This window comes from Mycobacterium sp. 852002-51163_SCH5372311 (assembly GCF_001667115.1).
Lineage (GTDB): Bacteria > Actinomycetota > Actinomycetes > Mycobacteriales > Mycobacteriaceae > Mycobacterium.
In genome coordinates this window covers 114,569-170,664 of the sequence record NZ_LZIJ01000197.1, presented here as the reverse complement: position 1 = coordinate 170,664, position 56,096 = coordinate 114,569, and the positions used below count along the sequence as shown (strand labels likewise).

Annotated in this window: 38 protein-coding genes, 1 pseudogene and 1 riboswitch (1 of these 40 cut by a window edge); of the genes and pseudogenes, 24 read left to right on the top strand and 15 right to left on the bottom strand. The window is 66.6% G+C overall.

Annotation, left to right across the window (positions count from 1 at the left end; all coding sequences use genetic code 11):
* A partial coding sequence (locus A5791_RS24620) for a type I polyketide synthase (RefSeq protein ID WP_067242668.1) occupies positions 1–5,464 on the bottom strand: 5,464 nt, incomplete at its 3' end.
* Positions 5,465–5,765: 301 nt separating this feature from the next.
* On the opposite strand from A5791_RS24620, the gene A5791_RS24615 reads away from it, so the two are divergent.
* The 5 genes and pseudogenes from A5791_RS24615 to A5791_RS24595 all read left to right on the top strand — a co-directional run bounded on the left by A5791_RS24615 (position 5,766) and on the right by A5791_RS24595 (position 12,790).
* Positions 5,766–7,505 carry an AMP-binding protein gene (locus tag A5791_RS24615; protein WP_067242666.1) on the top strand — a complete coding sequence of 580 codons (1,740 nt, stop codon included), beginning with the start codon at positions 5,766–5,768 and terminating at the stop codon, positions 7,503–7,505.
* Positions 7,506–7,804: 299 nt separating this feature from the next.
* Positions 7,805–9,303 (top strand): annotated as a pseudogene (locus tag A5791_RS24610) (MFS transporter).
* A gap of 93 nt (positions 9,304–9,396) precedes the next feature.
* Positions 9,397–11,118, top strand: a complete 1,722-nt coding sequence (locus A5791_RS24605) for an AMP-binding protein (protein WP_067242664.1) — start codon at positions 9,397–9,399, stop codon at positions 11,116–11,118.
* Complete coding sequence (locus tag A5791_RS24600; RefSeq protein ID WP_156661588.1) at positions 11,097–12,218, top strand: zinc-binding dehydrogenase; 1,122 nt, start codon at positions 11,097–11,099, stop codon at positions 12,216–12,218. Before A5791_RS24605 ends, A5791_RS24600 begins: the two co-directional genes overlap by 22 nt.
* A gap of 8 nt (positions 12,219–12,226) precedes the next feature.
* Positions 12,227–12,790, top strand: a complete 564-nt coding sequence (locus A5791_RS24595) for a carboxymuconolactone decarboxylase family protein (RefSeq protein ID WP_067242661.1) — start codon at positions 12,227–12,229, stop codon at positions 12,788–12,790.
* 236 nt (positions 12,791–13,026) lie between these two features.
* Here the strand turns inward: A5791_RS24595 and A5791_RS24590 are convergent, their stop codons facing one another.
* A complete protein-coding gene (locus A5791_RS24590; RefSeq protein WP_067242659.1) occupies positions 13,027–13,461 on the bottom strand; it encodes a PaaI family thioesterase in 435 nt (144 codons plus the stop codon).
* 58 nt (positions 13,462–13,519) lie between these two features.
* Between A5791_RS24590 and A5791_RS24585 the strand changes: the two genes are divergently transcribed.
* The 4 genes from A5791_RS24585 to ileS all read left to right on the top strand — a co-directional run bounded on the left by A5791_RS24585 (position 13,520) and on the right by ileS (position 19,514).
* Positions 13,520–14,644, top strand: coding sequence for a nitronate monooxygenase family protein (locus tag A5791_RS24585; protein ID WP_067242657.1), 1,125 nt, complete (start codon positions 13,520–13,522; stop codon positions 14,642–14,644).
* A complete protein-coding gene (locus A5791_RS24580) occupies positions 14,641–15,309 on the top strand; it encodes a TetR/AcrR family transcriptional regulator (protein ID WP_067242655.1) in 669 nt (222 codons plus the stop codon). The genes A5791_RS24585 and A5791_RS24580 overlap by 4 nt, the downstream gene beginning before the upstream one ends.
* Positions 15,310–15,385: 76 nt before the next feature.
* Positions 15,386–15,555, top strand: a riboswitch (M-box (ykoK) riboswitch).
* Between the two features lie 287 nt (positions 15,556–15,842).
* The gene (locus A5791_RS24575) at positions 15,843–16,073 is read left to right on the top strand and encodes an Rv1535 family protein (RefSeq protein ID WP_067242652.1); all 231 of its coding nucleotides are present in this window, start codon (positions 15,843–15,845) and stop codon (positions 16,071–16,073) included.
* A gap of 309 nt (positions 16,074–16,382) precedes the next feature.
* Positions 16,383–19,514: an isoleucine--tRNA ligase gene (gene ileS, locus A5791_RS24570; RefSeq protein ID WP_067242650.1), complete on the top strand. Its 3,132-nt coding sequence runs from the start codon at positions 16,383–16,385 to the stop codon at positions 19,512–19,514.
* Positions 19,515–19,578: 64 nt separating this feature from the next.
* On the opposite strand, the gene A5791_RS24565 is transcribed toward ileS, so the two are convergent.
* On the bottom strand, positions 19,579–20,145 hold the full coding sequence (locus tag A5791_RS24565; RefSeq protein WP_067242648.1) for a class I SAM-dependent methyltransferase: 567 nt from the start codon (positions 20,143–20,145) through the stop codon (positions 19,579–19,581).
* A gap of 58 nt (positions 20,146–20,203) precedes the next feature.
* On the opposite strand from A5791_RS24565, the gene A5791_RS24560 reads away from it, so the two are divergent.
* Entirely contained in the window at positions 20,204–21,601 is a 1,398-nt protein-coding gene (locus tag A5791_RS24560) for a DNA polymerase IV (RefSeq protein WP_067242646.1), read from the top strand.
* Here the strand turns inward: A5791_RS24560 and A5791_RS24555 are convergent.
* Positions 21,566–22,495, bottom strand: coding sequence for an asparaginase (locus tag A5791_RS24555; protein ID WP_067242644.1), 930 nt, complete (start codon positions 22,493–22,495; stop codon positions 21,566–21,568). The genes A5791_RS24560 and A5791_RS24555 overlap by 36 nt on opposite strands.
* Positions 22,496–22,578: 83 nt before the next feature.
* Here A5791_RS24555 and lspA point away from each other — a divergent pair, with 83 nt between their 5' ends.
* A complete protein-coding gene (lspA, locus tag A5791_RS24550; protein WP_067242642.1) occupies positions 22,579–23,184 on the top strand; it encodes a signal peptidase II in 606 nt (201 codons plus the stop codon).
* Entirely contained in the window at positions 23,181–24,107 is a 927-nt protein-coding gene (locus A5791_RS24545) for an RluA family pseudouridine synthase (protein WP_067242640.1), read from the top strand. The genes lspA and A5791_RS24545 overlap by 4 nt, the downstream gene beginning before the upstream one ends.
* A 12-nt stretch (positions 24,108–24,119) precedes the next feature.
* On the opposite strand, the gene A5791_RS24540 is transcribed toward A5791_RS24545, so the two are convergent.
* The 3 genes from A5791_RS24540 to A5791_RS24530 all read right to left on the bottom strand — a co-directional run bounded on the left by A5791_RS24540 (position 24,120) and on the right by A5791_RS24530 (position 26,435).
* Positions 24,120–24,878 carry a class I SAM-dependent methyltransferase gene (locus A5791_RS24540; protein WP_067242638.1) on the bottom strand — a complete coding sequence of 253 codons (759 nt, stop codon included), beginning with the start codon at positions 24,876–24,878 and terminating at the stop codon, positions 24,120–24,122.
* 39 nt (positions 24,879–24,917) lie between these two features.
* Positions 24,918–25,898, bottom strand: coding sequence for an Ldh family oxidoreductase (locus A5791_RS24535; RefSeq protein WP_067242636.1), 981 nt, complete (start codon positions 25,896–25,898; stop codon positions 24,918–24,920).
* 126 nt (positions 25,899–26,024) lie between these two features.
* Positions 26,025–26,435: a group 1 truncated hemoglobin gene (locus A5791_RS24530; protein WP_067242634.1), complete on the bottom strand. Its 411-nt coding sequence runs from the start codon at positions 26,433–26,435 to the stop codon at positions 26,025–26,027.
* A gap of 239 nt (positions 26,436–26,674) precedes the next feature.
* Here A5791_RS24530 and A5791_RS24525 point away from each other — a divergent pair, with 239 nt between their 5' ends.
* From A5791_RS24525 to dnaE, 5 genes are all read left to right on the top strand, one after another.
* Complete coding sequence (locus A5791_RS24525) at positions 26,675–27,691, top strand: SDR family NAD(P)-dependent oxidoreductase (RefSeq protein ID WP_067242632.1); 1,017 nt, start codon at positions 26,675–26,677, stop codon at positions 27,689–27,691.
* A gap of 4 nt (positions 27,692–27,695) precedes the next feature.
* Entirely contained in the window at positions 27,696–28,499 is an 804-nt protein-coding gene (locus A5791_RS24520; RefSeq protein ID WP_067242629.1) for an SDR family oxidoreductase, read from the top strand.
* A 69-nt stretch (positions 28,500–28,568) separates the two neighbouring features.
* On the top strand, positions 28,569–30,815 hold the full coding sequence (locus A5791_RS24515) for an MMPL family transporter (RefSeq protein ID WP_067242627.1): 2,247 nt from the start codon (positions 28,569–28,571) through the stop codon (positions 30,813–30,815).
* A complete protein-coding gene (locus A5791_RS24510) occupies positions 30,802–31,233 on the top strand; it encodes an SRPBCC family protein (RefSeq protein ID WP_067242625.1) in 432 nt (143 codons plus the stop codon). Before A5791_RS24515 ends, A5791_RS24510 begins: the two co-directional genes overlap by 14 nt.
* Positions 31,234–31,380: 147 nt before the next feature.
* A complete protein-coding gene (gene dnaE, locus A5791_RS24505) occupies positions 31,381–34,935 on the top strand; it encodes a DNA polymerase III subunit alpha (RefSeq protein WP_067242624.1) in 3,555 nt (1,184 codons plus the stop codon).
* A gap of 123 nt (positions 34,936–35,058) precedes the next feature.
* On the opposite strand, the gene A5791_RS24500 is transcribed toward dnaE, so the two are convergent.
* Positions 35,059–35,913 (bottom strand): class I SAM-dependent methyltransferase, encoded by an 855-nt coding sequence (locus A5791_RS24500; RefSeq protein WP_231995999.1) that lies wholly within the window; start codon positions 35,911–35,913, stop codon positions 35,059–35,061.
* Positions 35,914–36,099: 186 nt separating this feature from the next.
* Here A5791_RS24500 and fadD11 point away from each other — a divergent pair, with 186 nt between their 5' ends.
* From fadD11 to ilvA, 4 genes are read left to right on the top strand one after another with little or no spacing between them, the layout of a single operon-like run.
* Complete coding sequence (fadD11, locus tag A5791_RS24495) at positions 36,100–37,923, top strand: fatty acid--CoA ligase FadD11 (protein ID WP_067242621.1); 1,824 nt, start codon at positions 36,100–36,102, stop codon at positions 37,921–37,923.
* On the top strand, positions 37,920–39,878 hold the full coding sequence (locus A5791_RS24490; RefSeq protein WP_067242619.1) for a lysophospholipid acyltransferase: 1,959 nt from the start codon (positions 37,920–37,922) through the stop codon (positions 39,876–39,878). Before fadD11 ends, A5791_RS24490 begins: the two co-directional genes overlap by 4 nt.
* The gene (locus tag A5791_RS24485) at positions 39,862–40,299 is read left to right on the top strand and encodes a nitroreductase family deazaflavin-dependent oxidoreductase (RefSeq protein ID WP_067242616.1); all 438 of its coding nucleotides are present in this window, start codon (positions 39,862–39,864) and stop codon (positions 40,297–40,299) included. The genes A5791_RS24490 and A5791_RS24485 overlap by 17 nt, the downstream gene beginning before the upstream one ends.
* Positions 40,300–40,332: 33 nt before the next feature.
* Complete coding sequence (ilvA, locus tag A5791_RS24480) at positions 40,333–41,634, top strand: threonine ammonia-lyase (RefSeq protein ID WP_067242615.1); 1,302 nt, start codon at positions 40,333–40,335, stop codon at positions 41,632–41,634.
* A gap of 87 nt (positions 41,635–41,721) precedes the next feature.
* Here the strand turns inward: ilvA and A5791_RS24475 are convergent, their stop codons facing one another.
* Positions 41,722–42,378, bottom strand: coding sequence for a pyridoxamine 5'-phosphate oxidase family protein (locus A5791_RS24475; protein WP_067242613.1), 657 nt, complete (start codon positions 42,376–42,378; stop codon positions 41,722–41,724).
* A gap of 39 nt (positions 42,379–42,417) precedes the next feature.
* Between A5791_RS24475 and A5791_RS24470 the strand changes: the two genes are divergently transcribed.
* The gene (locus tag A5791_RS24470) at positions 42,418–43,746 is read left to right on the top strand and encodes an aminotransferase class I/II-fold pyridoxal phosphate-dependent enzyme (RefSeq protein ID WP_067242611.1); all 1,329 of its coding nucleotides are present in this window, start codon (positions 42,418–42,420) and stop codon (positions 43,744–43,746) included.
* 18 nt (positions 43,747–43,764) lie between these two features.
* Here the strand turns inward: A5791_RS24470 and treZ are convergent, their stop codons facing one another.
* The 6 genes from treZ to A5791_RS24440 all read right to left on the bottom strand — a co-directional run bounded on the left by treZ (position 43,765) and on the right by A5791_RS24440 (position 53,719).
* Positions 43,765–45,483: a malto-oligosyltrehalose trehalohydrolase gene (gene treZ, locus A5791_RS24465; RefSeq protein ID WP_067242609.1), complete on the bottom strand. Its 1,719-nt coding sequence runs from the start codon at positions 45,481–45,483 to the stop codon at positions 43,765–43,767.
* Positions 45,476–47,773, bottom strand: coding sequence for a malto-oligosyltrehalose synthase (gene treY / locus A5791_RS24460; RefSeq protein ID WP_067242607.1), 2,298 nt, complete (start codon positions 47,771–47,773; stop codon positions 45,476–45,478). Before treY ends, treZ begins: the two co-directional genes overlap by 8 nt.
* 3 nt (positions 47,774–47,776) lie before the next feature.
* The gene (gene glgX / locus A5791_RS24455; protein WP_067242605.1) at positions 47,777–49,963 is read right to left on the bottom strand and encodes a glycogen debranching protein GlgX; all 2,187 of its coding nucleotides are present in this window, start codon (positions 49,961–49,963) and stop codon (positions 47,777–47,779) included.
* 35 nt (positions 49,964–49,998) lie between these two features.
* Positions 49,999–52,182 (bottom strand): acyltransferase family protein, encoded by a 2,184-nt coding sequence (locus tag A5791_RS24450; protein ID WP_067242603.1) that lies wholly within the window; start codon positions 52,180–52,182, stop codon positions 49,999–50,001.
* A gap of 97 nt (positions 52,183–52,279) precedes the next feature.
* Positions 52,280–53,089 carry an NlpC/P60 family peptidoglycan-binding protein RipD gene (gene ripD, locus A5791_RS24445; RefSeq protein ID WP_067242601.1) on the bottom strand — a complete coding sequence of 270 codons (810 nt, stop codon included), beginning with the start codon at positions 53,087–53,089 and terminating at the stop codon, positions 52,280–52,282.
* 225 nt (positions 53,090–53,314) lie between these two features.
* A complete protein-coding gene (locus A5791_RS24440) occupies positions 53,315–53,719 on the bottom strand; it encodes a hypothetical protein (RefSeq protein ID WP_067242702.1) in 405 nt (134 codons plus the stop codon).
* Between the two features lie 192 nt (positions 53,720–53,911).
* Here A5791_RS24440 and A5791_RS24435 point away from each other — a divergent pair, with 192 nt between their 5' ends.
* Together A5791_RS24435 and A5791_RS24430 are read left to right on the top strand one after the other, a co-directional pair.
* Positions 53,912–55,231, top strand: a complete 1,320-nt coding sequence (locus A5791_RS24435) for an adenosylmethionine--8-amino-7-oxononanoate transaminase (protein ID WP_067242599.1) — start codon at positions 53,912–53,914, stop codon at positions 55,229–55,231.
* 6 nt (positions 55,232–55,237) lie between these two features.
* Positions 55,238–56,096 carry the 5' portion of an 8-amino-7-oxononanoate synthase gene (locus A5791_RS24430; protein ID WP_067242597.1) on the top strand. The gene runs 299 nt beyond the window's last position, so only the first 859 of its 1,158 coding nucleotides appear in the window; its start codon is at positions 55,238–55,240; the stop codon falls past the right edge of the window.

Sequence of the window (56,096 nt, the reverse complement as noted above, 5' to 3'; positions counted from 1 at the left end):
CGCCGCACTCCACCACGACGTCGGTGCCGTGCGAGCCGATCTCCTCGATTTTGGCCGCGGCGTCGGAACTGGGGTGGGAGCGTGAACACAACACGATGCGCCCACAGCCGGCCTCGGCGAGGTGTGCGGCGAAAAGCAGTCCCCGCTCGCCCAGTCCGCCGGTGATGATGTAGGCGCCGTCACCGCGACACACCCGGGCTTGTTGGGGGGGCACGGTTACGCGGGTGGTGCCGGCGTGGGGGATGTCGAGCACGAGTGTGCCGCTGGGCTCGGGATCGCTCATCTCCGCCAGGGCGGTAGCGGCCTGGGTCAGTGGGTAGTGGGTGGCCTTCGGTATCGGCAGGGTCCCGTCGGCGCTTAGCCGATACACCGCGCTCAACACGTTGTGCACCCGGTGGGGGTGGGTGTCTGCCAGCTCCGCCAGGTCCAGGGCGTAAAAGGTGAGGTTGCGCCGAAACGGGGCAAGCCCCAGCTGGGTGTCGGCGGAGATGTCGCCGGCGCCGACCTCGACGAATCGCCCACCGGGGGCAAGCACGTCCACGCTGGCGCGTGCGGCGGCGCCGGCGGCAACGTTGAGCACCAGATCCACCCCGCCGCCGGTGGCCGCGCGGATGCGCTGGGCGAGTCGCGCACTGCGGGCGTCATACACCTGCTCGACGCCGCACTGGCCCCACCGGTGTCGCTGCTGTTCGGTGGTGGCGGCGGCACAAACCTCAGCGCCGGCAGCGCGGGCGATCGCCAGGGCCGCTTGCGCGAGCTCGCCAGGCGCGCCGAAAATCAACACCTTGTCGCCGGTCTCCACACGGGCCAACTGCTGCAAGCCGTACCAGGCGGTGGCGCTCGCGGTGGTCAACGCGGCGGCCGCCGACTCGGACAACGCGTCTGGCAACGCCGCTACCAGATCCGCTTCACAGGTCACAAACCCCGCCCACGCCCCGCGAGCGCACAGACCCCCGACGCGCTCACCGACCCGATGAGCGTCCACCCCAGGACCCACCGCGCTGATCACCCCCGCGAAATCGGTCCCCAACGGCGCCCCGTCGCGGGAGCGGTCCGCAGCGGCTCGCACTTCGGCCAGATTGACACCGCAGGCGCTCACGGCGACCTCGACCTGCCCTGGTCCCGGCGCCGCCCGATCACAGGCAACCAACTCCAGAGTTTTCAGATCCCCCGGCGTCCGCAGTTGCAGCCGCACCCCATCCCGGGCATGATCAACCACCGCACTACGGCGCTCCTCGGCACGCAACGCGCTGCGCACCAACCGGGCCACAAACCACACCCCACCCCGCCACGCCGTCTCATCTTCCCCCGAGCCACCGAGCAACTGAGCCGCTAACAACTCGACGTCAGTGGCCTCATCGACGTCAACCTGAATGGGCTTCAGGTGCAAATGCTCCGCCGCGATCACCCGGGACAAGCCCCGCAGTCCCGCCTGCTCGAGGTTGACCACATCATCCGCCCGCACACTTTGGGCATTGCGGGTCACCACATACACCCGGTGCGACTCGCCGGCATTCTGCGGAAACTGCCGGACAATCCGCGCGAAGTGCCGCACATACTCACGTCCCGCCACCGGTGACTGATCAACGCGGTCACCGTTCCGCGGGCCGGTGAGGATCACTACTCCGCTGAATCCAGCGGCCTGCAGCTGACTTCCGAGCTGTTCGGAGTTCGTGGGCTGATCCGCATCTACCGGCCACCACATGGTGGTGCATTGCGCGCCATGACTTTTCAGCGCGCCGGGCAAAGTGGCGGCAAGTCCGTCGGCGGTGTCGCTGGTGTTGATCATCAGCCAATTTCCGGCGTCGGCATTTTCCGGCTCGGGTAGTTCTCGTTGCTGCCATTCGATCGTGAAGAGCCGTTCGGCCAGCACCCGATCTTTCGAATCTTCCTCCGACACACCCGCGCCCAGTCGCAAGCCTTGCACGCTCACCAGGACCATGCCGTGCTCATCGAGCACGTCGAGGTCGGCCTCGATTCCCGAGGCGTCGGCCTTCGTCACCCGGGTGTAGCAGTACTCAGCGTTGCGGGCGGCAGCGTAGGAACGGAGTCGACGGATACCTGACGGCAAGCCCAGCGCACCTTCGCCGAGGGCCTGAACCGCCGGATGAACCGCAACGGACTGAAGACATGCATCCAGCAGTACCGGGTGCAGGACGAAAGCGCCTTGCTGCGAACGGATTTGGCGGGGCAGCGCAACCTCAGCCAGCACCGTGCCCGTGGCGTCGTCACCGATGTGCACGGCGCGCAGACCGCTGAACGCCGGTCCGTACTGCACATCAGGCTGGTCGAGGCGGCCGCGCAAGGCCGCGTCCCCCTCGCTGCGCGGGTGCGCGGCAAGAAGTGCGGCCATGTCGTGCGCGGCCGGCGGCTCGTCGTCTGCGCCATGCAGCATGGCGCCGGCGTGCCGCAGGTGCTCGCCACGCTCGTTGGTGGTAACGCCAAAGTCCACCACGCCCGGCGAGACGACCGTGGCCACCGCGCCCACGGTGGTCTGCTCCGCCAGCAGCAGCGCCTCCTCGAAGCGCAGGTCGCGGACCTCGCACTGCTCGCCCAGCACCGCGCGCGCCGCCGCCAACGCCATCTCGCAATAGGCCGATCCAGGCAGCACCGCCTCATCGCCGAGCAGGTGATCGCCCAGCCAGGGCTGGGCAGCGGTTCCCACCTGCCCTTGCCAGACGTGCCGTTCCGGCTCCTCCTGTAGGCGCACGTGCTGGCCCAGCAGCGGATGAACCGAAACGGTGTAGCCGCCGTGTGCGGTGGAGGCTTCCTGACCGTCGCGGTCCAGCCACAGCCGACGGTGCGTCCACGTCGGGAGCGGTGCATCCACCAACCGCGCATCCGCATACAGCACCGAGAAGTCGACCGCGGCGCCCGCGCTGTGCAGATCCGACAAAAAACCACGCAGCCCGTGGGTCAGTTCCTGGCCCCGGTGCATGCTGGCCAGAGCCGCCACCGACATGTCGAGGGTGTGGGCGTTCTCTTTGACAGCGTCGATAAGCAGCGGGTGGGGTGTTAGTTCGGCGAAGACCAGATAGCCGTCCTCCAACGCGGCTCGCACCGCTGCGGCAAAGCGCACAGTGTTGCGCAGGTTTTCCGACCAATACCAGGCGTCGCACAACGGCTCCTCGCGCGGGTCGAACCCGGTCGCCGAGTAAAAGGGAACTTGCGGTGTCATCGGGCGGATCTCACCAATCGAGTCGGTGAGCTCGTCGAGAATTGCATCCACTTCAGGCGAATGCGCGGCGAGATCGGTGGCGATCTCGCGAGCCATCACATCACGCTGCTGCCAGGATTCGACCAGTTCGCGAACCGCTTGGGCGGCACCGCCGATCACCGTGGACTGCGGCGAGGCCACCACCGACACCACGACGTCGTCGACTCGCCGGCTCACCAGCTCCGAAAGTACTTGCTTGGCAGGCAATTCCACCGAGGCCATCGCCCCGGCGCCGGCGATGGTCGACATCAGCCGGGAGCGGCGGCAGACGACCCGCACTCCGTCTTCCAGTGATAGGGCGCCCGCGACCACCGCCGCCGCAGTCTCACCGACGGAGTGCCCGATGACCGCGCCCGGATGTACCCCGTATGCCTTCATGGTGGCGGCGAGGGCAACCTGCATGCTGAACAAGGTCGGATGGATGCGGTCAATACCGCTCACGGTTTCCGCCGCCGACATCGCCTCTGCCACCGAGAACCCTGACTCCTGGGCGATCAGCGGTTCGATCTGGGCGACAGTGGCGGCAAACACCGGCTCGGTCGCCAGCAGGTCAGCACCCATCCTGGCCCACTGCGAGCCTGGCCCGGAGAACACCCACACCGGACCCCGGTCGTCGCCCCCGACCGCGGGCAGAAAATGGGCATCGCCGTCGGCGACCCCGCGCAAGCCCTCGGCCAACTCTTCGGGTGTCCGCGCGACGACTGCCGTCCGGACCGGTCGGTGCCCACGCCGGCGCGCCAGGGTATAAGCCAGATCCGGCAATGCCACCTCGTCATGGGCCTGCACCCAGTCGGCCAGCCGGCCGGCAGTACGGCGCAGTTCGTCGGGGGAGGTGGACGAGATCAAGAACAGCAGTGACGATTCGGATGAGGTGGCTTGGGGCGCAGCGGCCGCCGGAGAATTCAGGGGCGCCTGTTCCAGGACGGCATGGACGTTGGTTCCGGAAAGACCGTAGGACGTCACCGCCGCCCGCCGGGGGTGGGCACCACTGCTGGGCCATTCGGTGGTCTGTTGTGGCACAAAGAGTTTGGTGCTGATGCGGGCAAGCTCGTCGGGCAGGCGGGTGAAGTGCAGATGCTCGGGAACCGCACCGTGCTGTAGCGCGAGGACCGCCTTCATCAACCCGAGCGCTCCAGACGCCGACTGGGTATGTCCGAAATTGGTCTTCGCCGTGGTCAGGGCGCAGGGGCCGCCGGTGCCGTAAACCTCGGCAAGGCTGGCGTACTCGATCGCGTCACCCGCCGGGGCACCCGGTCCGTGCGCCTCCACCATCCCGACGGTCCGCGCGTCGACGCCGGCGGCGGCCAACGCCGCCCGGTACACCGCGGTTTGAGCGGTCGCCGAGGGTGTGGCGAGATTGCTGGTGTGGCCGTCCTGATTAGCGGCCGTGCCACGAATCACCGCCAGGATCCGATCGCCGTCGGTCAACGCGTCCGGCAAGCGCTTGAGCAACACCATGACGCAAGCCTCGCCGAAGACATATCCGTCGGCCGCGGCGTCGAACGCGCGGCAGCGTCCGGTCGGGGAGAGCATGTTCTGTGCCGATCCGGCAACGAATTTCCGCGGTTCGAGCATCGCGAACGCGCCCCCGGCGAGAGCCAAGTCGGTTTCACCGTCGTTCAGGCTGCGACAGGCCATATGCACGGCGAGCAGGCTGGATGAGCATGCGGAATCGACTGTCAGCGCGGGACCGTGCAGCCCCAAGGCGTAGGCGATCCGCCCGGACGCCATGCTGAAAGCGTTGCCCTGGAATCCGTATGGCCCTTCCATCGCCTGGGATTCAGCGCCCAGAAATTGGTAGTCGGAATGTGTCAGTCCGACGTACACACCGGTGCGGGACTCGACCATGTCGTCTCGCGGGATCCCGGCATGCTCCATGGCCTCCCAGGACGTTTCGAGCAACAACCTGTGCTGCGGGTCGAGCGCGATCGCCTCCCGCTCCTCGATGCCGAAGAAATCGAGATCGAAGCCGGCAATGTCATCGAGGAACCCGCCCCATTTACACACCGACCGGCCAGGCACTCCGGGCTCGGGGTCGTAATACTCGTCGGCGTCCCATCGGTCCGGCGGCACTTCGGTGATCAGGTCATCTGCCCGCAGCAAGGCTTCCCATAGCCGTTCCGGCGAGTCGATTCCCCCGGGAAGCCGGCACGCCATGCCGACAACCGCGACCGGGGTCACAGGTGTGGTGCCGGTGGCCGGCGAAGTGTTCGCCGAGGCTGGGCCGTGCACAACATCAGAATCCATCCCGACTCCTACGACGACCGGCCAAGTAGTCTTCCCTCCGCTGCCTCAAGCAAGTCGTGGCACCTCAGACGGCCAACCGGGATCTCCACGCCCCTGAACTACCCGCCTCCGTCGTGTTCGTACTGTAGGCGACCAGCGCTCCTGGGGTGCCCAATTCAACCGAAGTGTTACAGCGGCGGCCGGCGGGTCAGCGACAGCCAAGCAACCCATTGCGTTGAGGTGCCGAATTGCGCGGGATGGGCGGTTATTCGAACTTTTCCATTCGCCGATGCGGCGGCGTTGGTCACGGTAATCTAACGCCGTGGTTGAGACTTCCGTTCCGGCTGTGCTGCGCGAACGCGCGAGCCTGCAGCCCGATGAAACAGCCTTCACGTTCGTTGATTACGAGAGCGACTGGGATGGGGTCGAGCAAAGCCTGACGTGGTCGCAGCTTTATCGGCGGGCTCAGAACGTTGCACGGGAGCTCAGAGCTTGCGGGTCGATCGGTGACCGCGCTGTCATCTTGGCACCGCAAGGGCTTGACTACATCGTCGCGTTTCTCGGCGCATTGGAGGCGGGGCTGATCGCGGTTCCGCTGTCGGTTCCGCTGGGCGGTGTCAGCGACGAACGGGTCAGCTCGGTGCTGCGCGACGCCTCGCCGACCGTCGTTCTGACGACGTCCTCGGTCGTGGACATCGTGGCCGACTACGTGAAGTCGCAATCCGGCGAATCCATTGACTCCGTCATCGAGGTTGACCTGCTCGATCTCGACGCGCCGGCGCGGTCGGGCGCCCGGCGCGAGAAGCTGCCCGAGATGGCGTATCTGCAATACACGTCCGGATCCACCCGTCTGCCGGCCGGAGTCATGATCTCGCATCGAAACCTGGTGGCGAATTTCGAGCAGATAATAGCCGACTACTTTTTGGAGTTCGGAAGCGTTGCCCCGCCAGACTTGACTTTGGTTTCGTGGCTGCCGTTCTACCACGACATGGGTCTGGTTCTCGGCGTCTGCGCACCGATCCTGGGCGGATTCCGCACTGTGCTGACGAGTCCGGTGTCGTTTTTGCAGCGCCCGGCCCGATGGATTCAGTTGCTGGCCAAGAACACTCACGCATTCTCGGCGGCGCCGAACTTCGCCTTCGAACTTGCGGCACGTAAGACATCCGACGAGGACATGGCGGGGCTTGACCTCGGCGACGTGCTGGTCATCCTCAGTGGCAGCGAGCGGGTGCATCCGGCGACCGTGCGCCGATTCAACCAGCGCTTCGCGCGCTTCAATCTGCCCGACAAGGCGATACGGCCGTCATACGGGCTCGCGGAGGCGACGGTCTATGCGGCAACCCGCAGCCCGGCTGAACCAGTCCATATCGTCCAATTCGTATCCGAGAAGCTGTCCGTCGGCGACGCAGAGCGCTGCGAAAGTGGAAGTGGGACACCGTTGGTGAGCTACGGTGTGCCGCGTTCACTGACGATTCGCATCGTCGATCCCGACACTCGCCTCGAATGCCCAGACGGAAGAGTTGGCGAAATCTGGGTGCACGGCGACAACGTCGCTCTGGGCTACTGGCAGAAACCTCAGGAAACCGAGCGCACGTTCGGCGACCGGCTGGTCGCTCCGTCGGAAGGCACACCCGAAGGCCCTTGGCTCAGAACGGGCGACCGCGGATTCCTCTCTGACGGAGAGCTGTTCATCATCGGACGAATCAAGGATGTTCTGATCGTCTACGGGCGCAACCACTCACCCGACGACATCGAGGCCACGATCCAGGAAATTACGCGGGGCCGGTGTGCGGCGATCGCGGTTTCAGACGATCACACCGAGCAGCTCGTCGCCATCATCGAAGTCAAACACCGCGCCGACTCGCACGAGGAGGCATCGGACAAGCTCGTTGCCGTCAAGAGAGACGTCACCTCGGCGATATCCACCTCGCACGGGCTGGGCGTCGCGGATCTGGTTGTGGTGCCGCCGGGTTCGATCCCGATTACCACCAGCGGCAAGGTCCGGCGAGCGGCATGTGTCGAGCACTACCGGGACGGCCGGTTCGCCCGCTTGGACGCCTAGCAATCGGCTCGCGGCGGGATGTTCGAATACGTTAAGCACCAACCGTTTACGGAGATTCATCGACGGCGGCCCGGTAGGCGACCGCTGTCCCTGATCTGCTGAAGTGCAGACAATACAAATTCCGAGCGGCTGCCCGAGGCCGATGTCCACCAAAAAGGGTTGAGCGCCGCGGATTCGCCGAACGACGGCTGGGCTCCACACGTTTGTTGTAGCGTAGCGCGCTATGGGGGCTGGCTCTCATCGACCCGGAGCGGGCACTATTTCGCTGGACGACATAACGCGCAGAATCAACGGCCCCGATGCGCGTCATACCCAACATGCTGTCGCTCATGAGACGCGCTTACCTCTCGAACTGCCGCGCGGCCGATTCATCGCCGCGATCATCGCACTCGGCAGCGCGGAATTGATGGCGGCCGTGGAACTGACCATCGGGGTAGTGGCGCTGCCCAAGATTCAGAATGAGTTGAACCTGTCGAGCGCTGGGCGGAACTGGGTGGTATTCGCCACCCTGTTGGCCTGCAACGGATTGATCATGGTCGGCGGTCGCCTGGGTGACACGATCGGTCGCAAGCGAGCCTTCGTCATCGGCACCGCGCTGTCCACCATCGCGTCGGTGATGTCCGCGGCCGCGTGGGACCAGGGCAGCCTCATTTTTGCGCGGCTACTGAAGGGCGTCTCTATCGCGATACTCGCACCGACGTGTTTGGCGTTGGTGGCGACCACGTTTCCGAAGGGCCGGTTACGCAATGTTGCGATGGCGGCGTTCACGGCGATGGGCAGTGTCGGCTCGGTATTGGGTTTGGTGGTGGGCGGGATAATCACCGAGGTGTCGTGGCGGCTGGCGGTCTTCGTGACCGCGCCGATCGGGCTGCTCGCCCTCTACCTGGCTAGCTTTGCGCTTCGGGAAACACAGAAGGAGCGGATGAAGCTCGACGCCACCGGCGCTGTGCTGGCTACCTTGGGTTTCACCGCGGTGGTTTTGGGCTTCTCGATGCAAGCCGAGAAAGGATTGCTCTCTGCCGCCACAATCGGGTCGGCTGTGGTGGCCGTGGTGGCTTTCGTCGCGTTCGTCGTGGTAGAGCGCAGGGCGGAGAACCCCATTTTGCCCTTCAGTTTGTTCTTCGACCGCAATCGGCTCGCGACGTTCGCGGCGCTATTTCTCACCGGCGGCGTGATGATGTCCCTGATGCTGGTGGTCACGGTGTATGTCCAGGACATCATGGGTTATAGCACGCTGCAATCGGGTCTTGGCTTCATCCCGTTCGTGATAGCGGCAGCCGCCGGGCTGGGTATGGCCTCGCGACTGGTCATGTCGTCGCCGCCACGCGTGGTGGTGATCGCCGGCGCCATCCTGTTGTTGGGCGGCGTGCTGTACGGATCGACGCTGGCCCGCGGCGTCCCCTACTTCCCGAACCTGGCGCTACCGATCGTCGTCGGCGGTGTCGGCATCGGCATGATCATCGTCCCGCTTTCGCTGTCGGTGATTGCCAGCGTCGGCTTCGACCAGATCGGGCCCACCTCGGCTATCGCGGTGGTGCTGCAGGGGCTCGGCGGGCCGGTGGTGCTGTCCGTCATCCAGGCCGCCATCACATCGCGCACGCTGTCCCTGGGCGGCACGACCGGGCCGGCGAAGCTCATGAACGCCGCCCAGCTGCACGCGCTGGACCGCGGCTACACCTACGGATTGCTCTGGCTGGCCGGTGCGGTCATCCTGCTCGGCGGGGTGGCGCTGTTCATCGGCTATACCGCGCAGCAGGTGGCGCGGGCGCAGGAAGCCAAAATTGCCGCGGAGCTATAGCTCCCGTCCTCGCTTCGACTCCGCCGCGCCCAAGGCGGCCCTAATTTCCCTTTTCGAACATCCAGCGGCGACCGCCACGGTAACCTCAGGCACGTGTTCGAGACGTCCATTCCGGATGTGCTGCGTGAGCGTGCCTATTTGCAGCCCACTGACCCGGCGTTCACGTTTATCGATTACGACCAGGATTGGGCCGGAGTAGCCGAAAGCCTCACTTGGTCGCAGATATATCGGCGAACTTTGAATGTTGCGAACGAGCTCAGCCGATATGCATCGACCGGCGACCGGGCGGTGATATTGGCGCCACAGGGACTCGAGTATGTCGCCGGGTTTCTCGGCGCATTGCACGCCGGCCTGATCGCAGTTCCGCTATCGGCTCCCATGGGCGGCGCCCACGACGAGCGAGTTCATGCGGTGCTGCATGACACATCGCCGTCGGTCATCCTCACGACGTCTTCGGTTGTCGGCGATGTCGCCAGGTACACCCAGGCCAGAAATGGCGATTCCAGCCCGTCGGTTATCGAGGTTGACTCGTTGGACCTGGATTCGGGGGCAGCGTCCGACCGGGATGACAGCCGGCCGGATATCGCCTACTTGCAATACACTTCCGGGTCGACTCGCCGGCCCGCCGGCGTCATGATCTCGTACGAGAACGTGCTGACCAATTTCCAGCAGTGCATGCAGGACTTCTTTGCCGATGGCGGAACTGACATCACTGTGGTGTCGTGGCTCCCGTTCTACCACGACATGGGTTTGCTGGCAGGAATCTGTAAACCGATATTCGGTGGATTCCACTCTGTTCTCATGAGCCCGCTGGCATTCCTTCAGCGACCCGGCCGGTGGATGCAATTGATGGCGAGCAACAGGCGCGCCGTCACGGCAGGTCCGAACTTCGCCTTGGAATTGGCGGTGCGTAAAACCATTGACGAGGACATGGCCGGGCTTGATCTAAGCGGAGTGCTGGCAATCATCAGTGGTAGCGAACGCATACATGCGGCGACGGTGCGGCGCTTCCTTGAGCGGTTCGCAAAGTACAACCTGGACCCCACGGTGTTCCGCCCTTCGTACGGGCTGGCCGAGGCGACCCTGTATGTGGCCACGAACGCATTGGGTCGGCCACCGAACATCGCCCGCTTCGAGTCGGAGGCGTTGTCCGCCGGCACTGCGAAGCGTTGTGCCAGCGGGGGCACCCCACTGGTCAGTTACCACGTGCGCCATTCCCCGATGGTGCGAATCGTCGATCCTGACACTAGGACCGAGCGTCCGGCTGGAACGACCGGTGAGATCTGGGTGCATGGCGACAACGTCGCGAAGGGGTACTGGCGAAAACCCGAAGAATCGAAGCAGACCTTCCGCGCAAAACTCGTCAACCCTTCGACGGGTACACCTGGGGAGCCGTGGCTGCGAACCGGCGATCTGGGCTTTTTCTCGGACGGCGAGTTGTTCATCATGGGCCGCATCAAGGACCTTCTGATCGTCTACGGGCGCAACCATTCTCCCGACGACATCGAGGCGACGATCCAGGAGATCACGCGGGGCCGCTGCGCGGCGATAGCGGTTCCCGACCGGGAGACCGAAAAGCTGGTCGCCATCATCGAATTCAGGCACAACGGTGATTCTCCGGAGGTTGCGTCGAACAAGCTCGTGGCCGTCAAACGTGAAGTGGCCTCGGCGGTATCGAATTCGCACGGGCTGGGAGTGGCGGATCTCGTTGTGGTAGCGCCTGGTTCGATACCCATCACGACCAGCGGGAAGGTCAGGCGAGCCGCCTGCGTAGAGCGGTACCGGCAAAATCAATTCGCCCGCTTGGACGCTTAGGCACTGGTGCGGTGGCGCGGGCGCTGGTCTTGGAGGCGCCACGCCACCTCGTGGTCCGTGAGTTTGCGCTGCCCGACGTCGGCGACGACGACGCGTTGGTGCGAGTCGCTGCCTGTGGGCTGTGTGGGACCGACCATGAGCAATACACCGGCCAGCTGTCTGGCGGGTTCGCCTTTGTTCCCGGTCACGAGACGGTCGGGACCATCGTCGCGATCGGGCCGCAGGCGGCACAGCGGTGGGGTCTGACGGAAGGCGACCGGGTAGCCGTCGAGGTGTTCCAGTCGTGTCGCCGATGCGCCAATTGCCTTGCCGGCGAGTACCGGCGCTGCGAACGTCACGGCCTGGCGGACATGTACGGCTTCATCCCGGTCGAGCGCCGGCCCGGATTATGGGGCGGCTACGCCGAATACCAGTACCTGGCGCCCGACTCGATGCTGTTGCCGGTGGCCGCTGACCTCAGCCCGGAGATGGCTACCCTGTTCAATCCGCTTGGAGCCGGAATACGTTGGGGGGTAACGGTTCCCGGCACCGGCCCGGGAGACGTCGTCGCTGTCCTGGGTCCCGGCATCCGGGGGCTGTGTGCCGCCGCCGCCGCGAAGGAGGCCGGTGCCGCGTTCGTGATGGTGACCGGCCTGGGTCCGCGTGACGCCGACCGGCTGGCGCTGGCGCCGCAATTCGGCGCCGACCTCGCCGTCGACGTGGCCGTCGAGGACCCGGTGACCGCCCTGACGAAGCAGGCCGGTGGGCTGGCAGACGTCGTGATCGACGTGACGGCCAAGGCGCCGGCGGCGTTCGCGCAGGCCATCGCGCTGGCCCGGCCGGCCGGGACCGTCGTCGTCGCCGGCACCCGCGGATTCGGCAGCGGCGCGCCCGGCTTCACCCCCGACCTGGTCGTGATGAAGGAGTTGCGCGTGATCGGTGCCCTCGGCGTCGACGTCGTTGCTTACCGCGCCGCGCTCGACTTGCTCGGGTCCGGGCGCTACCCGTTCGCGAGCCTGCCCCGTCGCTGCGTGGGGCTCGAAGAGGCCGAGGAGCTGCTGGCTACCATGGCTGGTGAACGCGACGCTGTCCCGCCAGTGCACGGAGTGCTGACACCTTGACCTCACCCATGAAGCCGGCTCGCGTGCCCCTGTTGCCGCTCGACGAGGCCAAGGCGGCTGCGGACGAGGCCGGTGTGCCCGACTACATGGCCGAGCTCAGCATCTTCCAGGTGCTGCTGAACCACCCCAGACTGGCGCGGACATTCAACGACCTGCTCGCCACCATGTTGTGGCACGGCGCGCTCGACTCACGGTTGCGCGAGTTGGTGATCATGCGGATCGGCTGGCTCACCGGATGTGACTACGAGTGGACCCAACACTGGCGCGTCGCGTCGGGCCTCGGTGTGTCGTCCGAGGACCTGCTCGGAGTCCGGGATTGGCAGGCGTACAACGGATTTGGCGCCGCCGAGCGGGCGGTCCTGGCGGCCACCGACGATGTGGTGCGCGACGGCGCGGTGAGCGCCGCGAGCTGGGCGGCCTGCGAACGCGAGTTACATTGCGACGCAACGGTTCTCATTGAGCTTGTCACCGCGATCGGCGCCTGGCGAATGGTCGCTTCGATGCTGCGCAGCCTCGAGGTCCCGCTGGAGGAGGGCGTGTCCAGCTGGCCGCCCGACGGGGAAGCCCCCTGACTGCCGGCGAATGTGGGCTTATGTGACCGCCGTGGCCGAACGGCGTGTTGGGCGTCGGGTGTGCATCCTGGGCTTTCGGCGTGAGTACACGGCTTTCGGTGTGAGTATACGGCTTTCGGTGTGAACGCACGGCTTTCGGTGTGAACGCACGGCTTTCGGTGTGACAACACGGTGGGGATCGGCGCAATTTTCCCGCCCAGGATTCACGCGCAAAGCCCAGGGTTCACGCGGCCCGCTCAAACGATCCGGTAGGTCTGCACCGCGTGGGCCACGACGTTGCCGTCGGAGTCCGACGCGGTGATCTCGGTGAAGGTGAGTTCCTTGCGCCGGCGGGCCGTCCGGGCCTGACAGATGAGATCGCAACGCTTGGCCGCCCCGGTGTACTGGATGCTCATTGCGACGGTCGAGGCCCGCATGCCCTTGTCGAAGTCGTGGTTCGACCAGGCCGCCGCCGCACCGGCGGTGTCCATCACCGATGCGATCACCCCGCCGTGGAAGTACACGCCGTCATTGGTGAGGTCTTCGCGGAAGGGAAGCCGGATCGCGACATCGTCCGGCTCGTAGCGCTCGAACACGAGGCCCAGCCCGCCGATGAACGGCGTGGTGGTCATCAGGTCGCGCACCGCCTGGCGGCGCCGATGCTGCTGTTCGGCGGTCAAGGGCTCGGCCATGGATGGCAGCGTACTCCAATAGATTGACATATCAATCAATAACTCTTAGCGTCGGGCAATGCGGACCCGAGTCGCCGAGATGCTCGGCGTTGAATTCCCGATTTGCGCCTTCAGCCACTGCCGCGACGTCGTGGCCGCGGTGTCCAACGCCGGCGGCTTCGGCATCCTCGGCGCCGTCGCACACAGCCCCGAGCGGCTGGAAAACGAGCTGACCTGGATCGAGGAGCAGACCGGCGGCAAGCCCTACGGGGTCGACTTGCTGTTGCCGCCCAAGTACGTCGGCGCCGAGCAAGGTGGGATCGACGCCGAGCAGGTGCGCGACCTGCTGCCCGAAGAGCACCGGGCGTTTCTGGACGACCTGCTGGTGCGGTACGGCATCGCGGCGCCAGACCAACCGCGTGAATCATCCGGGCGCGGGCTGAACATCTCGCCGAAGGGATACCAGCCGCTGCTCGACGTGGCCTTCGCCCATGACATCCGGTTGATCGCCAGCGCGCTCGGGCCGCCTCCGCCGGATCTGGTCCAGCGTGCCCACGAGCAGGATGTGCTGGTCGCTGCCCTGGCCGGCACCACTGAACACGCGCGGCGGCACGCGGCGGCGGGCGTCGACCTGATCGTCGCGCAAGGCACCGAGGCCGGTGGTCACACCGGCGAGGTGGCGACCATGGTCCTGGTGCCCGAAATCGTCGATGCAGTAGGCGCGGTGCCAGTACTGGCCGCGGGCGGGATCGCCCGCGGCCGTCAGATCGCCGCGGCCCTGGCCCTGGGTGCTGAGGGGGTGTGGTGCGGGTCGGTGTGGCTGACCACCGAGGAAGCCGAGACACCTCCGGTGGTCAAGGACAAATTCCTGGCTGCCAGTTCCTCGGACACCGTGCGGTCGCGGTCGATGACGGGCAAGCCGGCGCGGATGCTGCGCACCGCGTGGACCGAGGAGTGGGACCGGCCCGACAGCCCCGACCCGCTGGGCATGCCACTGCAGACCGCGCTCGTCGGCGAGCCGCAGCTGCGCATCAATCAAGCGGCCGGCCACCCCGGTGCCAAGGCGCGTGAGCTGGCGACCTATTTCGTCGGGCAGGTGGTCGGATCGCTGGACCGGGTCCGGCCGACACGTGCGGTGGTGCTCGACATGGTCGAGGAGTTCATCGACACCGTCGGGCGCCTCGAGGGCTTGATAGACAGGTGAGCACCACCACCCGCCGGCGTCGCGCGGTCAGTGAGGAGGACAAGTCGCAGCGGCGTGAGCAGATCATGACCGCTGCCAAAGAAGTGTTCGGCCGCAAAGGGTTTCACGCCACGACCATCGCCGACATCGCCAAACGGGCCGGCTTGGCCTACGGGTCGATCTATTGGTACTTCGACTCCAAAGAAGAGCTTTTCCACGCGTTGATGGCCGTTCAGGAGTTTGCGTTGCGCGCGCGCGTGGCGACGGCACTGGACGACCTGAATGGGTTAACGCATGGGGGAGAGGCGTCGTTGCGGGCCTTGCTGAAAGCCTCCGTGCAGGCGACGTTCGAGTTCTTCGAAGCCGACAAAGCCACCGTCAAACTGCTGTTCCGCGACGCCTATGCGCTTGGCGACCGGTTCGAAAAGCACCTCGGTGGCATCTACGAACGGTTCATCGACGACATCGAGACCATCATCGTCGCCGCTCAACAGCGGGGCGAGATGGTCGCCGCCCCGCCGCGGATGGTGGCGTACACGTTGGCGGCATTGGTCGGCCAATTGGCGCACCGGCGCCTGCGCACCGACGACGACGTCACCGCAGCTCAGGTTGCCGACTTCGTGGTTGCGCTGGTCTTGGACGGACTGCGCCCGAGGGCGAAGATGAACATCGCCAGCAAAGACTGAAGAAAAACGTAAATATTCGAAAACGCGCAGTGGAACGGTTTGACCCGGCACGTCAACTGGTGCATCATCGGTCGGGTAAGCACCTCGTTAGGTGAGGCGGCTACACGAACACAGGCCACTGACCCCGAACGTCGAAAGACGCCCCGGGTCAGGACAGCTCCTCCCGGATTAAGGGTTGAGCCCAGGTGGCTTCCGGTTTGCCGGACACGTCGTGTGGTGCCAAAACTCTGACGAGAGGGGTGCCGGTTTCCGACAGTCGTCGGGATCTCTGTACTCCTTTGTGCGCGCCTAGATCGTGCGGGTGACCGCGCGTCGTGACCGCGAGGGAGGTGAGGGACGCATGAGTTCCAGTGATAGTCCTGGTCGATATCCGGACTGCGTTTCGTCCCGATCCCGTCTGCGGCGCAGCGTTCTCAGCGTTCTCAGCTGAGCCGTCAAAGCCAGATCCGCCTGAGATCGGAACCACTACGGGACGAACGACGTCAGTTCAAGTCAGTCCGCTAGTGCTCGTTCGATCTTTCCAGGAGGCGATCATGACCGCTGCTCTCTACGACGAAGTAACCGTAACCGCCGCGCCCAAGCTGCACGTGGTGCGCGACGGTTCGCCAATCCAGCCCGCCGCGCCCAAGAAGGTGGCGCGCCGCGTCGAGAACCGGCCGTACAGCGACCCGCTGGTCGACGGGGCGGCGCGGTTGCTCACCGGCCCGGTGCGTCACGTGTATGCGGCGCTGCTGCGCATCGGCGTGCTCGAAGTCCAGGGCTAGCGCCATGGATGGCGAGCAGACACAAAATCCCTGATTTCGTCACGAAATCGGGGATTTTGCGTCTGCTCGGCACACGAGAACCGCTTCGATTTGCGGCGCTCAGTAGAATTTGTGCATCGGCATCGATCCGGCTATCACCGGGGAGCCTTCGGAAGAACAGCTAGAGAAGCCCAGTAGAACCGAACGGGCAGGCCCGTCACAGCCTTGAACGAGTGGCCGCGCGGCAGCGCGGCAAGCGGGGTGGTACCGCGGCGCTCGCGCCCCAGCGCGTCGTCGTCCCCGTGCCTGCACCGATGGCACAGGAGACGGATGAGCGACAGCGCCTACCCACGCACCGACCTGGGCGCCGACCAACGCGGCGGCTCCCCGGATTTTCCCGCGCTGGAAGCCCAGGTTCTCGACTACTGGTTCCACGACGACACCTTCCGGGCCAGCATCGCCCGTCGCGACGGTGCCCCGGCCTACGTGTTCTACGACGGGCCGCCGTTCGCCAACGGTCTGCCGCATTTCGGCCACCTGCTCACCGGATACGTCAAGGACATCGTGCCCCGGTACCGCACCATGCGCGGCTACAAGGTGGATCGCCGCTTCGGCTGGGACACCCACGGGCTGCCGGCCGAGCTCGAGGTCGAGCGCCAGCTGGGCATCACCGACAAGTCCCAGATCGACGACATGGGGATCGCCGCCTTCAACGACGCGTGCCGCGCATCGGTGCTGCGCTACACCGACGAATGGCAGACCTACGTCACCCGCCAGGCTCGATGGGTCGACTTCGACAACGACTACAAGACGCTCGACCCGACCTACATGGAATCGGTGATCTGGGCTTTCAAGCAGCTGTGGGACAAGGGGCTGGCCTATGAGGGCTACCGGGTGCTGCCCTACTGCTGGCGCGACGAAACGCCGCTGTCCAATCACGAACTGCGCATGGACGACGACGTCTACCAGAGCCGCCAAGACCCCGCTCTGACAGTCGGATTCAAGGTTTCCGGCGGGCAGCTGGACGGCGCCTATCTGCTGGTGTGGACGACGACGCCGTGGACCCTGCCGTCGAACCAGGCGGTCGCCGTCCACCCGGACGTGACCTACGTCCAGGTCAAGTCCGGCGATCGTCGTGTGGTGCTGGCCGAGGCGCGGCTGGCCGCGTACGCGCGCGAGCTGGGGGACGAACCCGAGGTGCTCGGGACCTATCGCGGCGCTGAGCTGTTGGGCCTGCGCTACCTGCCCCCGTTCCCGTATTTCATGGACTCGCCCAACGCATTTCAGGTGCTGCCGGGGGATTTCGTGACCACCGAAGACGGCACCGGCATCGTGCATATGGCGCCGGCCTACGGCGAAGACGACATGGCCACCGCCGATAAAGCCGGCATCGTGCCGGTCACGCCGGTCGACGCCAAGGGCCGCTTCGACGCCACCGTCCCCGATTACCAGGGGCAGCACGTTTTCGACGCCAACCCGCAGATCATCCGTGACCTGAAGAACCAAAGCGGCCCCGCCGCGGTGAACCGCGCCGTGCTGATCCGCCACGAAACCTATGAGCACCCTTACCCGCACTGCTGGCGCTGCCGCAACCCGCTGATCTATCGGGCGGTGTCGTCGTGGTTCGTCACGGTCACCGAGTTCCGTGATCGCATGGTGGAACTGAACCAGCAGATCACCTGGTATCCCGAACATGTCAGGGACGGCCAGTTCGGCAAATGGCTGGAGGGCGCCCGCGATTGGTCCATTTCGCGAAACCGCTACTGGGGCACGCCGATTCCGGTGTGGAAGTCCGACGATCCGGCCTACCCGCGGATCGACGTCTACGGCAGCTTGGACGAGCTGGAGCGCGACTTCGGGGTGCGGCCCGACAACCTGCACCGGCCCTACATCGACGAGCTCACCCGGCCTAACCCCGACGACCCGACCGGCCGCAGCACCATGCGCCGTATCCCCGACGTGCTCGACGTGTGGTTCGACTCGGGCTCCATGCCCTATGCGCAGGTGCACTATCCGTTCGAAAACCAGGATTGGTTCGACGCGCATTACCCCAGCGACTTCATCGTCGAATACATCGGGCAGACTCGCGGCTGGTTCTACACCCTGCATGTGCTGGCCACCGCCATCTTCGACCGGCCGGCGTTCAAAACGTGTGCGGCGCACGGGATTGTGCTGGGCTCCGACGGGCAGAAGGCAAGCAAGTCGCTGCGCAACTACCCCGACGTCTACGAGGTGTTCGACCGCGACGGCTCCGACGCGACGCGGTGGTTCCTGATGGCGTCGCCGGTACTGCGCGGCGGGAACCTGATCGTCAGCGAGCAGGGCATCCGAGAAGGCGCACGTCAGGTGCTGCTGCCGCTGTGGAACGCCTACACCATCCTGCGCCTGTACGCGCCGAAAGTCGGTGTCTGGCGCACCGATTCGAAGCATGTGCTGGACCGCTACATCCAGGCCAAGCTGGCAGTGCTGCGCGACAGCCTCACCGAGGCGATGGACGTCTGCGACCTGCCCGGGGCCTGTGAACAGCTGCGCCTGTTCACCGAAGCCCTGACGAATTGGTATGTGCGACGGTCACGTCCGCGGTTCTGGGAAGAAGACACCGACGCCATCGACACCCTGCACACCGTGCTGGAGGTGACGGCGCGGCTGGCCGCGCCGCTGCTGCCACTGGCCACCGAGGTCATTTGGCGCGGCCTCACCGGAGAACGGTCGGTGCACCTGACCGATTGGCCCGAAGCCGACCTGCTGCCCGCCGACCCGGCTCTGGTCGCGGCAATGGATCAGGTCCGCGAAGTGTGTTCGGCCGCATCGTCGCTGCGCAAGGCCAAGAAGCTCCGGGTCCGCCTTCCGTTGCCTAAACTCACTGTGGCAGTGGAGGATCCGCGGGAATTGGAGCCGTTCACCGACCTGATCGGCGACGAGCTCAACGTCAAGCAAGTCGAGTTGACCGACGCGATCGACACCTACGGCCGCTTCGAGCTCACCGTCAACGCCCGGGTCGCCGGGCCGCGGCTGGGCAAGGACGTGCAGGCGGCGATCAAGGCGGTCAAGGCCGGCGAAGGCGTGGTCAACCCCGACGGCACCCTGACCGCCGGCCCCGCGGTGCTGCAACCCGACGAGTACAGCTCGCGACTGGTCGCCGCCGACCCCGATTTCACCGCGGCGCTGCCCGGCGGGTCCGGGCTGGTGGTGTTGGACGGCACCGTGACTCCCGAGCTGGAGGCCGAGGGCTGGGCCAAGGACCGGATCCGTGAGCTGCAGGAGTTGCGTAAGTCGACCGGGCTGGATGTCTCCGATCGGATCCGGGTGCTGATGTCGGTGCCCGCAGAGCGGGCTGACTGGGCGCGCACCCATCGCGACCTGATCGCCGGTGAGGTCCTGGCTACCAGCTTCGATTTCGGCGAGCCCGGCGACGGGGTGGAGATCGGCGACGGCGTGCGGGTGAGCATCGCGAAAGTCTGATCCGCGAAAGTGCAACTGCCAACGCATTTCCCAAGAACATCCGTCGGCAGTTGCACTTTCGCGGTTAGGGTTTGACCGCGCGCCAGCGCTGCCTGCCGGCGCCCACGTTGACGACGACGTCCTGAAAGCCCGCCGCGCGCAAGCGATCCGGCATTGTCTCAGGCGGAATCGGGTTGCAGGTGTCACGAAAGTGCAGGATGCGGAACATCAGCGACGGCACGCCGTCGCTGCCGGCGAATACCCCTCCGGGCCGCAGCACCCGAAAGGCCTCGGCAAACAACCGGTCTTGCAGTTCGGCGGTCGGAACGTGATGCAGCATCGTGAACGACAGCACCGAGCTGAACTCATTTGCGGGCAAGCCGGTATCGGTGCCGTCGCCGTTGATGATGCGCGCCCGGTCTCCGTACTGGCTTTGGAGCCGCTGGGCCATCGGCGCATCGATCTCGACCGCGGTCAGGTCTGGCGTCTTGTCGATCAGTACGCGCAGGAACGCGCCGTAGCCCGGTCCGATCTCGAGAGTCTTGTCACCCAGTTCCACGTCGGCGAGCACGGTCGGCAACAGGTGGTGTTCGACCTCCTTCGCCCAGCGATCCGAGCTGCAGCACAACCGATGACAGAGATTCATTGCCATGCGCAAAACCGTAGCCCAGCAGTCCTAAATAGCATTAGCGGCTGTGGAGTCCCGTTGGGTGCTGCACCTGGACATGGATGCGTTCTTCGCCTCCGTTGAACAACTCACCCGGCCCACCCTGCGGGGGCGACCGGTGCTGGTGGGCGGGCTGGGTGGCCGGGGCGTGGTGGCCGGGGCGAGCTACGAGGCCCGGGTGTTCGGCGCCCGGTCGGCCATGCCGATGCATCAGGCCCGCCGGCTGGTCGGCGTGACCGCGGTGGTGCTGCCGCCGCGCGGCGTGGTCTACGGCGTGGCCAGCCGCCGAGTCTTCGATGCCGTGCGCAGCCTGGTGCCCGTCGTGGAGCAGCTGTCCTTCGACGAGGCGTTCGGGGAGCCGCCCCAGCTGGCCGGGGCGTCGGCCGACGACGTCGAAGGCTTCTGCGAAAACCTCCGGCGGCGGGTGCGCGAAGAGACCGGTTTGGTCGCCAGCGTCGGCGCCGGATCGGGTAAGCAGATCGCAAAGATAGCCTCCGGCCTGGCCAAACCCAACGGTATCCGGGTGGTCCACCGCGCCGAGGAACAATTGCTGCTCGGCGGGTTGCCGGTGCGCCGGCTGTGGGGTATCGGGCCGGTTGCCGAGGAGAAGCTGCACCGGCTCGGAATCGAGACCATCGGCCAGCTGGCCGCGCTGACCGACGCCGAAGCGGCCAACATCCTGGGTGCCACTGTCGGACCCGCCCTGCATCGGCTGGCCCGGGGCATCGACGACCGACCCGTCGCCGAGCGTGCCGAGGCCAAGCAGATCAGCGCCGAGTCCACCTTTGCCGTCGACCTGACCACCCTGGACCAGTTGCGCGACGCGATCGACCCCATCGCCGAGCATGCACATCAGCGCCTGCTGCGCGACGGCCGTGGTGCGCGCACCGTCACGGTGAAGCTGAAGAAGTCGGACATGAGCACACTGACCCGGTCCGCGACGATGCCCTACGCCACGACGGAGGTGGGCACCCTCGTCGCGGTAGCCCGACGGCTGCTGCTCGACCCGGTGCAGATCGGTCCCATTCGCCTTCTCGGCGTTGGGTTTTCGGGGCTGAGCGATGTGCACCAGGAATCGCTGTTCCCGGATTTGGAACTCTCGGAGCCGGAGTCGGATGCCCAGCATCCCGTCGAAACCGCAACCGAGGCGATGTTCGCGCCGAGTTCCGAGGCCTCGCCCTGGCGAATCGGTGACGACGTCACGCACCCTAGTTTCGGCCACGGCTGGGTGCAGGGCTCGGGCCACGGGGTGGTCACCGTCCGGTTCGAGACCCGGGGTTCCGGGCCGGGGCAGGCTCGGACCTTCCCCGCCGACGCCGACGACCTCGCCAGCGCCAACCCGATCGACTCGCTGGACTGGCCGGACTACGTCGGCGCGCTGCGCGACGAGCAGCCGGCCGAAGGCTCAACCCCAGCGGTCGACGACGTCGGCGACGGGTAACCCCGCCGCGAGCGCGGCCATGACCAGCACCCGGGTCTGCGGCGGCGCCAGGTGCGGCACCATGATCGCGCCGGCCTTCACCAACTCGTGTCCGGGACCGTACCCCGGATTGACCCGTCCGCCCGGGACTCGCGTGGACACCGCGACGGTCACCCCATTGCCGCAGTGTCGGCGAACTCCCTCGACCACCGCGTCCCCGGCATTGCCCGACCCGACCGCTTCCAGCACCACGGCGCGCGCCCCCGCGGCCACGCAGGCGTCCATCGCCACCGCGTCGCTGCCCGGGTAGGCGGCGACGATGTCGACCCGCGGCGCGGCGTCAGCGCGCGCATCGCCGACATAAGGACGTGTCTTGGCCCCGAGGGTCAACTCCGCGGACACCGTGCCGAGCGTCTCGCCGATAAACCCGGTCAGGTCGGTGGTGGCGGCCTTCCGCAGGCCCAACGGTTGCCTGACCCTACCGCCAAAACACACCAGCACGCCCTGGTCAACAGCTTGCGCACTGGCCGCCAGCGCCAATGCATCGCGCAGATTGGCCGGACCGTCCGCGTCTGGGGCATCGGCACTGCGCATCGCGCCGGTCATGACGATCGGGGCCCGCCCGCCGTACGTCAGCTCGAGCCACAGCGCGGTCTCCTCGAGGGTGTCGGTCCCGTGGGTGATGACGATTCCGCCGGCGCCGCGACCGATCGCCGTCTGCATCGCAGCGCGGATCCGGTCCCAGTCGGCCGGTGTCAGCTGCGAGCTGTCCAGCGCCATCAGGTCGACAATGTCGACATCGCCGTCGAGACCCGCCATCAGCTCCGCGCCGCCGTGGCTGGGCCGGCGCACCCCGTCGGCGCCCCGCGTGGTGGCAATGGTGCCGCCGGTGGTGATGACGGTGAGGCGGGTCATGTGGGGATCTTCGCGCACGGTGCCGGTCGCAGGCGATCGCGGGGGTGGGGGATGGCGCGCAACATCTAAGGGATGATGGGGGAGTGCCTGACGAACCAACAGGATCGGCTGAGCCGGAGACAGCGACGGCTGGGGAAACTGAACCCGCGCCGCACAGTCCTCCCCGGCGGCTGCGCCTGCTGCTGACCGTCGCGGCAGTCGTCCTGACGCTCGACATCGTCACCAAGGTGCTGGCCGTGCGACTGCTGCCTCCTGGTCAACCGGTTTCGATCATCGGCGACACGGTGACCTGGACTTTGGTGCGCAATTCGGGGGCTGCGTTCTCCATGGCGACCGGATACACCTGGGTATTGACCCTGATCGCGACCGGTGTGGTGGGCGGCATCTTCTGGATGGGGCGACGGCTGGTGTCGCCGTGGTGGGCCATCGGCCTGGGCATGATCCTCGGCGGCGCGATGGGCAACCTGGTGGACCGGTTCTTCCGTTCGCCCGGGCCGCTGCGAGGACATGTGGTGGATTTCTTGTCCGTCGGCTGGTGGCCGGTGTTCAACGTCGCGGACCCATCCGTCGTCGGCGGGGCCATCCTGCTGGTGGTGCTGTCCATCTTCGGCTACGACTTCGACAACGTGGGCCGGCGTAGACCCGGCGAGGACAAGGCCGGCCACCGAGAGGCCGACCAGGCCAAATGACGGACCGTTCGATGCTCGTCCCGGACGGCCTGGCGGGCATGCGTGTTGACGCGGGCCTGGCGCGCCTACTCGGCTTGTCGCGCAGCGCCGCGGCGGCGCTGGCCGAAGACGGCGGCGTCGAACTCGACGGCGTGCAGGCCGGGAAATCCGATCGGCTCACGTCGGGCGCCCTGCTGCAGGTGCGGCTGCCTGAGCCGGCGGCGCCGCTGGAAAACACGCCCGTCGACATCGAGGGCATGACGATCCTGTACTCGGACGACGACATCGTCGCCGTCGACAAGCCGGCCGCGGTGGCCGCGCACGCATCGGTCGGCTGGACGGGCCCCACGGTGCTCGGCGGCTTGGCCGCCGCCGGTTACCGGATCACCACGTCAGGTGTGCACGAGCGCCAGGGAATCGTGCATCGCCTGGACGTCGGCACCTCGGGGGTGATGGTGGTGGCGCTCTCCGAGCGCGCATACACCGTGCTCAAGCGGGCGTTCAAGCAGCGCACCGTGGACAAGCGCTATCACGCGCTGGTGCAGGGACACCCGGATCCGTCCAGCGGGACCATCGACGCGCCCATCGGCCGGCACCGCGGTAACGAGTGGAAATTCGCGGTCACCAAGAACGGCCGGCACAGCATCACCCACTACGACACCGTTGAAGCGTTCGTGGCCGCCAGCCTGCTCGACGTGCATCTGGAAACCGGTCGCACGCACCAGATCCGGGTGCATTTCGCCGCGCTGCATCATCCGTGTTGCGGCGACCTCGTCTACGGCGCCGACCCGACGCTGGCGAAAAAGCTTGGGCTGCAACGCCAATGGCTGCACGCACGGTCGCTGGCATTCGCCCATCCGGCCGATGGCCGGCGCATCGAGATCGTCAGTCCATACCCACCCGATCTGCAGCACGCGCTCGACGTATTGCGCGGCGACGGCTGATCGAGCGAAGACTCATTCGGGCTTTCGGACCTCCACGAGCACCCGGGTGGCGTGGGCGACGAAGGGCCCTTCGGCCTCGATGTGGTCGTGGAGTTTGCGCAGTCGCGTGCGGTAGCGCTGCACGCTGAAGTCCGGCACCGCCCAAATCACCTTGCGCAGGAAGTAGACAACGGCGCCGATGTCGAAGAACTCGGCGCGCAGCCGTTCCATGCGCACATCCACGATCTGCAGGCCCGCGGCTTGCGCCTGCGCGCGCACGGCGTCCGGATGATGCTCGGCCCATTTCTGGGGTTGCGGCCCGAGGAAGTACTCGACCAGCTCGCCCGTCGTGGCGGGTCCGATGTGCTGCGCAAAATAGGTGCCGCCCGGCCGAAGGACCCGGGCGACCTCGGACCACCACACGGCAGTGGGATGACGGCTGGTTACCAGATCGAACGCCGCGTCGGCGAACGGCAGCGGCGGCTCATTCGCAGTCGCGATGACCACCACACCCAGCGGATGCAGGCGTCGGGTTGCGATCGCCGCGTTCGGGGGCCACGTTTCGATGGCCGCCATGGTCGGCGGAAAGGGCCCCGCGCCGGCCAGTACTTCGCCGCCACCGGTGTGAATGTCCAGGGCGGACGACACCGTCGCCAACCGCTGCTTCAACAGCCGTTGGTAGCCCCAGGAAGGCCGTTGCTCGGTGGCGCGACCGTCCAGCCAGGAGAAATCCCAGCCGTCCACGGACACCGCGTCGGCTTCTGCCACCAAATCCTCGAATGTGCGCGCCATACGGGCATTGTGACGCGGGCGGAGGCGTCCCTGGTTCCCTTATGGCGCAAACACCGACCGCGGACCGGGAACGCCCAGGTATTCGGCGAGCGGGAACAGCACGTCGGCTGTGCGCGCGTCGAGCGGGATAGCCTGCGACAGCCGGGTGCGCTGCGGGTCGCCAGGTGCATCGGTGCGACTGCCTCCCAACATATCGGCAAGGCCGGTGCCGAACTCGGCGTGTGCGCCAAAGGCAGCGGGATCCACCGCGATGAGCAGGTGGCCCACGCCGCGGCTTTCCCCGGCTGGCTCCCGATCCAGTGGCGCTCCGGTCAGGACACGGCCCAGCAGTGCTCCCGCCGTGGCCAGTGCTTGGTGGCTGTCCGCTGTCTCGAGGGCGAACTCGTCATCCTGAGCCAGGCTGGTCGGGTCGGTCCCGAACAGCGGTTCGACGCCGCCGTAGCCGCACGACGCTGACGTGACCGCGATGCCGACCAGACCTTCTCGGGCGAGCTGCCGGGTGTAGACCGAAGCGGCGCCGAAGTCGTTGCAGTTACGGACGGCGACGGCGGCGACGCCGAATTTTGCGGCGCGTTTGGCAGCCAACTGGGCGGCGGCCATCCCCGCGACGACGCCGAGCGCCCCGTCGGCGTCGATCAGCAGTCCGGCGCCGCGGTCGGAGATCACCCGTGTCGTGGCAGTCGGATCGGCGACGCCGGCAGCGAGTTCGTCGAGATAGTGGGGTAGTAACCGCAGCCCGTAGTTCTCGATCCCGCGCAACGAAGTGTCCACCAGCGCGTCGGCCACCTGGCGCGCGTCGGTGGCGCACAACCCGGCGTCGGCAAGAGCGGCCCGGGTCAGTAATCGGGCCTCGTCTTCACCGATGACCAGGGCTTCCTGGTGTGGCTGGGGACCGTCTGGGCGGGCCGGGGCCTCGCGCTTGTCCTGCGATACCTCGACATGCGGGGGCGGTCCGAAGAATAGGTGGTCATTGGTGCAGTAGGGGCGTAGTCGCGGACGGTCCAAGACCTCTGGCGTCACAGCCGTCACCTCTCTCACGTCGGCGTTCTCCGATGGAGAAGCCCAGGCTGCCACCACCTTCTTGACGGATCCTTATTGGATTCTTGACGGATTCTTGGAGTGCGCGCCGCTCGGGCGGCGGCTGAGTCAGACGGTCGCGGCGGTCGTCTCACCCGATGCGATGTCGGCGGCCAGCGGGGCGATGGCACCCAGTATTTCTGTGACGGTCTCGGCGTCAACTCCGGCCGCGGTCAGCGCGTCGCTGAGGTGTCCGGCTACCAGGGTGAAGTGGTGCATGGTGATTCCGCGGCCCTGATGCACCTGCTTCATCGGGGCACCGGTGTATGGCTCAGGCCCGCCGAGTGCGGCGGCGAAGAACTCCGCCTGCTTGCCTTTGAGGCGACTCATATTGGTTCCGCTGAAGAATCCCGACAGTTGGTCATCGGCCAGCACCCGCGCGTAGAAGTCCTCGACGACGAGTTCGATCGCCTCGTGTCCGCCGATCTTGTCGTAGATGCTCACCGGCCGGGCCTTGCGGAAGCGCGACAGTATTCCCATTGGGCCAGTCCAACATTGCGACGTTGCGGATCGGTTAGTGAGCCGTCACACCCGGATTATTCGGTGTAACAAGCGGATTGCGCGCGCGTTCAACAGGCTTGGGCCGGAACGACACGGCGCGCGGCCTCATGACGTCAATCGGTACCGATTAGCCGGTTGATGTCATAGGTTGACTGTATGACCTATGTCACACGGCCCTATCCGCCCCACAGGGGCGACACCGTCAGGAGCGACAGCCGATGAATCTCGGTGATCTAGCGAACCTGGTCGAGAAGCCGTTCGCGACGATGTCCAACATCGTCAACACGCCGAACTCGGCCGGGCGGTATCGACCCTTCTATCTGAGGAATTTGCTCGACGCGGTGCAGGGTCGCAAGCTCAGCGATGCGGTCGAAGGCAAGACCGTTTTGATCACGGGTGGGTCGTCGGGCATCGGGGAGGCCGCCGCGAAGAAGATCGCGGAAGCCGGTGGGACGGTGGTGCTGGTCGCGCGCACTCTGGAGAACCTCGAAAGGGTCGCCGAGGAAATCCGCGACGACGGCGGGGCGGCTCACTTTTATTCATGCGACCTGACCGACATGGACGCGATCGCGGACATGGCCGACAAGGTGCTCGCCGACCTCGGCGGTGTCGACATCCTGATCAACAATGCGGGCCGATCGATCCGGCGTTCACTGGAGTTGTCCTACGATCGAATTCACGACTACCAGAGGACAATTCAGCTCAACTACCTCGGTGCGGTCCAGCTCATCCTGAAGTTCATCCCGGGCATGCGCGAACGTGGCTTCGGGCACATCATCAACGTCTCGTCGGTGGGTGTGCAGACCCGCGCGCCGCGCTTCGGCGCCTACATCGCCAGCAAGGCCGCGCTGGACAGTCTGTGCGACGCGCTGCAAGCCGAAACCGTGAACGAAAACGTCCGATTCACCACCGTGCACATGGCATTGGTCCGGACGCCGATGATCAGCCCTACCACGATGTACGACAAGTTCCCGACTCTGACGCCGGATCAGGCCGCGGGCGTGATCGCCGACGCGATCGTGCACCGGCCACGGCGCGCCAGTTCGCCGTTCGGGCAATTCGCTGCCCTGGCCGACGCGGTCAACCCGGCGGTGATGGACCGGGTACGCAACCGCGCGTTCAGCATGTTTCAGGACTCCGCCGCAGCTAAAGGAGCCGAATCCGCCACCGACACATCAGATTTCGACAAACGCAGCCAAACATTCGTGCAAGCGACCCGAGGAATACATTGGTGACGCCATGAGCCTTCCGAAACCGAACAGCCAGACAACCGTCGTCATCACCGGTGCTTCTTCGGGCATCGGTTCCGAATTGGCCCGGGGCCTGGCCCGCCGCGGGTTTCCCCTACTGCTGGTCGCGCGCCGCCGCGAGCGTCTCGACGAACTGGCCAACGAAGTCGGCAAGGAATACTCGGTCGGCGTCGAGGTGATGCCGCTCGACCTCAGTGACCCGGAAGGCCGCGGGAAGTTGGCCACCCGGCTGCGCAACGAACCGATCGCCGGACTGTGCAACAGTGCGGGTTTCGGCACCAGTGGGGTCTTTTACGAGCTGCCAATCGAACGCGAGAGCGACGAAGTCACCCTCAACGCGCTGGTGTTGATGGAGCTGACGCACGCGGCGCTGCCCGGCATGGTCAAGCGCGGGGCGGGTGCGGTGATGAACATCGCCTCGATCGCCGGTTTCCAGCCACTCCCCTACATGGCGGTGTATTCGGCCACCAAGGCGTTTGTGCAGACACTTTCGGAAGCGATTCATGAGGAGCTGCACGGTACCGGCGTGTCGGTCACGTCCCTGTGCCCGGGCCCGGTGCCCACGGAATGGGCCGAGATCGCCAATGCGGAACGGTTCAGCATTCCGCTTGCCCAGGTGTCGCCGCACGACGTGGCCGAAGCCGCGATTTCGGGTATGCTCGCCGGCCGGCGCAGCGTGGTGCCGGGCGTGGTGCCCAAGTTCGTCAGCGCCGGCGGCAGGTATGTGCCACGCACCCTGCTGCTGCCCGCGATCCGGATCGGGAACCAATTGCGTGGGGGACAGGGCCGCTAGGTGGCGAGCGTCTACGCTCGCTCGCTGATACGCGCGGCCGGCCCGGTCGACAACTGAGGAGGCGACCAGGTGCTGCGCGGAGTTGCCCGGCTCGCCATCGCCGCGCCACGCAGGATCATCGCCGTGGCTTTTCTGATCATGGTCGGCGCCGGAGTTTTCGGCTTCTCCGCAATCGATGTCTTGTCGGCGGGCGGCTACAAGGATCCGTCCTCGCAGTCTTCGCGGGCTCAGCGGATACTCGCCGACAAGTTCGACAACGGCGACCAAGAGCTGATTGTCTCGCTGACCTCCGAGGCCGGTGCGCAAAGCCCAGCCGCCCGGGCCGTGGCCACCGATCTCGTCGCGCAGCTCAAAGCGTCGCACGACGTTGCCCGGGTGACTTCGGCATGGACCCTTCCGCCGCCGGCGGCGGCGAGCCTGACCAGCAAGGACGGCAAGACCGGACTGATCATCGCCGGTATTCGCGGTGGCGAGACCGGCGCCCAGAAAAATGCCGCGGCGCTGGCGAAAAAACTGGTGCACAATCGCGACGGCATCACGGTCAAGGCCGGTGGCGAGGCCCTGACGTACGCCCAGATCAACAAGCAAAGCGAAAAAGACCTACTGGTAATGGAATCCATCGCGTTTCCGCTGAGTTTCGTCGTGCTGGTGTGGGTGTTCGGCGGCATCCTCGCCGCCGCGATGCCAATGGCGGTGGGTGGCTTCGCGATCGTTTGCACGCTGGCGATGTTGCGGGCGATCGCGCTCGCCACCGACGTCTCGATCTTCGCGCTCAACCTCACCGTGGCCTTGGGCCTGGCCCTGGCCATCGACTACACGCTGTTGATCATCAGCCGATATCGCGACGAGCTCGCCGAAGGCAATGAGCGCGACGTTGCGCTGGCCCGCACCATGTGCACGGCCGGTCGAACCGTGCTGTTCTCGGCGACGACCGTCGCACTGTCGATGGTCACCATGGTGATGTTCCCGATGTACTTCCTGAAGTCGTTCGCCTATGCGGGCGTCGCGGTGGTCGCGCTGGCGGCCGTCGCCGCGGTGTTGATCACCCCCGCCGTGATCGTGCTGCTCGGCGACCGGCTCGACTCGCTCAACGTGCGCCGGCTGATACGCCGGATACTCGGCCGCCCCGAGCCGGCGCCCCACCCGATCGAAGAGAGTTTCCTCTACCGTTCGACGAAGCTCGTTATGCGACAGCCGATTCCGATCGGGTCGGCGGTTATTGCGGTGCTGCTGGTGTTGGGCGCCCCTTTCCTGGGTGCGAATTGGGGCTTCTCCGACGAGCGCGTGCTGCCGGCGTCGGCGTCGGCGCGGCAGGTGGGCGACCAGCTGCGCTCCGATTTCGCGACCGACATGGAGACCGACGTGACCGTCGTGATCCCCGATGCCACCGGTTTGGCGTCCGGCGAGATCGAGCGCTATGCCGTCCAGCTCTCACAGGTACCCGACGTCGTCTCGGTGTCGGCACCCGGGGGAACCTTCAGGAACGGGTCGCCGGCCGGTCCGCCGTCGGCGGCCACCGACGTCAAAGACGGCGCCGCGTACCTGACCGTGGCCAGCGCGGCCCGGCTGTTCTCCACCGCCTCCGAAAGGCAGCTCGATCGTCTGCGGGCGGTCGCCGGTCCGGGCGGCCGAGACGTGCAACTCACCGGCCGCGCACAGATCAACCGCGACAGCGCTCAGGCGGTGACGAGCCGGCTGCCGCTTGTCCTGTCCATCATCGCGGTCATCACGTTCGCGTTGCTGTTTTTGCTGACCGGGAGCGTGGTGCTGCCGCTGAAAGCGTTGGTGCTCAACGTCTTATCGCTGACCGCCGCCTTCGGCGCGCTGGTGTGGATTTTCCAGGACGGTCACCTCGGCGCACTGGGCACCACCGCCAACGGCACCCTGATGATCCACATGCCGGTGCTGTTGTTCTGCATCGCGTTCGGCCTGTCGATGGATTACGAGGTTTTCCTGGTGTCCCGGATCCGCGAGCATTGGCTGGCCTCCGACCGGACCCCGGCTGCCAACGACGAGGCCGTCGCACTCGGACTGGCCCGCTCCGGCCGGGTGGTGACCGCCGCTGCGCTGCTGATGGCGATCTCGTTCGCCGCGCTGATAGCCGCGCGGGTGTCGTTCATGAGAATGTTCGGCCTCGGGCTCACGCTGGCCGTGGTGGTGGACGCCACGCTGGTGCGCATGCTGCTGCTGCCGGCGTTCATGCGCTTGATGGGCCGGGCGAACTGGTGGGCCCCCGCCGCGCTGGCCAGGCTGCACGAACGCATCGGCGTCGAGGAGGGGGAAGCCGCGTTAGGCTCGCCGGATGGCTTCCGTTGAGTTGAGCGCCGACATGCCGATGAGCCCCCAGGAGATGTGGGACCACGTTGCCGACCTGTCGGACCTGGGCGAGTGGCTCGTCATGCACGAGGGCTGGCGCAGCGAACTGCCCGACGAGATCACCGAAGGAACACAGGTCGTGGGCGTGGCACGTTCCAAAGGCTTGCGCAACCGCGTGACCTGGACGGTGACCAAGTGGGACCCCCCGCATGAGGTCGCGATGTCAGGAGACGGCAAGGGCGGAACGAAGTACGGCGTCCGGCTCACCGTGCAGCCCACCGACGACGGGTCCACCCTCGGCCTGCGACTCGAGCTGGGCGGGCGCCCGTTGTTCGGCCCGGTGGGTTCGGCGGCGGCCCGCGCCGCCAAAGGCGACGTGCAGAAGTCGCTGAAGAACTTCGTCGAGCTCTACGGATAAACGCGCTCAGTGGTGATCGCGAGCGCGGCGCAGCCGGGCGCTGGGGGCACCCCCGCGAAGCTGGGGGACGGGTCGCCACGATCATTCAAGACACACTCCGCGACACGCCGGGAAAGCGTCGGTGCTCGGTCATAGACTGGCGTCCCTATGAGCGTTTCATCTTCGCGGTCCTTCGTGCACCTGCACAACCACACCGAGTACTCGATGCTGGACGGTGCGGCGAAGATCACCCCGATGCTTGCCGAGGTGGAGCGGCTGCGGATGCCCGCGATCGGCATGACCGATCACGGAAACATGTTCGGCGCCAGCGAGTTCTACACCGCTGCCACAAAAGTTGGGATCAAGCCGATCATCGGCGTGGAGGCGTATGTCGCGCCGGCGTCACGCTTTGATACCCGGCGTGTCTCGTGGGGTGATCCCAATCAGAAGGCCGACGACGTCTCCGGCAGCGGCGCCTACACACACCTGACGATGATGGCCGAGAACGCCGCCGGTCTGCGCAACCTGTTCAAGCTGTCCTCACTGGCCTCCTTCGAGGGCCAGCTGAGCAAGTGGTCGCGGATGGATGCCGAGCTGATCGCCGAGCACGCCGACGGCATCATCATCACCACCGGCTGCCCGTCGGGGGAGGTGCAGACCCGGCTTCGGCTCGGCCAGCGCCGCGAGGCGCTGGAGGCCGCCGCCAAGTGGCGCGAGATCGTCGGCCCGGAGAACTACTTCCTCGAGCTGATGGATCACGGGCTTTCGATCGAACAGCGGGTCCGGGACGGATTGCTGGAAATCGGCCGCACACTGAACATCCCGCCGCTGGCCACCAACGACTGTCACTACGTCACCCGCGACGCGGCGCACAACCACGAGGCACTGCTGTGTGTGCAGACCGGCAAGACGCTGTCGGATCCCAACCGGTTCAAGTTCGACGGTGACGGCTACTACCTCAAGTCGGCCGACGAGATGCGTCGGCTGTGGGACGACGAGGTGCCCGGCGCCTGCGACTCGACGTTGCTGATCGCCGAGCGGGTGCAGTCCTACGCCGACGTGTGGGCGCCCCGCGACCGGATGCCGGTGTTCCCGGTGCCCGACGGCCACGACCAGGCGTCCTGGCTGCGTCACGAGGTCGACGCCGGGCTGAACCGGCGTTTCCCGGGCGGTCCGCCGGAGAGCTATCTCACCCGCGCGGCGTACGAGATCGACGTCATCTGCGCCAAGGGCTTCCCGTCCTACTTCCTGATCGTCGCCGACCTCATCAATTACGCCCGCTCCGTCGGCATCCGCGTCGGGCCCGGCCGCGGTTCGGCCGCCGGCTCGCTCGTCGCCTACGCCCTCGGCATCACCGACATCGACCCGATACCGCACGGGTTGCTGTTCGAGCGGTTCCTCAACCCCGAACGCACGTCGATGCCCGACATCGACATCGACTTCGACGACCGTCGCCGCGGCGAGATGGTGCGCTACGCCGCCGACAAGTGGGGCCACGACCGGGTCGCGCAGGTCATCACCTTCGGTACCATCAAAACCAAAGCGGCCCTGAAGGATTCGGCGCGCATCCACTACGGCCAGCCCGGTTTCGCGATCGCCGACCGGATCACCAAGGCGTTGCCGCCGCCGATCATGGCCAAAGACATTCCGCTGTCTGGTATCACCGATCCGGCCCATGAGCGGTACAAGGAGGCCGCCGAGGTCCGCACCCTGATCGAAACCGATCCGGACGTGCGCACCATCTACCAGACGGCACGTGGCCTGGAGGGTCTGATCCGCAACGCCGGCGTGCATGCCTGCGCGGTGATCATGAGCAGCGAGCCGCTGACCGAGGCCATCCCGCTGTGGAAGCGCCCGCAGGACGGCGCCATCATCACCGGTTGGGATTACCCCTCGTGCGAGGCCATCGGCCTGTTGAAAATGGACTTCCTGGGTCTGCGCAACCTGACGATCATCGGCGACGCGATCGACAACATCAAGGCCAACAGGGGAATTGAGCTCGACCTGGAGTCGGTGCCGCTGGACGACAAGGCCACCTACGAGCTGCTGGGCCGCGGCGACACCCTGGGTGTGTTCCAGCTCGACGGCGGGCCGATGCGCGACCTGCTACGCCGTATGCAACCGACCGGCTTCGAGGACATCGTCGCGGTGCTCGCGCTGTACCGTCCCGGGCCGATGGGCATGAACGCCCACAACGACTACGCCGACCGCAAGAACAACCGGCAGGCCATCAAACCGATTCACCCCGAACTGGCCGAACCGCTGCGCGAGATCCTGGCCGAGACGTACGGCCTCATCGTCTACCAAGAGCAGATCATGCGCATCGCGCAGAAGGTCGCCAGTTACTCGCTGGCCCGAGCCGACATTCTGCGCAAGGCCATGGGCAAGAAGAAGCGCGAGGTGCTGGAGAAGGAGTTCGAGGGTTTCTCCGACGGCATGAAGGCCAACGGATTCTCGGCCGGTGCCATCAAAGCGTTGTGGGACACCATCTTGCCGTTCGCCGACTACGCGTTCAACAAGTCACACGCCGCCGGCTACGGTTTGGTGTCCTACTGGACCGCCTACCTCAAGGCCAACTATGCCGCCGAATACATCGCCGGCCTGCTGACGTCGGTCGGCGACGACAAGGACAAGGCGGCCGTCTATCTGGCCGATTGCCGCAAGCTTGGCATCACGGTGTTGCCGCCCGACGTCAACGAGTCCGGGCTGAACTTCGCCTCGGTGGGGCAAGACATCCGCTACGGGTTGGGCGCGGTGCGCAATGTCGGGGCGAACGTGGTCGGCTCGTTGCTCAAGACCCGCAGCGACAAGGGTAAGTTCACCGATTTCTCGGATTACCTGAACAAGATCGACATCTCGGCGTGCAACAAGAAAGTCACCGAATCATTGATCAAGGCGGGCGCTTTCGATTCGCTCGGCCATGCGCGCAAAGGTCTTTTCCTGGTCCACACCGACGCCGTGGACTCGGTGCTGGGCACCAAAAAGGCCGAAGCGATTGGACAATTCGACCTGTTCGGCGGCTGGGACGACGGCGCGGACGGCACCGGCGACGCGGTGTTCACCATCAAGGTGCCCGACGACGAGTGGGAGGACAAACACAAGCTGGCCCTGGAGCGAGAGATGCTGGGGCTGTACGTATCCGGGCACCCGCTCAACAAGGTGGCCCACCTGCTGGCCGCTCAGGTCGACACCGCCATCCCGGCCATCCTCGACGGCGACATCCCCAACGACACCCAGGTCCGGGTGGGCGGCATCCTGGCGTCGGTCAACCGCAGGGTCAACAAGAACGGGATGCCCTGGGCATCAGCACAATTGGAGGATCTCACCGGCGGCATCGAGGTGATGTTCTTCCCGCATACCTACTCCAATTACGGCGCCGAGATCGCCGACGACGCGGTGGTGCTGGTCAACGCCAAGGTGGCGATTCGCGACGACCGCATCAGCTTGATCGCCAACGAGCTGGTGGTGCCCGATTTTTCCAGCGCGCAACCGGACCGGCCGCTGGCGGTCAGCCTGCCGACGCGGCAGTGCACCTTTGACAAGGTGAGCGCCCTCAAGCAGGTGCTGGCCCGCCATCCCGGTACGTCGCAGGTGCATCTGCGGCTCATCAGTGGGGACCGGATCACCACGCTGGAGCTCGATCAGTCGCTGCGGGTGACACCCTCGCCGGCGCTGATGGGCGACCTCAAGGAGCTGCTGGGTCCGGGCTGTCTGGGCGGCTAGGCGACGCTCGTCCGCCGAGCCTGCGCTCAGGGCGTGGAAATCCGCGAAACCGTAGCCATAGGCGCAGGTTCGGTGCCGCGACCGCAGACTCGGATTTTCTGGACTCCGATGACCTCGTCGCGGTCAGAACCGGTAGCGCAGAATACGCGCCTTGCGTGCCACGGCCTTGAACTTCCCGGATGCCTTGGTAGCCAACCGAATCCAGCCCGGGAACAGATCCACCTCGGGAGCGTGTGCCAGGCTCGCTTCCTCGAACAGCCGTAACCGCGGATTCCACGACTCGGGCACCCGTGCGTCTTTGAACCCCGCATACCCCCATTGGCTGCCGACCTGGGAGAACATTCGTTGCGGGGCAAGTTTCACCGCAAGGCGGCTGAACCAGCCGATGCGACCGTAGTCGTTGAAGGCCAGCTCGCCGGAGCTGAAATACTCGGTGACACGACGGAAGATGCCGACAATCACCGCCTCGGACAAGAACGCGAACAGCCCGTCGGCGATCACCATCGCGGGCCGATCGGCGGGGATGGCGTCGGGCCAGCTATTTTCGGCGACCGACGCAGCAACCGAATGCGCGTGGTCTCTGCGCGGCATCACCTCGTCGCGCAACGCGATGACCCGCGGCAGGTCGACGCTGTACCAGTCCACCGTGTCGGGCGGGTCGACCCGGAACACGCCGGTGTCCAGCCCGGCGCCGAGGTCGACGACGACGGCGTCGGGATGGGCGGTGACGAATCTGCGCACCCGCTCGTCGAGCATCTTGGCGCGGAGCGCCGACTGGCACACCACGCTCTCGGTGACGCCGAGGCCGGCGAAGTCGAAGTCGATCCGGCCGACGATTTCGTCGGCGAGCTTGTCGCCGAGGATCGGCCGGGACCACCTGCTGTCCAGCGCCCGCGCGTACTGAGTGAGCAACGCCGTCTGCTCAACCGGAGAAAGCTCACTGACCTGGATATCGGGGATGTCTGAATTGGCTTCCACGATCTCAACCTACGCAGCGCCGCGCTCGCGATCGCCACGGGTTCTGAGGGTGACGACCCGTCCCCCAGCTTCGCGGGGGTGCCCCCAGCGCCCGGCTGCGCCGCGCTCGCGATCGCCACGGCCTTCCGCCTCGTAGGACCGCGGACGTACGCTCACCGATATGTGGGCAAACCAAGGAGAACGGACATGACCACCAACGAGCGCCCGACCACCATGTGCGAGGCATTCCAGCGCACCGCGGGGATCGATCCGGATGCCGTCGCACTGCGAACCCCCGGTGACGCGCAGACTCTGACCTGGCGCGAGTACGCCGATCAGGTACGTAAGGTGGCCGCCGGGCTGACCGGCCTTGGGGTCCGGCGCGGCGACACCGTCTCGCTGATGATGGCGAACCGCATCGAGTTCTACCCGCTCGAGGTTGGCGCCCAACACGTTGGTGCCACGTCGTTTTCGGTGTACAACACACTGCCGGCCGAGCAACTGACCTACGTGTTCGCCAACGCGGGCACCAAGGTGGTGCTCTGCGAAGAGCAGTACGTCGACCGCATCCGGGCCAGCGGCGCAGCCATCGAACACATCGTGTGCATCGACGGCACGCCGCCGGGCACGCTCTCAGTGGACGAACTGTGCGCGGCGGCTCCCGCCAATTTCGATTTCGAGTCGTCTTGGCGTGCTGTGCAACCCGAGGATGTGGTCACCCTCATCTACACCTCCGGCACCACCGGAAACCCAAAGGGCGTGGAGATGACGCACACCAACCTGCTATTCGAGGGTCGGGCCATCGACACTGTGCTAGGAGTCCGATTCGGTGACCGGATCACGTCGTTTCTGCCGTCTGCGCATATCGCCGACCGGATGTGCTGCCTATACCTGCAGGAGATGTTCGGCACGCAGATAACTGTGGTGTCCGACGGACGTGCGATTGCTGCCGCGCTGCCCGACGTGCGTCCCACGGTGTGGGGCGCGGTGCCGCGGGTATGGGAAAAACTCAAGGCCGGAATCGAATTCATGGTCAGCCACGAAACCGACGACACCAAGCGGCAAGCATTGGATTGGGCTATGGCGGTCGCGGCCAAACGCGCTGCGGCCCTGCTCGCTGGTGAAGAGATGCCGGACGACGTGGCGGCCGAATGGGCTAAAGCCGACGAGCTGGTGCTGTCCAAGATTCGCGAGCGGCTCGGCTTCGCTGAGCTACGGTGGGCCGTCTCGGGAGCGGCGCCGATTCCCAAAGAGACGTTGGCATTCTTCGCCGGCATCGGCATACCGATCGCCGAGCTTTGGGGAATGTCCGAGTTGAGCTGCGCCGCTACCCTTGTGCATCCGCGCGACGCGCGGCTTGGCACCGTCGGGAAACTGCTTCCCGGCCTGGAGGGCAAGATCGCCGAAGACGGCGAGTTTCTGGTCCGCGGCCCACTGGTGATGAAAGGCTACCGCAAGGAGCCCGCCAAGACCGCGGAGGCGATCGACCAAGACGGGTGGTTGCACACCGGTGACATCCTCGAGGTCGACGCCGACGGTTACCTGCGCGTCGTCGACCGCAAGAAGGAGCTGATCATCAATGCGGCCGGAAAGAACATGTCGCCGGCCAACATTGAGAACACGATCCTTGCCGCGTGTCCGATGGTCGGCGTGATGATCGCAATCGGTGACGGTCGGCCGTACAACACCGCGCTGATGGTCTTCGATGCCGACTCCGTCGGCCCGTACGCGGCGCAACGTGGGCTGGAACCCTCGCCCGCGGCCCTGGCGTCCGACCCGGAAGTGGTCTCCCGGATCGCCGCGGGAGTGGCCGACGGCAACGCCAAGCTCTCGCGGGTTGAGCAGATCAAGCGATTCCGGGTATTGCCCACGCTGTGGGAGCCGGGTGGTGACGAGATAACGCTGACGATGAAGCTCAAACGCCGCCCGATCGTCACGAAATACGCCGCCGAGATCGAGGAGCTCTACGCCGCTGATCTGCACCCCGAAGTCCACGAGCCCGCCAGCGTCGCATCGGTGCAACCGGCGTGACCGGGGGAGTGGCAGGGGCTGTGCGTGAGGTCGGGCGCGCACGGATGCGAAAGTTACTGCAGCGCACCGGTATTGTCGACGAATCGGTAACGGCGCTGCCGACGGACCCAGCCGAGGTCGGTCAGCTGCTGGCCGCCAACTGGTACGAGGAGCGACTGCAGAAGCTGGCGGCCGACCTCGGGCGGGATCCCGACAGCGTGCGCGTCGAAGCCGCGGGCTACCTGCGTGAGGTCGCGGCTTCGCGCGACGAGCGTGCGGTCGAGGCGTGGCGGGGCTTCAGCCGCTGGCTGATGCGGGCCTATGACGTGCTCGTCGACGAGGACCAGATCGCCGCGCTGCGCAAGCTGGATCGCAAAGCTACGCTGGCGTTTGCGTTTTCGCATCGGTCTTACTTGGACGGCATGCTGCTGCCGGAGACGATCCAGGCCAATCGGCTCACCCCGGCGCTAACCTTCGGCGGGTCTAACCTGAACTTCTTTCCGATGGGCGGCTTCGCCAAGCGCACCGGCACCATCTTCATTCGTCGTCAGACCAAGGACATTCCGGTCTACCGGTTCGTATTGCGTGCCTACACCGCGCAGTTGGTGCAAAACCACGTCAACCTGACCTGGTCGATAGAAGGTGGCCGCACCAGAACCGGCAAGCTGCGGCCTCCGGTGTTCGGCATCTTGCGCTACATCACCGACGCTGTCGACGAAATCGACGGTCCCGAAGTGTATTTGGTGCCGACCTCCATCGTGTACGACCAGCTGCACGAGGTCGAAGCCATGACCAACGAGGCCTACGGTGCTGTGAAACGGCCGGAAGACTTTCGCTTCCTGGTCCGGCTCGCGCGCCAGCAGGGTGAGCGGCTGGGCCGCGCCTACCTGGACTTCGGCGAACCGTTGCCACTGCGCAAGCGGCTCGAGGAACTACGCGCGTTGCAAACCGGGGACTCGGGTACCGGTACCGAAATCGAGCGCATCGCGCTGGACGTGGAACACCGGATCAACCGCGCCACCCCGGTCACCCCCACCGCGGTGGTCAGCCTGGCGCTATTGGGCGCTGACCGTTCGCTGTCCATCAGCGAGGTGCTGGCCACAGTGCAACCGCTGGCGAGTTACATCGCGGCGCGACACTGGGCGGTGGCCGGCGCCGCCGACCTGACCAACCGTTCGACGATCCGGTGGACGCTGCACCAGCTCGTCTCCTCCGGCGTGGTGAACGTGTACGACGCCGGCACCGAGGCGGTGTGGGGTATCGGCGCCGAACAGCATCTGGTCGCGGCTTTCTACCGCAACACGGCCATCCACATCCTGGTCGACCGCGCCATCGCCGAGATGGCGTTGCTGGCCGCCTCCGAGGACGCGGCCGACGGTTCCGTGCTCCCGGCGACCGTGCGCGACGAGGCGCTGAGCCTTCGCGAGTTGCTGAAGTTCGAGTTCTTGTTCTCGGCCCGGGCGCAGTTCGAGAAGGACCTGGCCGACGAGGTGCGGCTGATCGGGCCGGTAGAGGACACCACCAAGTCCGTCGCGGCGGCCGATGTGCGGCGGCTGCTGGAATCGGCCGACCTACTGCTCGCGCACCTGGTGCTGCGCCCGTTCTTGGACGCCTACCACATCGTCGCCGACCGGCTGGCCGCCCACGAGGACGAGACATTCGACGAGCAGGCCTTCCTGACCGAGTGCCTGCAGGTGGGCAAGCAGTGGGAGTTGCAGCACCGCATCGCCAGCGCCGAGTCCAGGTCGATGGAACTGTTCAAGACCGCGCTTCGGCTGGCCCGGCATCGCGAGCTGGTCGACGATTCCGCCGACCCCAATGACGCCGGTGACATTGCGCGGCGGCGACGCCAGTTCGCCGACGAGATCGCCACGGCCATCAGACGAGTGAACGTGATTGCGGAAATGGCCCGAACCCGCGGTCTGACCGCGACGACAACCGCCGCATACAGTGGTTGGCATGCCCCTGTCAGGTGAATACGCCCCCAGCCCCTTGGATTGGTCCCGCGAACAAGCCGAAAAGTACGCCGAATCCGGCGGTGCCGAGGCCGCAGACATGAAGGGCAAGCCCATCATTCTGCTGACCACCGTGGGCGCCAAGACCGGCAAACTGCGCAAGACGCCGCTGATGCGCGTCGAGCACGACGGGCAGTACGCCGTCGTCGCCTCCCTCGGCGGCGCCCCGAAGCACCCGGTCTGGTACCACAACATCGTGAAAAACCCTCGGGTCGAGCTGCAGGACGGCAGCGTCACCCGCGATTACGACGCCCGCGAGGTGTTCGGCGACGAAAAGGCCGTGTGGTGGGAGCGCGCCGTGGCGGCCTGGCCGGACTACGCCGAGTACCAGAAGAAGACCGACCGGCAAATTCCGGTGTTCGTACTGACCCCGGTGAGCTGACTTGTCCCTGGCCCGGCATGGCACCATTGATCGGTGTCCGCTGAACTGAGCGTGAGCCCGCAGGGCCCTGGAAGTCTGCCGCTGTCCGCGGCTGAGATCGACGGCGCGGCGAAGCGGATCGCCCCGGTGGTCGCGCCCACCCCGCTGCAGCTGAGCGAGCGACTTTCCGACGTCACCGGCGCGACGGTCTACCTCAAACGCGAAGACCTGCAGACCGTGCGCTCCTACAAGCTGCGCGGCGCCTACAACCTGCTGGTCCAGCTGTCCGACGACGAGCTGGCCGCTGGCGTGGTGTGCTCGTCCGCGGGTAACCACGCGCAGGGCTTCGCGTACGCCTGCCGGGCGCTGGGTGTGCACGGACGCGTTTATGTGCCCGCCAAGACGCCCAAGCAGAAGTGTGACCGGATCCGCTATCACGGCAGGGAGTTCATCGACCTGATCGTGGGCGGATCTACCTACGATCTGGCCGCGGAGGCGGCCATGGCCGATGTCGAACGCACCGGCGCCACGCTGGTGCCGCCGTATGACGACGTGCGCACCATGGCCGGTCAGGGCACCATCGCCGTCGAGGTGCTGGCGCAGCTCGAAGAGCTCGGTGGGGAGCCGGACCTGATGGTGGTGCCGGTGGGCGGCGGCGGCTGCATCGCCGGCGTCACGACCTACCTTGCCGAGCGGACCACCAACACCGCGGTGCTGGGTATCGAGCCGGCAGGAGCCGCCGCGATGATGGCGGCGCTGGCCGCCGGGGAGCCGGTGACGCTGGAACACGTCGACCAGTTCGTCGACGGCGCCGCAGTGAGCCGGGCCGGCACCCTCACCTATGCGGCGCTGGCCGCCGCCGGGGACATGGTGTCCATTACCACCGTCGACGAGGGTGCGGTGTGCACCGCGATGCTCGACCTCTACCAGAACGAGGGCATCATCGCCGAGCCGGCGGGCGCGCTCGCGGTGGCCGGCCTGCTGGAAGCCGAAGTCGAGCCCGGCTCCACTGTGGTGTGCCTGATCTCGGGCGGCAACAACGACGTGTCACGTTACGGCGAGGTGCTGGAGCGCTCGCTGGTCCACCTCGGCCTCAAGCACTACTTCCTGGTGGACTTCCCGCAGGAGCCCGGAGCGTTGCGCCGCTTCCTGGACGAGGTGCTCGGGCCCAACGACGACATCACGTTGTTCGAGTACGTCAAGCGCAACAACCGGGAGACCGGCGAGGCGCTGGTCGGCATTCAGCTGGGCTCGGCTGCTGACCTGGATGGCCTGCTGGCCCGGATGCGGGCGACCGAGATCCACGTCGAAACCCTGCATCCCGGGTCGCCGGCCTACCGGTACCTGTTGTTGTAGGGCGCGCAAAACCGGGCGCGAGCGTGCGTGTTTGTACGCGTTTTGCGGCGTGTCGCCGTGCATTTGCGCACCCTCGCGGCCTGTGATTTACCGCGAGTAGGACGTCAGGTACTGCGGGACGGGGGTATTGGGGGCGAGGTCGTCGGCGGGGACCGGCGCACCGGCCGTCAGATGCAAGGGCAGCACTCCCGCCCAGTGCGGCAGTGCGCAGTCTTCGGGTTCGTCCGCCGCGCCGCCGGTGCGTACCTTTGCCGAGACTTCGACCAGGTCGAGGGCCAACACCGCCGTAGCGGCGAGCTCGCGAGTATTCGGGGACCGGCAGTCGGTGGCACGGCCCGGCGCGACGTGGTCGAGCAGGCAGTGCAACGCTCGGAGTTTCTCCGCCTGGTCCTCGACGAGGCGCGCCTCACCCACCACGACGACCGAGCGGTAGACCAGCGAATGGTGCAGCGCCGAACGGGCCAGCACCAGCCCGTCGACCAGGGTGACGGTGACGCAAACCTGCAGGCCAGCGGCTTTGGCCGCGAGCATCGGGGCACTGCCGGTGGAGCCGTGCAGGTACAGCGTTTCGCCGAGGCGGGCGTGCGTCGTCGGCAATACCACGGGGCTTCCGGCGTTGACGTAACCGAGGTGGCAGATCAGCGCCTCGTCCAGGATGCGGTGGACGGTCTCCCGGTCGTAGCGCGCGCGTTCCCGGTAGCGAGTAGGTGTTGTTCGCGGGGTGGGGTGATATGCCGTTTCCATCGGTTGCCTTTTAGTTTGTACTAGTACATAATCGTTAGCGTGCCAGTACAATACAGCATAACGGGCTCGGGCGCGGAGTCGATAGCTGCCAGCATCGAAGACGGCATCTCCGACGGCGCGCTGGCACCGGGTGACGCCCTGCCGCCCATCCGGGAAGTCGCAGCCGAACTGGGCGTCAACGCCAACACAGTCGCCGCCGCGTATCGCCTGCTGCGCGAACGCGGGGCGGTCGAAACCGCGGGACGGCGGGGAACGCGGGTGCGGTACCGTCCGGCGACCACGCCGAGGTCGCTGCTCGGCCTCGGCGTTCCCGAGGGAGCGCGCGACCTGTCGACCGGGAACCCGGACCCTGCGCTGTTGCCGATCGCTGCGGCGCAACTTGCCGCGCCGGATGCCGCCGCGCCGGTGCTGTACGGGCAATCTGCGATCTCGGCCGAATTGCTCGACTATGCCCGCGCCGCGTTGAGCGCCGATGCCGTCCCGGCCGATTACCTCGCGGTGACCAGCGGCGCGCTGGACGGCATCGAGCGGGCGCTCACCGCACACCTGCGACCGGGCGACCGGGTTGCCGTAGAAGATCCGGGCTGGGCCAACTTGCTGGATCTTCTTGCCGCGCTGGGACTTTCCGCCGAGCCAGTTCAGGTCGACGACAACGGGCCGGTGGTCCTCAGCATGGCGCGGGCGCTGCGGCGGGGCGTGCGCGCGGTGGTGGTGACTTCGCGTGCACAGAACCCGACCGGGGCCGCGTTGTCGGCAGAACGGGCCAAAGCGCTGCGTAGCCTGTTGTCCGGCAAGACCGCCGAGGTGTTGGTCGTCGAGGACGATCACTGCGCCGGGATAGCGGGCGTGCCACTGCATGCACTGGCCGGATCGACGCGGCGCTGGGCTTTCGTGCGGTCGGCGTCAAAGGCGTACGGTCCTGACCTGCGGCTGGCCATTCTGGCCGGAGACCGCCGCACCGTCGAGCGGGTGAACGGACGGCTGCGTCTCGGACCCGGCTGGGTGAGTCACCTGCTGCAGGACCTCACGGTCCGGCTGTGGACCGACGACAACGCCAAGTGTCTCGTCGAGGAGGCCAAGGAGCGATATGCCAACAACCGCAACCGATTACGCGCCGCGCTGGCCGAGCGTGGAGTGACGGCCTACGGCAGGTCCGGCCTCAACGTCTGGGTCCCGGTGCCCGACGAGACGACGGCGATCACCCGCTTGCTCAGTGCGGGATGGGCCGCGGCACCGGGTACGCGGTTCCGGATGGATTCACCCGCGGGCCTGCGAATCACCATCGCCGACCTGGCTTACGGTGAGATCGATCCGCTGGCCGATGCGGTCGCCGAGGCGGTCCACGGAACCGGTCGCCCGAGTGTCTAGCGCGTCTGCTCGCGCAACTTAAGTGCGCAGGATCGCGAAGGAGTGGCCCGGCAGCTCAGTGGTGCCGTCGCCGATGACCGGCGGATCCCAGGCCAGCACCAGCTCACCGCTGACCGGCACCGCCACCGGCTCGGCACCGAGATTGCAGGCGATCGACAGCCGGCCCCGCCGCAGCACTATCCAGCGCTCGGCTTCGTCATAGTCGACGGTGAGGTGCTCCAGCAACGGATCGGCCAGGTCCGGCTCGTCGCGGCGCAGCGCGATCAGGTCGCGATAGAGGCCCAGCAGCCGGGCGTGTTCGCCCGAGCCGACTTCATCCCAATTCAGCTTGGAGCGCTGAAACGTCTGCGGGTCCTGCGGGTCGGGGATATCGTCTGCGTCCCAGCCGTGCTCGGCGAACTCGGCCTTGCGTCCCTCTGCGGTGGCACGGGCCAACTCGGGCTCGGGATGGGAGCTGAAGAACTGGAACGGCGTCGACGCTCCCCACTCTTCGCCCATGAAAAGCATTGCCGTATAAGGAGATCCGAGAACCAGTGCGGCCTTGACCGCCAGCTGTCCTGGCGTCAGGTTCTGCGACGGCCGGTCGCCCAGTGCACGGTTGCCCACCTGGTCGTGGGTGCAGGTATAGGCGACCAGGCGGGTCGCCGGAACATCCGAAGTCAGCGGACGTCCATGCCGCCGCCGCCGGAATGACGAGTAGGTGCCGGCGTGGAAAAAGCCGTGGCGCAGCGTTTGCCCCAGCGTCGCTAGTGAACCGAAATCGGCATAATAGCCCTGGCGTTCGCCGGATACCGCGGTGTGGACGGCGTGATGGATGTCGTCGTCCCACTGCGCGGTCATTCCGTAGCCACCGGCGCCGCGCGGTGTGACCAGCCGCGGGTCGTTGCGATCGCTCTCGGCGACCAACGACAGTGGACGCCCTAATTGGCTTGACAGCCAGTCGGTTTCGGTGGCCATCTCCTCGAGGATGTGTACCGCGGTGGTGTCCACCAGAGCGTGCACGGCATCGAGTCGCAGCCCGTCGGCGTGGAAGTCGCGCATCCAGCGCAGCGCACACCCGATGATGTAGCGCCGGACCTCGTCGGAGTCGGCGTCGGCGATGTTGATGCCTTCCCCCCACGGATTGCTTGCCGACGACAGGTATGGGCCGAACCGAGGCAGGTAGTTGCCCGACGGCCCGAGATGATTGAACACCGCGTCGATCAGCACGCCCAGGCCGCGGGCGTGGCATGCGTCGACGAACCGGACCAGGCCGTCGGGTCCGCCGTAGGGTTCGTGCACGCTGTACCACAACACACCGTCGTATCCCCAACCATGGGTTCCGGCAAAGGAGTTGACCGGCATCAGCTCGACGAAGTCGACACCGAGATCCACCAGATAATCCAGCTTTTCGACGGCGGAGTCGAAAGTACCCGCGCCGGTGAAGGTTCCGACGTGCAACTCGTAGATCACCGCGCCCTCGATCGACCGGCCCGGCCAGTCACCGTCGGTCCAGTTGGCGCGCGACGGATCCCACAGCTGCGAGCGCGCGTGCACCCCCTCGGGCTGACGGGCCGAGCGGGGGTCGGGCAGCACCGCGGTATCGTCGTCTTGCAGGTAGCCGTAGCGGGCGTCAGGTGCGGTATCCACGGTCGCATGCCACCAGCCGTCGTCCGAACGCTCCATCGCATGCGTGACACCCTCTACATCGAGCCGCACCCGCTCGGGTCTGGGCGCCCACACCCGGAATTCAGTCAATGTTTCGCTCCAGCAGGACGACCGGCAGGTCGGCGAACAATTCGGCGGCCGAGGTCGGCCCGCTTGCCATCGCGCCGGTGAGGGTGTCAGTCCAGGAACCCTCGGGCAGGGGCAGCACCGTGTTACCCCAGCCTGTTTCGGCCAGCCGCACGGTCCAGCGGGTCACCGCCACCACCACGTCGTCGCCCCGCTGAAACGCCAGAATGTGATCGCTGGCCTGCCCGTCGGCGAGCACCGGAAGGTATCCGCTCCGCAGGAAGGTGTCCGGACGGGAGCGCCGCAGCCGAAGCGCGGTGGTGACGACCCGAATCTTGGGGTGCCGCAAGTCTTGAAGTGCCGCTCTGCGGGCCGCAAAGTCGATCGGACGGCGGTTGTCGGGGTCGACCAGGCTGTCGTCCCACAGCTCGGTGCCCTGGTAGGTGTCGGCAATCCCCGGCACCGTCAGCGCGAGCAGCTTCTGGCCCAGGGCGTCGCTGGCGGCGTGCGGATTGAGTTGCGCGACAAGCTCGGTCAGCGCGCCGGCCACCGGCCCGTCCAGCACGGCGTCCAGCCAGTTGTGCACCGCTTGCTCGAAAGCGGTGTCCGGATCGTTCCACGAGGTGTGCCAGGACGCTTCCCGGATGGCCTTTTCGGCGTAGGCGTGCAGCCGCTCGCGCAGCTGGTCATCCACCTCGCCGCTGACCGGCCACACTCCGAAGATGTTCTGCCACAGGAACTGTCCGGTCGCCGGATCGGGCGAGGGCGCCTGTATCTCCCAGCGCGCGACGAACTCCGACCACAGCGACGGCACCTGGGACAGCACGCCGATGCGGGCGCGCACGTCCTCGCCGCGCTTGGTGTCATGAGTGGTCAGCGCGGTCATCGTTTGGGGCCACGTCCGTGCGCGCTCGGCGGCGCGGTGATGAAACTCCGCGGCGCCGACGCCGAACCGGTGCGGTTCGCCACCCACCTCGTTGAGCGACACCAGCCGGGTGTCCCGGTAGAACAGGCAGTCCTCGACCGCTTTGGCGGTCACCGCGCCGCACAGCTGCTGCAGGCGGGTCGCCGGTTCGCCCCCGCGGGCCAGGGCCGCCGACAGCACCTGCAGGGCTGGCCCTAATTCCGGTGCTGCCGACTGGGTTTCGGCCAGTGCCGTGGGCAGGATCGCGGCCAGGCCGGGGTAGTCGCAGCGGTACACGCCGATGTGGGTAAGCAACGCGGCGACCGCGTCGGGCAGCAGCGGATGGTCGCGGCCCGCCGCGGCCACGATGGACCGCCTCAGCCTGGCCATTTCCGGCGCCAAAGTCTTCGTAGCCGCGCGGATTTTCAAGTCTGCCAGCATGGCCGGCATGCTGCGATAGTCGACACCGGCGGATTCGACCAATTCGGTCAGCGCCGACTCCCCGCTGGGGTCCACGAACACTCCGCCCACTTCACGCAGCACGTCGTAGCCGGTGGTGCCGGCCACCGGCAGCGTCGGCTCCAGCGCCTCGTCGACGGCCAGGATCTTCTCAACCACGATCCAGGCCTTGGGGCCCACCAGCTTTCGCAGCCAGGCCAGATACCCGCAGGGATCGGAAAGCCCGTCGGGGTGGTCGATGCGCACGCCGTCGACGAGATCGTCGGAAAACCAGCGGGCCACTTCGGCGTGGCTGGCGCCGAACACCGCGGGATCTTCCTGACGCAGTCCGGCCAGTGAGGTGATCGAGAAGAACCGGCGATAACCGCACGCCCCGCTCCGCCAGCCCACCAGCCGGTAGTGCTGGCGGTCGTGCACGTCGGCACCGGTGCCATCGGCGGTGCCGGGTGCGATCGGCAGCGCGAGGTCGCCGAGCCGCAGCAGGTCGCCGTCGACCTTCAGATCGGCAACGTCGTCGTCGGAACCCAATATCGGCAAGACAATTCGGCCGTCATCGAGGTCCCAGTCGATGTCGAAATAACCCGCATACGCCGAGGACCGGCCATTCCGCAACACGTCCCACCACCAGGCGTTCTGCTGCGGCTGGTCCACCCCGACGTGGTTGGGCACGATGTCGACGACCAGGCCCATACCGCGCGCCCGGGCCGCCGCCGACAGCCGGGCCAGCCCCTCCGGACCGCCGAGCTCCGGCGACACGGCCGTAGGGTCGGCGACGTCGTAGCCGTGGCTGGACCCGGCGACCGCGGTCATGATCGGGGACAGGTACAGATGCGACACCCCGAGCTCGTCGAGGTAGTCCAGCAGCTTCTCGGCGTCGGCGAAGGTGAACCCGAATCCGCTCGATTCACCGCGCAGTTGTAACCGGTAGGTGGAATGCACCGGAAAAGCCATGCGTCAGGCGGTCTTACGTAGCACGAGCAGGGAGCGTGCCGGCACCGGTACCGTGACTTCGGCCGCCACCACAAGGTCGTTGTCGCCGACGGGATCGTTGGTGTCCAGCGCGGCGGTCCACTCCCGGGCATAGTCGTCGTGCGGCGTCACGAAGTTCACCTCTTCGTCGTGGGCGTTGAAACACAACAGGAATGAGTCGTCGACGACCCGCTCGCCGCGCGCATTCGGGGCGGTGATGGCGTCGCCGTTGAGAAACACCGCCACACACTTGTGATGAAAGCTCTTGTCCCAGTCCTCGTGCGTCATCTCCCGGCCGCTCGGTGTCAGCCAGGCGATATCGCGGACTTCGTCGCCGGTTCGGATCGGCTCGCCCTCGAAGAAGCGGCGCCGGCGAAACACCGGATGGGTTGTCCGCAAGTCGGTCGCCTTGCGGGCGAAGGCCAGCAGATCGGCATTCTTGTCCACCAATGACCAATCCATCCAGGCCAATTCGGAGTCTTGACAGTAGACGTTGTTGTTGCCCAGTTGGGTGCGCCCGATCTCGTCACCATGCGCGATCATCGGCGTTCCCTGGCTGATCATCAAAGTCGCCCAGAAGTTGCGCATCTGGCGGCAGCGCAGCGCGATGATGTCGGGGTCGTCGGTGGGGCCTTCGACGCCGCAGTTCCACGACCTGTTGTGGCTTTCCCCGTCGTGGTTGTCCTCGCCGTTGGCTTCGTTGTGTTTTTCGTTGTAGGACACCAGGTCGTTGAGCGTGAACCCGTCGTGGGCGGTGACGAAGTTGATGCTGGCGCTGGGCCGCCTGCCGGTCACCTCGTAGAGGTCCGACGAGCCGGTCAGTCGCGAGGCGAACTCACCAAGGGTCGCGGGTTCCCCCCGCCAGTAATCACGCACAGTATCGCGATACTTCCCGTTCCACTCCGTCCACAAACCGGGAAAATTTCCGACCTGGTAGCCGCCCTCGCCGACGTCCCACGGCTCGGCGATCAGTTTGACCTGGCTGACCACCGGATCTTGCTGCACCAGATCGAAAAACGCGCTCAATCGGTCGACGTCGTGCAACTCGCGGGCCAGGGTCGAGGCCAGGTCGAAGCGGAAGCCGTCGACGTGCATTTCCAGCACCCAGTAGCGCAACGAGTCCATGATGAGCTGCAGGGTGTGCGGGTGCCGCGCATTGAGGCTGTTGCCGGTGCCCGTGTAGTCCTTGTACAGCCGCAGGTCCTCGTCGACGAGCCGGTAGTAGGCCTTGTTGTCGATGCCGCGGAAGTTGATCGTCGGTCCCAGGTGATTGCCTTCGGCGGTGTGGTTGTACACCACGTCGAGGATGACCTCGATACCGGCTTCGTGCAGACTGCGCACCATCATCTTGAACTCGGCCACCGCGCTGCCGGCCTGCCGGGTCGACGCGTACTGGTACTGCGGTGCGAAGAACCCGAATGTGTTGTAGCCCCAGTAGTTTCGCAAGCCGAGTTCGAGCAGCCTCTGGTCGTGCAGGAACTGGTGTACCGGCATCAGCTCGAGTGCGGTGACGTTGAGCGACTTGAGGTGGTCGATGACGGCCGGGTGGGCCAGCCCGGCGTAGGTGCCTCGCAGCTCCTCGGGAACGCCGGGATGCGTCTGGGTCATGCCCTTGACGTGAGCCTCGTAGATGACCGTCTCGTGGTACGGGGTGAGCGGTGCCCGGTCGAACGCCCAGTCGAAGAAGGGATTGATCACCACGCTCGTCATCGTGTGACCCAGCGAATCGACCATCGGCAGACTATCGGTTTGCGCGGAGTCGCCTTCGGAATCAACGGCGTTCAAGTCATACGAGAACAGCGCCTGCCCGAAGGTGAAGTCGCCGACGAACGCCTTGCCGTACGGGTCGAGCAGCAACTTGCTCGGGTCGCACCGATGACCGGCCGCGGGGTCGAACGGCCCGTGCACACGAAATCCGTAACGCTGTCCCGGGACGATGTTCGGCAGGTAGGCGTGCCAGACATATCCGTCCACCTCGTCGAGCGGCACGCAGGACTCGCTGCCGTCCTCACCGATCAGGCACAAGTCGACGTTGTCGGCGATCTCGGAGAAGAGCGAAAAGTTTGTGCCCGCACCGTCATAGGTGGCCCCGAGCGGATAGGCGGTTCCCGGCCACACGGTGGGCAGCGTCGGTTCGGTCCCGCCAGCGTCCTCGCCACTGTTCGACGACATCACTCGACCTTAACCGGGTCGCTACGACCCGGCAGTCACCACCAACCGGTGCTAACCGCGATCTGCCGGCCGAGCTCGGGAGCCAGGGTCCGCACGTAGGTAGGGGAAAGATGGTGGGCGCCGTGGTAGATCAGCACGTTTCCCTCGACCGGGCGGCAGACGTCGGGGCGACAGATCGCGTCCGACATGTCCAGCGGCTTGAGCAGTGGGAACCGCTCCACGAAGTCCAGCGTCGGATTGTGATCGACCAGCAGGTCAGAGCGCTTGATCGAGCACGACTCCGCGTCGCGCTTCTTGGCCAGGCAGTCCGCGGGGTCGAACGGTTTACCGTCCTTGACCAGCCACGGGGTATCCCGCATGGCCAGCACGGGAATGTTGTTGTCCGAGAAGGTTTGCCAGATACCGATATACGTTGCCGGCATCACATCGCCGGGCTTGATGTTCCACGGCCGGGTCGACGTGGTGAACACGTAGTCGGGCCGGTCGGCGACCAACTTGTTCATCACCGTGTGCACCCACTCGCGGCACTGCGGGTAGGCGGCGTTGTTGCCCATGATCAGCGGTACTTCCTCGGTGGACAGCGGGCAGCCCATCTTGAGATAGGTCACCACCTTGAAGTGGTGTAACTGGCCGAGCAGGCTCAGCGCGGGCAGCCAGTGTTCTGCGTGCGATCCGCCGGCCAGCGCAATGGTTCGGGTGGCGTCCACGTCGCCGTAGGTGCAGTTGACCACCGCCGGGTTGACGAAGTCGCTGATGCAGCCGTCCCTGGTGGTGGCCGGCAGGTCCTCCTTGATCTCCAGCACCGTGGGGCGCATCCGCAACGCTGGCACCCGCACATGCGCGGTCAGAGCCATGGCCCCGGGATAGTCGTGCGGGTTGAGGCCCTTGAGCTCCTTGCCCGCGGCGCGTTGGTCGCTGACGTGCTCGCGCCAGGTGAACGACGTGGCGGTCAGGGTGACGCCCAGCAATACCACTATCGAGCCGAGCACCATCGTCGGCCGGCGGAGCCGAACCCGCCAGGGGACCGTCGGGACATGTACCGGCGTTGCGTTACCCGCGCCGGCCCGGTACCGCAGCGGGTCCTCCACGAGCCGGGTGGTGAAGTACGCGAGGACGCCGGATATCAGCAGCACCGCCGTGCCGTCGAAAAAGCCGGCATGCGCGTGGCCGGAGTAGGAAAGCCAGAAGATCAGCAGCGGCCAGTGCCAGAGGTATAGCGAGTACGCCATCGCGCCCAGGGTCACCAGCGGCCCGGCCGCCAGCAGTCGATTGGGCAGCGGAAGGCGGCCGCCGTCGCCGTCGTGGCCCGCCAGGTTGGCTCCGGCAAGGATCATCAGCATCGTGGCGCCGACGGGTACCAATGCCCACGGGCCGGGGAATTCCTTGACGCCGTTGATCAGTGCGCCGCACGACAGGATGGCGGCCAGCGCGACGGTCGCGAGTGTCGTGCGAAGCCACATCGGCCAGCGGATGTAGGGAACCAGCGCCCCGACCAGCGCTCCCAGCAGCAGCTCCCACGCGCGCGCGAAGGTGTTGTAGTACGCCTGGGCCTGGTTGGCCTGGTGAGCGAGGACGGCGTAGACGAAGGAAGCCACCGTCAAGGTACTCAGCAGCACCAGGAACACACCCCGCAGACCTGCCCGGCCCCGGAATAGGCGCGCGAACAGGAACGCGCATCCCGCGGCCAAGAGCAGGAAGGCGATGTAGAACTGCCCCTGCACCGACATGGACCAGATGTGCTGCAGGGGACTGACCGCCTCACCGGCGCGCAGATAGTCCGACGCCGAGCTGGCCAGCTCCCAGTTCTGGTAGTAGCCGAGGCTGGCCAGGCTCTGGTCGGCGAAGGTCTCCCAGCGGGTTTGCGGTTGCACCAGGATGGTGAGCAGTGCGCATCCGGCCAGGACCACGACCAGAGCGGGTAGCAGCCGGCGGACCAGCCGGGCCACCTCGGCCGGTGGTGAGAGCGAGACCGCCGGGTTGAGGGCGGCGCGTAGCATCTTGCCGCCGAAGAAGAAGCCGGAAAGCGCCAGGAACACGTCCACGCCACCGGACACCCGGCCGAACCAGACGTGGAACATCGCGACCAGCGCGATGGCTATTCCGCGCAAACCGTCCAGGTCGTAACGGTAAAAGCCGGACGCCCCGCCCCCCGCCCGAGCTGGCTGCCCGACCGGCTGCGCAGCCGCGGCCGGTGGACGGGGAGGTGACAGGCTCAGCATGATCGAAAGCCAATTTACCCAAAACCCGCCATTCGCTCTCTCGCTGAGCAGCGAGTCGTGTGGAAACAGCCGGCGGGGGATTGGAAGGTGGCGACGGCTACCGGGTGGCCGGCACGATCGCGGGTTGCTGCGCCGGTTGCCCCGGAGCCGCCGGCTGCGCCGGTGCCAGTTGCAATGGCGCCTGCGGGGTCGGCGCGGGTTGCAACGGTGACTGTTGCGACGGCACCTGTTGCAGTGGCGCCTGCTGGGTCGGGGCCGGCTGTAGCGGCGCCTGCTGACCCGGCGTTTGCTGGCCCGGCATCTGCTGGCCCGGCACCTGCTGCACCGGCGCTTGCTGACCCGGCGTTTGCTGGCCCGGCACCTGCTGCACCGGCGCCTGTTGAACGGGCGCGGGCTGAGTTCCGAGAACCCGTACCAGGTAGGGCGCCATGCCGCTGGTGCGGACCGGTGACACCTGGACCACGTCGCCGACTTCCAGCATCTGGCCGTTACCGAGGTACATCGCGACGCTTTGCGTGCCTTCGGGACCGTAGAAGATCAGGTCGCCCTTGCGCGCCTGTTGCGGCAGTACCTTTTGGCCCACCCGGTACATCTGGCCGGATGAGCGGGGCAGCTTGATTCCGGCGCCGGCATACGCGTACTGCATCAGTCCGGAGGCGTCGAACCCCACGGTCATGGCGCCTTTGCCGGTACCGCGGCTGGGGCCGTTGACGCCGCCGCCGGCCCAGGAGAACGGCACGCCGCGCTGCGAGAGGCCGCGGGCGACGACGACGTCAGTGGCCTGCTGGTAGTCCATCGGCCTGGCGCCCGGGTCCGCTGCGGCCGGCCCGGTCGCCAGATCGTACGTGGCCACCACCGGGGCAACCGTCATCACCAGACCGATGGCGAAGGCGTAGATGCGTTTCATTCTGGTTCACCCTCTTTCGGGGTCTTGTGCCTTAGCGCGGTGACTGCGCGCGCCGGCCGCCATGCCACGAGTCGCGCAATGGCTGCCTCGCATGCTTGTCACACCAGTCACTCCAGACACTTTCGCAACAGAATGTGTCGGCCGCCAGGTTCGCCGAGGATTATTTGTCGGAATGAGATCGCACGGTGACTGCCTGGGCCGATTCCGGGTGCCCGAACAGCAGCATCAGTGCCAATATCGTTGGCTAAAAGTTGTCAATGCGTAGCCGGCCAGCGAGCTGACCATCAGGATGGCGGCGGCCAGGATCGGCCAGAAGAACATGTACCAGCCCCGCAGGAGGGAAACGATCGGCCCGATCGCTGCCGCGGCAACCGCCGCACCTATCCCACCCCACATGACGGGATAGATGTACTGGTCGAGTCCGTACGGCACCGGCCCGCAACTGCCGTCCGGGCAGGCGTCGGCGGCGAAGCCGAATAATCGCGCGGGGAGGCTGGTCGTGGTGGCCACGACGACGAGCAGCGTCAACAAGCCGCAGGTGCACACCACGTCCCAGACCGCGATCCGCAGCCGAATCGCCGGAGGCTCCCGGTCGTCGGTGTCCTCGTCGGGGTGATGCGGCGAAGCCATGCCGTCCGATGCTTCCCGATGTTCGGGGTTTCTGCGACCCATTGCGCGGACCGGCCCGACGACCGCATGCTTTTCCGCCGAGACATAAGCTACGCACACCTACATCGGCGTGTCGTGTGTGTGGTTAGAGTGTCGCGAGACTCGTGCGCAGCGGGTCGCCGGCCGCGGGTCCAGCGCATACCCTCGTTCTCTATGTCTGCGATGACTCCCGGGCTGACGCCCGAGCAGGTCAGCGCGATCGATGCCGCCCATCTGTGGCATCCATACAGCACCATCGGCGCCGAAGTAATACCGCCGGTCGTGGCGGTTGCCGCCCGCGGAGCGTGGCTGACGCTGATCCGCGACGGTAAGCCGACAGAGGTGCTCGACGCGATGAGCTCCTGGTGGACGGCGATCCATGGGCACGGCCACCCCGTGTTGGACGCGGCGCTGACCCGGCAGCTCGGCGTCATGAACCACGTCATGTTCGGCGGCCTCACCCACGAGCCGGCGGCCCGGTTGGCGCAGCTACTGGTCGACATCACCCCGGCGGGACTGCAGACCGTCTTCTTCAGCGACTCCGGATCGGTCTCAGTCGAGGTGGCGGTGAAGATGGCCCTGCAGTACTGGCGCAGCCAGGGCCGCCCCGCCAAGCACCGGCTGATGACCTGGCGCGGCGGCTACCACGGCGACACCTTCACGCCGATGAGCATCTGCGACCCCGACGGTGGCATGCACTCGCTGTGGACAGGGCCAGGAAATATTTCAGTGCTGGCCGACCAAGTTTTCGCCCCGCAGGTGCCGCGCCACTACGACGACGACTACAGCGCGGCATTCGAGGCGCAACTCGTCCGGCACGCGAGTGAGCTGGCCGCGGTGGTTGTCGAGCCGGTGGTGCAGGGCGCCGGCGGCATGCGTTTTCACGATCCGCGCTATCTGCGCGACCTGCGCGACATCTGCCGACGTCGCGACGTGTTGCTGATCTTCGACGAGATCGCGACCGGCTTCGGCCGCACCGGCGAGCTGTTCGCCGCCGACCACGCTGGGGTGAGCCCGGACATCATGTGCGTCGGCAAGGCGCTGACCGGCGGATACCTCAGTCTGGCCGCGACCTTGTGCACGACCGATATCGCGCACACCATCAGCGCCGGCGAGGCCGGGGCGCTGATGCACGGCCCCACGTTCATGGCCAACCCGCTGGCGTGTGCGGCGTCGGTGGCGAGCGTCGAGGTGCTGCTTGCCCAGGACTGGCGAGCGCGGGTGGCGGAAATCGCCGCCGGGCTGACGGCAGGTCTGGAACCCGCCCGGGCATTGCCCGCCGTGACCGATGTCCGGGTGTGCGGCGCCATCGGCGTCATCGAATGCGACAAGCCGATCGACCTCGCCGTCGCCACTCCGGCGGCACTGGACCGGAAGGTGTGGCTGCGTCCATTCCGCAATCTCATCTATGCGATGCCGCCCTATATCTGCCCGCCGGACGAGATCGCCCAGATCACCTCGGCGATGGTCGAGGTGGCCCGGATCGTAGTCTGAACCGCAATGAAGACACCGATCGAGACGTCGCCGCTCGCCTGGCTGGGCGAGGTGGAGCAGCAGCGCCGCGCGGCCGGGTTGCGTCGTGCGCTGCGGCCGCGTCCGGCGGTCGCCACCGAGCTGGATCTGGCGTCCAACGACTACCTCGGCCTGTCCCAGCACCCCGACGTCATCGAAGGCGGCGTCCAGGCGCTGCGCACCTGGGGTGCCGGTGCCACCGGTTCGCGGCTGGTCACCGGCGACACCGAGCTGCACCAGGAGTTCGAGGCCCAACTGGCCGACTACATGGGGGCGTCGAGCGGACTGCTGTTCTCCTCCGGCTACACGGCCAATCTCGGGGCAGTGGTGGGGCTGTCGGGACCCGGATCGCTGCTGGTGTCGGACGCCCATTCGCACGCATCGCTGGTGGACGCCTGCCGGCTGTCGCGGGCACGGGTGGTGGTGACGCCGCACCGCGACGTCGACGCCGTGCAAAGGGCCCTGGACTCACGCCGCGAGGAGCGCGCCGTCGTCATCACCGACTCCGTGTTCAGCGCCGACGGCGCGCTGGCCCCGGTCCGCGAACTGCACGACGTGTGCCGCCGGCACGGCGCGCTGCTCATCGTCGACGAGGCACACGGTCTGGGTGTGCGCGGTGACGGCCGAGGGCTGGTCCACGAGCTGGGCCTGGCGGGCGCGCCCGACTTGGTGCTGACCACGACGCTGTCCAAGGCCCTGGGCAGTCAGGGCGGCGTGGTCCTGGGCCCGCAGCAGGTGCGCGATCACCTGATCGACGCCGCGCGCCCGTTCATCTTCGACACCGGGCTGGCTCCCGCGGCGGTAGGTGCCGCGCAGGCCGCCCTGCGAGTCTTGACCGCCGAGCCGT

Bases quoted from the DNA above. Each gene is read 5' to 3' on its own strand.
- A5791_RS24485 (WP_067242616.1), top strand. From the start codon at position 39,862: ATGCCCCTGTCAGGTGAATACGCCCCCAGCCCCTTGGATTGGTCCCGC.
- A5791_RS24595 (WP_067242661.1), top strand. From the start codon at position 12,227: ATGAAGCCGGCTCGCGTGCCCCTGTTGCCGCTCGACGAGGCCAAGGCG.
- A5791_RS24435 (WP_067242599.1), top strand. From the start codon at position 53,912: ATGTCTGCGATGACTCCCGGGCTGACGCCCGAGCAGGTCAGCGCGATC.
- A5791_RS24575 (WP_067242652.1), top strand. From the start codon at position 15,843: ATGACCGCTGCTCTCTACGACGAAGTAACCGTAACCGCCGCGCCCAAG.
- ripD (WP_067242601.1), bottom strand. From the start codon at position 53,089: ATGAAACGCATCTACGCCTTCGCCATCGGTCTGGTGATGACGGTTGCC.
- A5791_RS24590 (WP_067242659.1), bottom strand. From the start codon at position 13,461: ATGGCCGAGCCCTTGACCGCCGAACAGCAGCATCGGCGCCGCCAGGCG.
- fadD11 (WP_067242621.1), top strand. From the start codon at position 36,100: ATGACCACCAACGAGCGCCCGACCACCATGTGCGAGGCATTCCAGCGC.
- treY (WP_067242607.1), bottom strand. From the start codon at position 47,773: ATGGCTTTTCCGGTGCATTCCACCTACCGGTTACAACTGCGCGGTGAA.
- A5791_RS24510 (WP_067242625.1), top strand. From the start codon at position 30,802: ATGGCTTCCGTTGAGTTGAGCGCCGACATGCCGATGAGCCCCCAGGAG.
- A5791_RS24585 (WP_067242657.1), top strand. From the start codon at position 13,520: ATGCGGACCCGAGTCGCCGAGATGCTCGGCGTTGAATTCCCGATTTGC.
- A5791_RS24545 (WP_067242640.1), top strand. From the start codon at position 23,181: ATGACGGACCGTTCGATGCTCGTCCCGGACGGCCTGGCGGGCATGCGT.
- A5791_RS24525 (WP_067242632.1), top strand. From the start codon at position 26,675: ATGAATCTCGGTGATCTAGCGAACCTGGTCGAGAAGCCGTTCGCGACG.
- A5791_RS24565 (WP_067242648.1), bottom strand. From the start codon at position 20,145: ATGGCAATGAATCTCTGTCATCGGTTGTGCTGCAGCTCGGATCGCTGG.
- A5791_RS24520 (WP_067242629.1), top strand. From the start codon at position 27,696: ATGAGCCTTCCGAAACCGAACAGCCAGACAACCGTCGTCATCACCGGT.
- A5791_RS24450 (WP_067242603.1), bottom strand. From the start codon at position 52,182: ATGCTGAGCCTGTCACCTCCCCGTCCACCGGCCGCGGCTGCGCAGCCG.
- ileS (WP_067242650.1), top strand. From the start codon at position 16,383: ATGAGCGACAGCGCCTACCCACGCACCGACCTGGGCGCCGACCAACGC.
- A5791_RS24530 (WP_067242634.1), bottom strand. From the start codon at position 26,435: ATGGGAATACTGTCGCGCTTCCGCAAGGCCCGGCCGGTGAGCATCTAC.
- A5791_RS24555 (WP_067242644.1), bottom strand. From the start codon at position 22,495: ATGACCCGCCTCACCGTCATCACCACCGGCGGCACCATTGCCACCACG.
- A5791_RS24440 (WP_067242702.1), bottom strand. From the start codon at position 53,719: ATGGCTTCGCCGCATCACCCCGACGAGGACACCGACGACCGGGAGCCT.
- dnaE (WP_067242624.1), top strand. From the start codon at position 31,381: ATGAGCGTTTCATCTTCGCGGTCCTTCGTGCACCTGCACAACCACACC.
- A5791_RS24475 (WP_067242613.1), bottom strand. From the start codon at position 42,378: ATGGAAACGGCATATCACCCCACCCCGCGAACAACACCTACTCGCTAC.
- glgX (WP_067242605.1), bottom strand. From the start codon at position 49,963: ATGTCGTCGAACAGTGGCGAGGACGCTGGCGGGACCGAACCGACGCTG.
- A5791_RS24540 (WP_067242638.1), bottom strand. From the start codon at position 24,878: ATGGCGCGCACATTCGAGGATTTGGTGGCAGAAGCCGACGCGGTGTCC.